The sequence below is a fragment of the Caulobacter vibrioides genome, assembly GCF_002858865.1.
GTDB classification, from domain to species: domain Bacteria; phylum Pseudomonadota; class Alphaproteobacteria; order Caulobacterales; family Caulobacteraceae; genus Caulobacter; species Caulobacter vibrioides.
The window spans coordinates 169,777-227,447 of sequence record NZ_PJRR01000014.1 but is presented as its reverse complement, the minus strand read 5'-3'; the positions used below and the strand labels follow the sequence as shown (position 1 = coordinate 227,447).

The following is a 57,671-nucleotide window of genomic DNA, read 5'->3' as shown; positions in this document are numbered from 1 at the left end:
TCGCGGCCCTGGAGACGGTCCGCGCCCGGATCGGCAAGGCCGCCGAGACCGGCGACAAGGCCCGCAAGGCGATCCTGGCGGCCCACCAGGCGTTCCTCGACGATCCCGAACTCTATGCCGGCGCCCATCGCCTGATCGTGGACGGCAAGAGCGCAGGCTTTGCCTGGCGCCGGGCCGTGGGCGGCTATGTCCAGGCGCTGCAGGCGCTGGGCGATCGCCGCATGGCCGAACGGGTCGATGACCTGATCGACCTGGAACGCCAGGTCCTGCGCGCCCTCAGCGGCGAGGAAGAGACGGGCGCGGCGCTGGCGCCGGGCTCGATCCTGCTGGCCGACGAGCTGTTGCCCTCGCAGCTGATGGGCGCAGACCCCGCCGCCCTCGCCGGCTTCGCCACCGCGCGGGGCGGGCCCACCTCGCACGTGGCCATCCTGGCCGCGGCCATGGGCGTCCCGGCCCTGGTGGCCGTCGGCGGGGCGCTGTCGAAGGTCAAGGACGGGGCGACCCTGATCCTGGACGCCGATGCGGGAACCCTGCGCGTGGCCCCCGACGCCAAGGCCCTGGAGGCCGCGCAGACGGCGCTCGCCCAACGCCAGCAGCGCAAGGCCGCCGCCAAGGCCGCCGCCCATGAGCCGGCGGTGACGCGCGACGGGGTGCGTATCGAGGTCTTCGCCAACACCGGCTCGGTCGCCGACGCCCAGGCCGCCGTGGCCAACGGCGCCGAGGGCTCGGGCCTGTTGCGCACCGAGTTCCTGTTCCTGGACCGCGACACGCCGCCCGACGAGGACGAGCAGGCCCGCCAGTACCAGGCCATCGCCGAGGCCCTGGACGGCCGGCCCCTGATCATCCGAACGCTGGATGTCGGCGGCGACAAGGCCGCGCCCTACCTGCCGATCCCGGCCGAGGAGAACCCGGCCCTTGGCCTGCGCGGGGTGCGGGTCAGCCTGTGGCGGCCGCATCTGTTGAAGGCCCAGCTGCGCGCCATCCTGCGGGTCGAGCCGCGGGGCCAGTGCAAGATCATGGTCCCGATGGTGGCCAGCCTTGATGAGCTGCGCGCGGTGCGCGCGGTGCTGGAGGAGGCCAAGCGCGAGCTTGGGATCACCGATCGCGTCCAGCTGGGGGTGATGATCGAGACCCCGGCCGCCGCCGTCACCGCCGACCTGCTGGCGGCCGAGGCCGACTTCCTGTCGATCGGCACCAATGACCTGACCCAGTACGTGCTGGCCATGGACCGGGGTAACCCCGAACTGGCCGCCGGCATCGACGCCCTGCACCCGGCGGTGCTGCGGATGATCGACCAGACCTGCCAGGGCGCAGCCAGGCATCATCGCTGGGTGGGGGTGTGCGGCGGCCTGGCCTCGGACCTGGACGCCACCCCGATCCTGCTGGGCCTTGGGGTCGCCGAGCTGTCGACCACGGCCTCGATCGCGCCGGACGTGAAGGCCCGGGTGCGGGCGCTGTCGCTGGAGGCCTGCCGCGCCCTGGCGGCCCAGGCCCTGGAGCAGACCTCGCCGCAGGCGGTCCGCGCGCTCGTGCAAGGCCAGACCAACACCCCCCTCGGAGGCTTGAACCCATGAGGTCTCCGCTCGAGATCCTGCAGCCGCTGGGCCGGGCCCTGATGCTGCCGATCGCGGTGCTGCCGGTGGCGGCGCTGCTCCTGCGCATCGGCCAGCCGGACCTGCTGGGCGCGCCGGCCCTGGCGGCGGCCACCCACGGGATGTCGCTGTCGGTGGCCAACACCTTCGGCGCGGCCGGCGGGGCGATCTTCGCCAGCCTTGGCTTGATCTTCGCCATCGGCGTGGCGGTGGGCCTGGCCCGCGAGAACCACGGCGCCGCCGGCCTGGCGGGCGTGGTCTGCTATGTCATCGCCACCAAGGGGGTGGAGGCGCTGCTGGTCGCCCCGCCCGAGGTGGCGGCCAAGGCGGTCGAGGGAGCCAAGGATCTCGCCATAGCCGCCTGGAAGGCCAAGGAGATCGGCAAGCTGTCGATCCCGGTGGGCATCCTGTCGGGCGTGATCAGCGGCGCGCTGTACAACCGCTACAGCACCATCCAGCTGCCCGAGTACCTAGCCTTCTTCGGCGGCCGGCGGTTCGTGCCGATCGTGGCGGGCCTGGCCGGCGTCGTCCTGGCCCTGCTGTTCGGCGCGTTCTGGAGCACGCTGGAGGCCGGCGTCGACGGGCTCAGCGGCCTGGTCACCGCGTCGGGCGATCTGGGCCTGGTCGTCTATGGCCTGCTCAATCGCCTGCTGATCGTCACGGGCCTGCACCACATCCTCAACAATGTGGTCTGGTTCATCCTGGGCGACTTCAACGGGGTCACCGGCGACCTCAACCGGTTCGCGGCCGGGGACAAGACCGCCGGGGCGTTCATGAGCGGGTTCTTCCCGGTGATGATGTTCGGCCTGCCGGCCGCGTGCCTGGCCATGCTGCACACCGCGCGGCCCGAGCGTCGCAAGGCGGTGGCGGGGATGCTGGGCTCGCTGGCCCTGACCTCGTTCCTGACGGGCGTGACCGAGCCGATCGAGTTTACGTTCATGTTCCTGGCGCCGGTGCTGTTCGCCATCCACGCGCTGCTGACGGGCCTGTCGATGGCCCTGATGAACATGCTGGACGTCAAGCTGGGCTTTGGGTTCTCGGCGGGTCTGTTCGACTATGTGCTGAACTTCAACAAGGCCACGCGCCCGCTGCTGCTGATCCCGGTGGGGCTGGTCTATGGCGCGCTCTATTACGGGGTCTTCCGGTTCGCGATCCTGCGCTTTGACCTGAAGACCCCCGGCCGCGAGGACGAGGCGCCGCCCTCCGCCCAGGCGGTGACCACCGGCGGCGGGCGCGGGGCCGACATGCTGGCGGCGCTGGGCGGCGCGGCCAATCTGGTCAGCGTCGATGCGTGCACCACCCGTCTGCGGCTGATCGTGGTCGACCAGGGCCTGGTCAACGAGCCGGCCCTCAAGGCGCTGGGCGCCCGGGGCGTCGTCCGGCCCTCCGACAAGGCCCTGCAGGTGGTGCTGGGGCCCATCGCCGACACCGTCGCCGGCGAGATCCGGCACGCCATCAGCGCTCCGCCCGCGCCGATCACCGCGCCGGCTCCCGATGTCTCCCAGGCGGCCAAGGCCCTCCTGGCCGCCCTCGGCGGCGCCGACAACCTCCGCGACCTCTCCGTCCACGCCAGCCGACTGCGCGTCGTCCTCAACGACCCCCAACGCGTCGATCAAGCCGCCCTTCACACCGCAGGCGTGCGCGGCTTCGCCGCCGTCGCGCCCGGCGCCGTCCACATCATCATCGGCCCCCACGCCGAGCGGATCGCGGAGGTGCTTCGACCCTAGGATAAGCGCGCCGCAGCCCATCACGCGAGCCTCTGCGCCGCACGCGCGCGCAGGTCGCAAGCGCTGGACTTCAGGCTCCGGATGACTCTTAAAGTGGCATCATAATGGTATTATCCGGACAGGCGCTGATCGGCGCTTATGATGCGGATAAGTATCTGAATAAAATATATAATATGGAGGAAAAGATCGGCTCTCCGCTTCGAGCCGAAGTCAGGTGGCGCCCAATGTCTGGTCGCCTATCAAAAAGTGAAAAAAATAAGTGGCTTAAGGCTTTGCGGCGACAACGTCGCAGCCCTTATCGTTCGGCCAAGGGTTCTGAAAAAGGTACTCGAATGGTCTGCATCATGCTTGCAATGCGCGACGTCGCCGCAGTCCGTCTTCGCGCCGCTTAGTCAAGGGGGAATACAAAAGATGACCAATACCAAGACCACCGCGACCGCTGGTCGCCGCAAGGCTTTCGTGATCGCGCTGTTGAGCGGCGCCTGCTTCGCCGAGGCCGCGCTCGCCCAGTCGACGCCGGCGCCGGCCGCGGACCAAGCCGCCGTTGACGAAGTGGTCGTCACGGCCTTCCGCAAGAGCCTGGCGACCGCGCTGGAAGTGAAGCGCAAGGACGTCCGCGTCTCCGACGGCATCTCGTCCGAGGACATCGGCAAGTTCCCGTCGGAAAACATCGCCGAAGCCATTCAGCGCATTCCGGGCGTACAGATCTCGGCCATCAACGGCCGCGGGTCGACGATCAGCATCCGGGGCCTGGGCCCGCAGTACGCCCTGACCACCGTCAACGGCCAGGCCTTCAAGAGCTCCAACTTCACCGACGGCTTCCGCTACGACGTCATTCAGACCGAGCTGGCGTCCGGCATCCAGGTCTACAAGTCGCCGACGGCCGACATGGACGCGGGCGGCCTGGCCGGCACGGTGAACATCGACACCGTCCATCCGTTCGACGTGAAGGGCCGCCAGATCATCGTGGCGGGCAAGCTGCAGCAGCAGGAACTCATCGGCGGCAACCCGACCGGCAAGTACGGCCTGACCTATGTCGATCACTTCCTGGACGGCAAGCTGGGCGTGTTCCTGGGCGGCGGTTATCAGGAGCTGAAGGACCGCGGCGACTATCTGTGGATGGACCGCTGGACCGTCAGCAACAACGTCTACACCCCGGCACGCCTGCGCTATCGCCGTATCGACCGCGAAACCAAGCGCAGCATGATCAACGGCGCGGTCCAGTGGAAGCCGACCGAACACCTGCAGATGGACCTCATCGGCACCTACGCCGAGGACAAGACCACCCAGAACATTCACCAGCAGGTCTTCCTGTTCACCACGCCTTCGGCCTCGAACGTCGTGCCGATCACGGTGGCGAACGGCACCTCCACCAAGGTGCAGGTGAACAACTTCCGGCTGGAGAACAACCAACAGTACGAGAACCGTCCGCAGTCGACCAGCGCCCTGACGACGAAGCTCCACTACACCGGCCTCGAAAACTGGGACTTCAAGGCCGTCGCGCACTATTCGCGCGGCAACGCCAAGCATAACGAAGAAGCTGCGGTTCTGGGGATCAACATCCCGAGCGCCACGGTGGATATCGCCGATCCGAAGAACGTCATCTTCACGACGTCCACCGCGCTGACGAACACCGCGCAGTACGCCCCCACCACCCTGATCCGGAACACCTATCCGACCGGCGCCTTCCGCACGGTCGGCTCGCACGAGAGCGCCGCGCAGTTCGACGCCAAGCGTTATCTCGACTGGGGCATCCTGGAGTCGGTGCAGGTCGGCGCCAAGACGCGCAGCGAGGTGCTCAAGCGCTACGTGATCCGCAAGGACAACCAGGTCGTCCCGGCGTCGTTCTCGCCGACCATGGCCAACAGCGGCATCGCGGTGACCAACTTCCTGGACGGTCAGATGACCCTGCCGAACGCCTGGGTGTCGCCGAACCTCGACGCCTATCGTGAAGCGCTCAAGGCTCAGGGCATTTCGGTGTACGAGGGCTTCGACCCGCTGGGCAGCTATCGTGTCGAGCGCGACCTGACCTCGGTCTATGCGATGGCCAACCTGCGCGGCGAGGTGCTGTCCAAGTCGTACCGCGCCAATATCGGCGTGCGTAACGAAAGCACCGATCAGACGATCAAGGGCTACATCGGTAGCACGGCCAATCCTCAGAACACCGAGGTCCGGCTGGTGGCGGGCAACTACACCGCCAAGAAGTCCTACGACAACCTGCTGCCGTCGGCCAATCTGAGCGTCGACCTGACCGACAACCTGCTGCTGCGCGTCGCCGCCGCCAAGGTGCTGGTGCGTCCGATCATCGACTCCAGCAACCAGCTGGCCCGCACGATGACCAGCGCCACCGACACGACGGGTCGCCGCATCTTCACGATCTCGTCGGGCCAGGGGAACCTCAACCCGATGACCGCCAACCAGCTCGACCTGACGCTGGAGTGGTACTACGGCCAGGGCAATGGTCTGAGCGCCGGCTACTTCTCCAAGAAGGTCAAGAACGGCGTCTTCAGCCAGCTCACCTGCCCGACGAGCTATGAGTCCGTCGCTCTGTCGCGGGACTCCAGCGGCGTCTGCGTCGCGGCCAACGGTGACAACTACATGATCACCGAAAGCTTCAACGACTCGCGCGTCGTCGACATCCATGGCTACGAAGTGAACTGGCAGCAGTCGCTCGACGCTTGGCTGCCGATCGAAGGCTTTGGCCTGATCGCCAACTACACCCACGTCACCCCGGCCAAGTCGACCACCGGCTTCCGTCTGGCCAACCTGTCGGAACACACCGCCAACGGCACCGTCTACTGGGAAAACCAGAAGTTCAGCGCCCGTCTGTCGGCCAACTACCGCAGCGCCTATGACCAGACCTCGGTGGAGAGCTTCTTCGCCGGTCCGCTGGGCCACACGATCAAGGCGCGCACCCAGCTGGACCTGAACCTGGGCTACAACTTCAATGAGCGTCTGAGCTTCGCCTTCGCGGCGATGAACATCAACAACGCTCAGGAAGAAGCCTACCTGATCAACGCCAGCCGTTGGCAGGAGACCGCGGTCACCGGTCCCAGCTACTTCCTGTCGTTCCAATACAAGATGTAACGCGTTTGGCGCGGCGCTCGTCCTTCCTCCCCTGAGCGCTGCGTCTTTCCCTGCCTCGCCCGTCGAACGGGCGAGGCTCCTCCTGGCGCCCGCCGCACGCGATCTCCTAGGCGGCGGGCGCGCCTTTTCGTAGATCCTGATGCCGATGAACGCTCTTCTGAACCGACGTCAGGCGCTAAGCCTCGCTGCTGCGGCGCTCGTGGCGCCCCCCGCCCTGGCCGCAGGCTCCACTGACGGCGCCGCCGCTGCGCGCGCCAGCCTCAAGCGGCTCTTCGGACGCCGATTGGCCGGAGCCCATCTGACGGTCACGCCGGGCGCGGAGCGCTCTTGGTACGCCATCGCCGGCAAGGGCGGCTCTCTTTCCATTTCCGGCGACAGCCCCGTGGCTCTGGTCCGCGGCGCCTACGCCCATCTTCGCCAGGCGGGTCTGGCGCATGTCAGCTGGGAGGGCGACCGGGTCGTCCAGGCCGGCGCTGTTCCGGCGGGCGCGGGCGCGCGCGTCGAGACGCCGTTCCGCCACCGCGCCTATCTGAACACCTGCACCTATGGCTACACGACCCCCTGGTGGGGCTGGGGCCGCTGGACCCGCGAGATCGACTGGATGGCCGCGCATGGGATCGACATGCCGCTGGCCATGGAAGGTCAGGAGTATGTCTGGCGGGCGCTGTGGCGCGAGTTCGGCCTGAGCGAGGCCGAGCTGGCCGACTACTTCTCCGGACCCGCCTTCACGCCCTGGCACCGCATGGGCAATATCGAGGGCTACAAGGCGCCTCTGCCGACCGCCTGGATCGACAAGAAGAAGGACCTGCAGGTCAAGATTCTGGGCCGCATGCGGTCGCTGGGCATGACCCCGATCCTGCCGGCCTTCGGCGGCTATGTGCCCAAGGCCTTCGCCGAGAAGAACCCCAAGGCCCGCATCTACCGCATGCGGCCGTGGGAAGGCTTCCACGAGACCTACTGGCTGGATCCGGCCGACCCGCTGTTCGCCAAGATCGCCGCTCGCTTCCTGGCGCTCTATACCGAGACCTTCGGGGCCGGGACCTACTATCTGGCCGACTCGTTCAACGAGATGCTGCCGCCGATCAACGCCGATGGCGCGGACGCCCGTGACGCGGCCTATGGCGACGGAACCGCCAACACCGCAGTGACCAAAACCAAGGTCGAGGTCGACCCGGCGCTGAAGGCCCAGCGTCTGGCCGCCTATGGCAAGGCGATCTACGACTCGATCCGCCAGACCCGGCCCGACGCGGTCTGGGTGATGCAAGGCTGGCTGTTCGGCGCCGACAGTCACTTCTGGGACCCGGCGGCGATCTCGGCCTATCTGAGCCTGGTCCCCGACGACAAGCTGATGATCCTGGACATCGGCAACGACCGCTATCCCAACGTCTGGAAGAACGCCAAGGCGTTCGGCGGCAAGCCCTGGATCTACGGCTACGTTCACAACTACGGGGGCAGCAATCCCGTCTACGGGGATCTTGGCTTCTATCGCCAGGACATCCCGGCCATCGCGGCCAATCCCGAGGCCGGCAAGCTGGCCGGGTTCGGCATGTTCCCTGAGGGTCTGCACAACAACTCGATCGTCTATGAGGCGGTCTACGACCTTGCCTGGAGCGAGGGTCAGGCGTCGCCGGCCACCTGGCTGACGCGCTACGCGCGTGCGCGCTATGGCAAGACCTCGCCGGCGCTGGATGCGGCGCTGGGCCAACTGGTCGAGGCGGCGTTCTCGACCCGCTACTGGTCGCCGCGCTGGTGGAAGAGCAAGGCCGGCGCCTATCTCTTCTTCAAGCGCCCCACGGCGACGGTCGGCGATTTCCCGCAACATCCGGGCGACCGCGCCAAGCTGGAGGCGGCCGTCAAGGCGCTGACGGCCCTGGCGCCTACCTATGGCCAGGAGCCGCTGTTCGTCCTGGACCTGACCGACGCGACGCGCCACCTGGCGACGATGAAGATCGATGATCTGCTTCAGGTCGCCGTCGCCGCCTACCGCCGAGGTGATACCGCCGCCGGCGACGCTGCGCGGGTCGAGATCGAGGCGCTGGCGCTGTCGATCGACAAGCTGCTGGGCGTCCAGCCCGACACGCTGGCGACCTGGATCGACGAGGCCCGCGCCTATGGCGACACGCCCGCCGACGCCGCCGCCTATGTGGCCAACGCCAAGGCCCAAGTCACCATCTGGGGCGGGGAGGGTAACCTCAACGACTATGCGTCCAAGGCCTGGCAGGGGCTTTACAAGAGCTTCTATCTGCCGCGCTGGTCGCGCTTCCTCGACGCGCTGAAAGCCGCGGGGACCGGAGCGTTCGACGAGGTGACGGTGACCCGCGGCGGCGTGGCCTGGGAACGCGCCTGGGTCGCGGCCGAGGTCGCCTATCGCCGCGAAAAGCCCGCCGATCCCATCGGCGAGATCAAGACCCTGATCGCACGCATCGACCGGGGCGGGGAGAAGACGCCATGAGCCAGCCGGCCGCGCGCTTTCTGTCCCTGGACGTGTTCCGGGGGCTGACGGTCTTTCTGATGATCGTCGTCAATACGGCGGGGCCCGGGGCCAAGGCCTACACCCAGCTGGTCCACGCGCCGTGGTTCGGCTTCACGGCCGCCGACGCGGTGTTTCCGTCGTTCCTGTTCGCCGTCGGCTGCTCGATGGCCTTCGCCTTCTCCAAGCCGATCCCGCTGAACGACTTCACGGTGAAAGTGCTGCGCCGGGCCGCGCTGATCTTCCTGCTCGGCTTTTTGATGTACTGGTTCCCGTTCGTCCGGAAGGTCGACGGCGACTGGGCGCTGATCCCGTTCTCGGACACCCGGGTGATGGGTGTGCTGCAGCGGATCGCGCTGTGCTACCTGCTGGCCGCCTTCGCCGTGCGCTGGCTGTCGCCGCGCCTGATCGTGGCGCTCTGCGCGGTCCTGCTGCTGGGCTACTGGGCGATCCTGATGGCGTTCGGCGATCCGGCCGCGCCGCTGTCCAAGCTGGGCAACGCCGGCACCCGTCTGGACCTGCTCCTGATCGGTCAGAACCATCTCTATCGCAAGGACGGTGGCTTCGATCCGGAGGGGCTGCTGGGCACGCTGCCGTCGACGGTGAACGTGCTGGCCGGTTATCTCGCCGCGCGGTTCTTGAAGGAGAACCCCGGCTCGAGCCGAGCGATGGGCCAGATGGCGATCGCGGGCCTCGTGCTGATCCTTGCGGGTCTGATCTGGAGCCCGCTCTTCCCCATCGCCAAGAAGCTGTGGACCAGCAGCTTCGTGCTGCTGACGGTCGGTATCGACCTCATCCTGCTGGCGGGCCTGGCCAAGTTGCTGGAGGGCAAGGCGTCCAATCCGGGGACCTATTTCTTCCAGGTGTTTGGTCTCAATCCCTTGGTGCTCTACCTGTTCTCGGAGCTGTTCGTGGTCGTGCTGGGCATGATCGAGGTCGCGCCGGGCGTGGGGATCTACGAGTGGGTCGGCGTCAACCTGTTCCAGGCCGTGATGCCGGGAGCGTTCGGATCGCTGCTGTGCGCGCTCGCCTACACGCTGGTCTGCTGGCTGCTGGGCTATGTCATGGCGCGGCGCGGCGTCGTGGTGAAGCTCTAGGAGCCGGCATGCGCCTGTCCCTCCGCATCGCCGTTGTGGCCCTCGCCCTGGCGTCGGCCGGCGCCGCGTCGGCCGAGACGCTGGAAAAGGTCGTCATCCTCAGCCGTCACGGCGTCAGGTCGGCCATGTCCAGTCCCGAGCGGTTGGAGGAGGCCTCGGCCCGGCCCTGGCCCCGCTTCGAGGTTCCGGCCGGACACCTGACGGCGAGAGGCGAGACGCTGGTCGCGCGGATGGGCGACTATTACCGCCGGTACTACGCCGCCCAGGGGCTGTTGAAGCCGGGGGACTGCGCATCCGTCTACGCCTGGGCCAATGTCACCCAGCGCACCATCGCCACGGCCAAGGCCTATCGTGAGACCCTGGCGCCGGGGTGCGCGGCGGTCGTCAACACCGTGGGCGAGGGGAACATCGACCCGATGTTCGAGCCGGTAAAGGCCGGGATCGCCAAGGCCGATCACGCCCTGGCCCGCGCCGCCGTGGCGGGCCGCGTCGGCGGCGACCTCACCGCCTGGAGCGCCAGTCACAACCAGGAGGCCGAGCAACTCGATGCGCTCCTGATGCAGTGTGACAAGGGTCCGTGTCCGCCAGCGCCCGGCAAGCGCCGCGTGTTCGACGCCAAGCCCGGCTTTATCGACGGCGAGGAGCTGGCCGGCCTTTCGGGGCCGGAAGCCTTCGCCTCGGGCGTGACCGAGAGCCTGCTGATGGCCTGGGCCGATGGGCGGGACTTCGCGGGTCTGGGCTGGAAAGGGCTGGACGAAGAGGCGCTGACCCGGTCGTTCTTCCTGCATCAGGCCGAGTTCGATCTGCGTCTGCGCACGCCCTATGTCGCCCGGACCCTGGCCGGCCATCTGGCCGAGCGGCTGGCGGCCACCCTCCAGGACGGCGCGGCCGCGATCGGTCCCGCCGACGCCAGGTTGGTGATCATCGCCGGCCACGACGGCACCCTGGCGTCGCTGGGGGGGCTGCTGCGAATGGAGTGGACCCTGCCGGGCTATCGACCCAACCAGATCCAGCCGGGCGGGGCTCTCGTGTTCGAGCGCTGGCGGCGCGATGACGGTGTGCGCGTGGTCCGTGTTCGCTTCACCGGGCAAAGCCTTTCCCAGCTGCGGAACATGACTGCGCTGGACGCCAAGACCCCGCCGCTGTCCGCGCCCGTGTTCGTGCAGGGCTGCGGCACGGCGACCCCGGCCTTTGATTGCCGGCTGGAAGACTTCGAGACGGTCGTCCGGGGCGCGACGCGCGCGGACGGCTAAACAACGTCGCCCAGGACATGGGCGCGGCGGCGGCGCTGTTGGGTGTCGCCAATAGGGAGTGTGGTGATGAAGTGGATGCACGTCGCGGCGGTCTTCGCGCTCGCCTTGGCCTCCTCGGCCGTTCCAGCCCATGAGGTCTGGGCCGCCGGCGCCCCAAGCCGCGCCCCAAGCCGCGCCATCGCCGAAACCGCGCCGATCTTCGCGGACGCGCCTGCACGCGGCGGGTTCCAGCTGGTCGGCCCGGGCGTGGTCCCGACCCTCGTGGTCGATCCGGCCGATGCGGCCGTTGTGCGGCATGCCGCCCAGGACCTGTCCGACGACATCCAGACGGTCACCGGCCAGCGCTCGGCGGTCGCGGCCACGCCCGCCGGCAAGACGGCGATCTTCATCGGGACGCTGGGCCAGAGCCCGCTCATCGACCAGCTGGTCGCCGCCAAGCGCCTCGACGTCTCCAAGCTCAAGGGCGCCTGGGAAAGCTTCATCATCGCCTCTGTCGACCGTCCTGCGCCCGGTGTCGACAAGGCCCTGGTGGTGATCGGCAGCGACCGGCGCGGGGCGGCGTTCGGCGTTTATGAGGTGGCGCAAGCCATGGGCGTCTCGCCCTGGGCCTGGTGGGCGGACGTCACGCCCCAGCGCCGCGAGGCGCTGTTCGTGCGCGCGGGCGTCCATCGCTTCGGTCCGCCGTCGGTCCGCTATCGCGGGATCTTCGTCAATGACGAGGACTGGGGCCTCTATCCGTGGGCGGTGAAAACCTTCGATCCCGAGCGCGGCGACATCGGTCCCAAGACCTATCGCAAGATCTTCACCCTGCTGCTGCGCCTGAAGGCCAACACCCTGTGGCCGGCCATGCACCACACGACCGCGCCGTTCAATTCCGATCCGGCCAACGCCAAGCTGGCCGAGGAGTACGGCATCGTCATGGGCTCGTCCCACGCCGAGGCCATGCTGCGCAACAATGTCGGCGAGTGGAAGGACGACCCGGCCAAGTTCAACTACGCGACCAATCCCGAAGGCGTGAAGGCCTATTGGGAAGAGCGCGCCAAGACCAACGCCGGCTATGAGAGCCTGTGGACGGTCGGCATGCGCGGCATCCACGACACCGGCATGGTCGGCCCCAAGACCATCGAGGAGAAGGTCGCCCTGCTGGACAAGATCATCGCCGACCAGCGCGAGATCCTGGCTAAGAACGTGAACGCCGACGTGGCGAAGATCCCGCAGATCTTCGTGCCCTACAAGGAAGTGCTCGGCATCTACCGCGCGGGGGTGAAGGTTCCCGACGACGTCACCATCGTCTGGCCCGACGACAATTTCGGCTACATCCGTCAGTTCGCCAGCGCCGAGGAGGCCGCGCGCAAGGGCGGGGCGGGGGTCTATTATCACCTCTCGTATCTGGGCTATCCGCTGTCCTACATGTGGCTCTCAACGACGCCGCCGGCCCTGGTGCAGGAGGAGATGATCCACGCCTGGGACAAGGGCGCGCGCAACGTCTGGATCGCCAATGTCGGCGACATCAAGCCGGCCGAGATCGGGACCAGCCACTTCCTGGAGATGGCCTGGGACATCGATCGCTGGCGCGGCAAGAGTCAGAAGCAGTTCCTGAGCGACTGGACGGCCCGCAACCTGGGACCAGCGCTTGCGACCAAGACCGCCGATCTTCTGGACCGCTACTATCGCCTGAACTTCGAACGCCGGCCCGAGCACCTGGAATGGCCGCCCGTGGCCGAGAACCGGCATCTGTCCAGCTACACCCCCAAGGAGGTCAGTGCGCGCCTGCGGGCCTTCCGGACCCTGGTCGCCGAGACCAAGGCGACCAGCCGGCAGGTTCCGCCGACGCTGCAGGACGCCTGGTTCGAGCTGGTGGAGTTTCCGATCCGCATCTCGGCGGCCGCCAACATGCGGTTCTTCGCGGCCGAGCGGTACAACGCGCTGATCGACGGCCGGCAGGCCATGGCGCGTTCGGCCGGCGGCGCGGCGGTCGAGGCCCAGGCCGAGATCACCGCCCTGACCGATCGGTTCCACAACCAGGTCGCCGGCGGCAAGTGGCGCTGGTTCATGCCCGAGGAGCCGGCCGACAGCCAGTGGCGCATCTATCGCGCCCGACCCATCCCGCTGCCGGGCGCGGCGCTGACCGCCGATCCCGCCGCCTTCCTGGCCGAGGTCGACGGCACGCTCTTCGCCGGATCGCCCGTCTTCGAGGCCGAGGCCTTCAAGGCCAATCGCGGCTGGCGGTTTGTCGAGGGCGTCGGACGCGGCGACGGTGTGATGATTGCTGACGCCGCCGGCGCCGACCTGACCCTGGAGGTCGAGGCGAAGACGGAAGGCCGCAGTCTGCGGATCGGCGTGCTGCCGATCTTCCCCGACGGTCAGGGCGGCGAGATCGCCCTGGACGTCAGCATCAATGGCGAGGCTCCGCAGCGCGTGAGCTGGCCGCGCGCCGTGGGCTCGCCCGCCTGGGCCCAGGGTGTGCTGGACAACCAGCTGACCGCGACCGTCGGGGCCCCTCTGCCGCCCGGCAAGCATGTGGTCCGGGTGACCTCGCGCGCGGGCCGGGTCGCCGTCGACCAGCTGCGCCTGGTGACGCCCGAGGTCATCGCCGTCCACGAGAACCACTGACGCGACCTAGAGCGTTCTCCGATCAGTGTGAAGCGGTGATCGGATCGAAGAACGCTCTAAACTTTTGAAATAGAGCCCTTTTTATCCGATCTGATTGGTTCAATCAGATCGGAAAGGGCTCTAGCGAAGGGGGCCCACGCTGAGCGCCTGGGTCCCCTTCGCGATGCGCCGATCCGTCAGAGCACCAGATCGGCGGCGGTCTCCAGCGGCACGAACACCGGCTCGTCCTGGGCGATCGCTTCCGATCCCGCCTTGGTGGCGGCCAGGGGATCGTAGTTGCGCAGGTCGTGGAAGTTCATGCCGGTGGCGGCTTCCAGATCCCGGATCGCCACCTGGAAGGTGCGATAGGCGCCCAGGCGGAAGCCCTCCAACGCCTCGCTGCGCTGACGGTCCTCCAGCAACTTTCGGATCAGGTGCCCCTGGCTCAGCACATAGGCCGTGGCGTGCAGGGTGTCTTGGCCATCCTCGGTCTTGGCGGCCATCACCGCTACCTTCCAGAACTCGAGCGGAACGCGGACATCGCCCTCTTCGGGCAGATACTCGTAGTCGCCGTTCAGGATCGGCCCCGTGAAGACGCAGGCCTTGAAACCCTCGGTCCGGCTGTTGTCCAGGATGTAGTTCTCAAGGCCCTGCCAGAGGCTCTTGCCCTGGTTCAGCAGCGCGTGCTGCGGCGCGGCGTTGGTGTAGTGGAAGGTGTCGAAGTTGGCCTGGATCGCATTGTCGCCCCAGTTGGGATCCTCGCGACGGACCATGTGGCCGCGATCGATGGCCTGATCGCCGTAGTGCTTGGCGGTATACTGGCAGGCCGGGTCGATGCGCGCGTCCACGAACCACTTGTCGTCGCCGCGCTTGATGCGGACAGGCCGCTTGCCGTCGATATTGACCGCTGTGGCGGCCGGCAGCTTCAGGTCCTGCGAGAACAGCACGCCAAAATGGGTGTAGCGCAGCTCGTGAGGCCGGCCGGGCAGCGCATCGACCGGCTTGGCCAGCCCTGCGGCGATCTCGGGCGCCAGGGTCGGCCAGGGGACGGGCGGCGTCGTCTCGCCCAGGAAGCCGGGGACATAACCTTTGCGATCCTTCAGGTCGTCGGCCGTGTGCAGGCCGTCCTTGGCTTCGACAAAGGTCTCCTGCAACACCGCTCCGGCCACCGTCGTGCGTGAACCGAACACCAGGCGGCGCAGGGTGGCGGCCGAAACGGCGCTGTTGGCGATCCCGTACTGGCCCGCGAAGTGCAGGCCCACCGCCACGCGGCGCTCGAGGCTGAGCAGCACCGAGCCGGAATTGCCGCCCAGCGAGGTGCAATCGTGGCTGATGACGCCGCCCGAGTCCGCAGCGCGGGTCACACGCCCGGGCGCGAACCGCTTCACGTCGTAGAGGCCCCGGAAGTACCGCTCCATCGCCGTCACGTCGTTGCGCGTGTCGTAGGCGGGATAGCCGATCAGCGCCACCAGCTCGTCCAGGCCGGCCTCCTGGTCGGCCAGGGGGACGCTGTCGGGCCAAGCCCAGGCGGCGTTGAGCGGACGCTTGATGCGCAGCAGCGCGACATCGGCCCCGGTGTCGTCAGCCAGATACTCCACGGCCGTGGCCGAGGCGTTGCGCGCATCGGTGACCCGGGCGTCGACCTCCTCGTTGAAGTCGATGCTCGCGCCATAGCGAGCGCCGCTGTAGGGCGAGCGCAGGAACACGCCCCGGCCGTCGGCGCTGCGCTTGGCGACCAGCTTGGCGACGTGGCGGTTGGTGACGACCAGGGCGTCATCGGCGCCGCTGTCCACGACCCAGCCCGTTCCGCCCCAGGCCATCTCGTGGTTCACGAACTCGATCCGCCCCACCGAGGCGAGGGCGGGTTCCACCGCCTTGATCTGGCCGGTGATGGTGATGGGAAACTCTTCCAGCAGCGGCGGCTCGATGACGACCGCGTCGTTGCGCACGATCAGCGGCGGGCGGCCCGTCAGCCGGATGATCGCCTCCAGCGCCATGGGGTTCACGCCGACGCTTTCGAGCTTGCCGGGGCCGGCGTCCAAAGCGCGGGCCAGGGTCTCGGCGTCGAGAACAGGCGAGCGCAGGCCGAGCGCTCGCACGCTTTCCCCGCCATCCCTGGCCAGGCGTTCGGCGGCCTTGCCCAGACGCGGCAGCAGGCTTTCCAGCCGGCTGCGGCTCTCTTCCATCTTGTCGCTCATGATCGAAGCATCCCTTCGGGTTCGATAGCCAGGATCGCCAGGGGGGGGATGAAGGCGGCGGGGATCCAGCGCCGCATGAATTGCCAAGCCGCGCCCGAGGCCGCTTCGCGCGGCGCCGCCTCGGGCTGTTTCGCCAACTCGGCTCGCACCGCGTCGAGCTTGGCCGACCGGAGCACCCGCGCGACGCCGGCCTCGTCACCGGCCCAGCCGGCCAGCTGCGCGCGCGCGGCGTCGATGGGCGAAGGGGCTTCAAACAGGGCCGTCAGGCGGTCTTCGATCACGACATCCAGGCGCGTCGGCGCGCCGCGCCAGCCGGGGGAACGCCGCGCGTAGCGCCAGCGGCCGGCGGCGGCCGCGCGCCAGCGCTCGGCGCTGCGACCGATCAAGCGCAGGTCCGGATCGCGCAGCAACAGGCCGGCCGCCGAAAGCCATTCGGCGGTGAAGCCCAGCGCCGACAGGGCGCTTGCCGGATTGGCGCCGTCGAGACGCCCGGACGCAGCCTCGGGCAGCGCCGCCAGCTGATGTCGCAGCAGCCGCAAGAGCCCGCCCTCCCGGTCGCGCGGCAGCAGGCCTTCGGCAAGATCCCCGTAGGGCGAGAGGATGGCCAGGGTCCTGGCGTCGTCTGAGCGGGATGGGGCGGCGAGGGAGGATCCGCCGCCGCCGGCGATGCGCTGGCGTCGCTCGTGCGCGGTGGCCAGCGCACGGTTCAGGCCCTCCTGGGGCGCATCCGGCGTCCACATCGCCAGCACCGCCGCAGGCGGATTGGCGCGGTCGCCGAAGAGGCGGTCGGGGTCCAGCGCGAACGCCAGCGCGCCGAAGCCCAGATGGTTTCTGGAGGTGCGGATCAGCCGGGCCGCGCGCGCGGGCCGATCCTCGCCGTCTTGCCGGAACCAGCCCTGCAGATCGGCGAAGTTGAACTCGGCCTGCATTTCGAGGCGGACCAGGGTCGCTTCGGGCCAGGTGTCGAAAAGCGCGTGGTCCCAGGGCAAGGTCCAGGCGCGCTCGGCCGCCAGGCGCCGCGCCTCGGTCCAGCGACCGGTGCGCCAAAGCAGGGTCAGGGCCACGTCGGCGGTCGGGCTGGTCGGATCCAGCGCGGCGGGGCGGAAGACGCGCCCATAGAAATGGCTCGCCTCGGCCAAGTCGCCCTTGCTGATCAGCATGCGCAGTTCGTCGGCCGCAGCGGGCGAGACTTCGCCGCTGGGCGTGAGCGCGTCGCCGCGCCCCTCATAGCTGCGCTCGCCCCGCGCCCGTAGCAGAGCGTCGCGGGCCGCCTCGGGGAGCTCTTCGAGATCGGCGGATTGGAAGGCGACCCCCGCCGCCAGGTTCATCCCTTTCAGCGCGTCCGGTCCCGCCCAACGCGTAGCCTGCAGGCGGTGGTAGAGGCTCTCGGCGCCCGCCCACAGCTCGGGCCGTTCGGCGAACCAGCGCGCCGCGCGGCGATGCAACGCCCCAGTGCGGCGCGCGTGTTCATCATAGAGTTTGCCGGCCAGCCGCCGCCGAAGGTCGGGCTGGGGCGTGAGCCAGCCCTCCGTCTCTCCGGCGATCAGCCAGGTCTGGTCCTTGAGCTCGGCCCACAGCGCCGCAGCGGCGCCGGGGCTCAGGCGTTCGCCAAGGACGACCGGCGCCATCACCGCGCCAAGCAACTCGCTGTTGAAGCGGCGAAACAGGGGGATGAAGCGCGCCAGCTTGGCGTGGCGCCCACCCAGGCGCGCTTCCAGGCTGCGATAGAGGGTGATGGTCGCGCCGCCCTTGCCGGTGAGGCCGGCCTGGCCCTCGTCGCGGGCGAGCGTGGCCAACAGGCGGAGCTGCAGCGGATCGCCCTCGGCCAGCGCGATGACCTGGGTCCACAAGGCGGGCGGGACGTCGGCGGCGCTCAGCAGCCTTTCCGCCTCGGCGTCGGTCAGGCGATCCAGGTCCAGGGTTTCGGCCACCCGGTCAGCCACCGGCTCCAGCGCCCGCCCTCGGCCGGCGGCGACCACGACCAGCGGAACAAGAACCGCCCGCGCCAGCTGGTCCAGCCAGTCGAACAGTTGGCGAGGATGGGTTTCGCCTCGCCCGCGCAGCACCTCCAGGGTGTCCAGGACCATGACCAGCCGGCGCCCGGCGCTTTGCAGCTGGACCCCCAGCGCCTGGATCAGCGCATAGGGTATCCCGCTGCGGCCGCCGCCCTTCAACCGGATCTCCTGGGTGGTGGTGATCGCCTCCAGTCGCGCCTGGCGCAGATCGGCCGCAGCGCTGGGCAACTGGCTGGCGACCTGCCGCGCGACCTCCACGCTCAGGCCCAGCTGGTCCAGGACATCGAGACTGGCGCGATCAAAGTCCAGCCGCACCACGACGGTCTCGACGCCTTGCTGCGCCACCTGTCGCAAGACGTGCTCCAGCAGCGTCGATTTGCCGATCGCAGGCAGGCCGCTGACATACAGAGCCCGGACGCGGATAGGGTCCTGGTCCGGATTGCGGATCCAGTCGGTTAGGGTTTCCACCGCCTGCTCGCGGCCCTGGAAGCCGTCCGCCAGCAGCAGCTCGCCCCGGCGCGCCTGGTCAGTACGGTTCAGGGCGGCCTGGAGACGCGCCAGCAGGGCGGCCGCAGGCGCCAAGGCCCCGCTCCATTCCAGGGCGGTCGCCAGCCGTCGAAGTTCGGGTCCGGCGGCCGCCTCTTGGGCCTCGATCCTTTCAAGCATCCGCGCCATGGCCTTGGGCGAGAACGCGCCCTTGCCCAGCAGGGCATCCAGCAGGTCGGCGGTGGCCGGGTCCGCGCCCAGATCGCGCCGCCAGTCGATGGCCTTCCGCAGGCTCCCCTCATCGTTCAGGCGCTTGAGATCCCAGGCGCGTTCGCTGGCGCGCAGCAGCCATTGGCCGGTCGCGGAGACGTCGCAGACCGCGTCCAGGGCCGAGGAAACCGTGATCGCCAGGTCGATCGGCTCGACCGCGCCGGCGGCGCGCAACGCCTCGACCGGCGCGAACGGTCCCGATAGCGCGGCGTAGCGCCGGGCCAGCGTGATGAGGCCCTCAGCTTCGGCCTTCATCCCCGTCAATGACGGGGAGCCGACGTCCAGATCGGGCAGGGGCGTTTCGCTCATCGACCCGCCTCCTGCGTGTTACGCCAGTCGACCAGGCGCTCCGTCAGCCGGGCCGCGACCTCGACGCTGTGGGCGAGGTCGACATGGTCGTTCTGCGAGGGGATGCCGGCCAGCGCCGCATTGAGGATGAAGTCGACCCCAGTATCGCCCAGCGCCAGTCCCAGCGCCTCGTCCGCGCGCTGGATCAGCGTCTTGACCTCCTGTCGCGAGAAGTGGCCGACATATTCGATGACCAGACCCGGCGCGCCTGCGCCCGTGGCGGCCTCCGCATCGGAGAACTCGTCGCCGCCGGGCGTGCTGATGGTCTCGAAGCCCGCGATCACCAACCGCAGCGCGGGCTGTTTCAGGGCCGCGCTGACGAAGGCCTCGAACGCCATCCGTTCGCTGTCGATCAATCCCGCCGCCGGGTTCTCGAAGAAGACCCACAAAAGCCGGTCGGGGCCGCTGGCCTGGATCGCCTGGTCCAGGGCCAGCGCCAGTCTCCGGGCCTGATCGCCCACCGCCGCCTCGGGCGTGGTGTCGCCGGCGCGCATGCCGAAGGGGACGTCCTCGGCGGGGAGTTGAAGGCCCGCGTCGAGGGCCTTCTGGCGGATCGCGCCCAGCAGGTCCTGTTGCGCCTGATCGAAGCCGATGCGGATCAAGACGTGTCGCGACCGATCGCGGTCCAGCATCGTCTTCAGCAGCGTCGCCGAGAACGACAGGCCCGTCGTGCCGGCCGACGGGTTCATGCGCAGCACCCGCAGGCCCCGGACCCGCGCGCCCGGGCGCGAAGCCTCGGCCAAGCCCTCGAAGAAGAGGTCACGACCAATGACCAGCGGGCCCCGCAGATCATCGGTGAGCGACCAAAGGAAACTCGGCGCGATATCGGCGCGCACCTGGGTCACGAGCGGTTCGTGAAAGCGGGCCAGCGGCACCAGCCGGCGAGCGGGCGGCCAACGTCCCTGGTGAATGCCGATCAGCTCGTAATGGGTGTTGAGGCAGGCCGCGCCCGAGGACCCGCCGTCGCTGTCGCTGTCATGCTGGACGCGGGCCTGAATGCCGTTGATGGGCGTCACATGGCCCATCCCCCAGCCTCTGGCGTGACCGTCCGGGAAGTCCAGCACGAACAGGCCGGCCCATCTGCGCAGAGGAGGCGGCGCGTCCGGCACGCGCAGGAACTTGAAGCGCATGCCTTCGGGGCGGCGGAGCTTCAGCAGGGCGACGTCATGCCGGTCGGCGAACGCCGCGTCATTGGCCGGAAAGTGGCTGGCGAACTCCTCGGACGTGCAGGGCGACAAATAGCGTTGCACGTCGCTGACGCTGTATCGGAAGCCGTCCGCCAGGATCACGCTGATCTTCTCGCGGACGGGATCCACCGTGTCGGGGGCCCCGCTGGCGATCACATGCCAGGCGGTGAGAACGAGGCTGGGCCCGATCAGGCAGCCCGACCCGCTGATGTGGTCGCCCCGCACGATGCGGCAGGCCGCCTTGCCGATGCGCTCCAGGGCGCCGGGGTTCTGGATCCGCTGATCCTCGGGCGCGGCTTCGGGTTCCAGAACCGGACCGCACGCGATTCCGCGCGCGGCGAGCGCCAGCGCATAGGCCTCCAGCAGTTGGCGGTTCTCGAGCTGCAAGGCCAGAACCCCTTCGACCGACATGCCATGGAGTTGCGCCACGGGCTTGGCGGCCTCCAGGGTCACGGGCGCCTGATCGCCGAACTGGAGGGCCAGCAGCGCCTCTTCCGCGCGCACGGGGTCGGCCCGAATGGCGGCCTCGATGTCCTGTTTGCTGACCATCGCGCCCCCCAAGTTCGAGATTGAGCTTTAAGTTTAGATGATGCAACTATGAATTGTTTGTGGCGGTCGGCGCGCGCGGGCCTGGCCAGATCAGCCCTCGGTGAGAACCGAAGCCCAGATCGAGGAGACAGGTGATGCCGTTCGTACCCCTCAGTCCGTCGTCCGCAGGAGGCGAAGAAGCCCTTTCGCCCATGATGCCGCTGCCGCTGGTGGTCGCTGTGCTGGACAGCGAGGACGAGAAGGAGGGGCGGACGTGCGCGATCGTGGCCTTTGGCTTTCGCTACATCCATCCCGCCTCGGGCGCTCAGGTCGATGTGCCGGAGGGCTATGTGACGGATTTCGCCTCGATCCCCGCCCCCGTGCGCGGCCTCTTCCCGCCGTTTGGCCGGCACGCCAAGGCCGCGGTCCTGCACGACTGGCTGTACCTGATCGGCGAGCCCGGACAGCGCGCCTTCGCCGACCGCATCTTCCTCGACGCGATGGATGATCTGCGCGTCAGCCTGGTTCGTCGCTCGATCATGCACCGGGCCGTTCGCCTGGCGGGCGGTGGGGCCTACGCCAAGGAGGCGTCGACCTGGGCGCGCGCGTTCGGAAACTGGCGCACGGGGGACCGGCATACGCCGCCGTTCACGGCGGAAAGCCGCTATCAGGCCCATTGGCCGGTTCCGCCGCGCCCGGATTTCCGGCCCTAGAACGGCGGCGGTGATCGCGCGGGTCTGGGGAGGGTGATCAACGCTGACGGGGCGGAGCATGGGCGCGCGCCGGGTCAGGGTCACAGCGTCACGGTGATATCGCCGCTGTCGGCCAGGGCCTTGATCATCAGCGCCGCGCCGCACTGCTTGGAGATCGCCTCGGGATCGTAGACGTGATCGCGGACGAACTTGCCCTTCAGGTAGTGCGTCGAGAAGCTCCACAGATAGGGCGTGTTGATGCCCTGACGGCGCGATCCGAAACCGTTGTAGCGCTCCAGGCGATACAGCGTGGCGGGAAGGCTCCAGTCCGCAAGACCGGTCAGCTGTTGGCGGGTCAGGGCGTCGAGCGCGCTCTGCTCCCACGTGAACGGCGGCGACCCTGTCGCGGGCCGTCCGGCGGGAACCCTCACCGTGCGCGCCGACAGCGGGTCGCCGTTGTGCAGATGGGTGGTGAAGTCGAAGCTGCCTTCCAGGGCGTGGATGGCGCCGATCACGAACCAGGGAATCCGAGTCTGCTGGGCCAGGGGCTCGTAGCGCGACTTGAACGCCAGCAACTTCTTGCGATGCCACGCCACCTGGCCCGCCCATTCGGGGCGCGTCTGGCAGGTCTGGAAGAGACGACGATACGCGTCGGCCAGCGCCTCGAGCGTGAAGGTCTCGGCCGCCGCCGGAGGCGTCTGGGGCTCCGGCGCGGGGCGGGTCAGGGTCAGATAGCGGCTCAACAGGATCGAGGCCTGGTCGGCCACCGCCTGATCGGGGCTGTCCTTCAGGTCGGTCAGCCTTTGCAGCAACGGGGTCAGCTGGGTCAGCTGGTCTGCGGCGGCCGCGATCGCGGCGATCTCCACCTCGGGCCCGGCGCTGGTCAGCGCCACGGGCGGCGGCAGCGCGGTGACGCTGGAGAGCGCCCAGGGCCTTGGATCATCGTAGAGGGCCTTGATCGGCTGGACCGAGATATGGACGTGATGATCGTGCGGATTCTTGCCGCCATAGGGACGCCACGCCCAGGCCGCCTGGCCATCGCGCGGTTCGCTCGCACAGATCCGCCGGTTCCAGATGATGTACTTGATCCGGCTGTCGCGGCTGGCCCTGAGGGCCTCGGCGATCACGCCGGCGTCGCAGCCGGTTTGGGGGCTATGCGTGAAGTCGCGCGCGGTGACGATTCCCTTGCCGCCGTCCGTGACCCAGGGATTGTGGTCGCTGGCGCGCGTGCGATGCGCCGCGTCGCCGATGCCGCCGTCGCTGGCGATGCTGCGGTTGGGCGCCAGGGCGTTGATCCGCCGCCGCAGAACCTCGAGCGCCTCGGCCACCCGCCACGGCGGCGCGACGCCCTCCAGCCCCGCTGACGCCAGAGACTCCTCCCTCGCATCGGCCGGTGTGGCGTCTGGATCGGCATGGACGTCTTCGCAGAGGTCGACCGCCTGGTGGATGTTGGCTTCGATGTCCGTCATGCGTCCCGCCCGTGAATGGCCGCAACCATGACAAGAATGTGTCTGGAATAATCGGCTTGATTTCATAGCCGCTGGCGCGCCAAAGTGAAATAGCAACGTTCTTTGAATTGGGGCCGCAATGACCAGTTTTCGCGTGTTGGGCGACAAGGTCGTCACGAAGTCGGAATATCTGGACGATCTGCGGGCCAACCCGGATCGGCCGTCCGTCTTCGAGGGCCAGTTCCTGGAGGAGACCGTCGCGCCTCCGCAGGTCACGCAGTTCAGGCCGATCGGCATGGGCCTGCCCCTGACCATCCTGATCCGCGAGGTCTATACCGGCAAACACCCCAAGAAGGGCGTGCTGGGCGGGGGCGGCAAGGCGATGCTGGTCACCTCGGCGCTGAAGGGCTACGCCAGCTACGCGCCGGCCAGCCGGGCGGTGAACTTCGCCGAGCCGTCGATCTCGCCGCGCAAGACGATGATGGCGCCGTCGGCCGCCAATGCGGGCACCAACGTGGTGGCCTATTCGCCGGCGGTTCTGACCGAGCAGATGTTCTTCACCGTGGAGATGGCGTTCGATCGCTATCCCGAGGGGCTGTTGAACACGGTCTCGTCCGCCTTCACGGGCGCGGCCAACATTCCGCTGCTGTTGCCGGCGCGCGAGTTCCTGCTGGCGGCGGGAGGACTGATCAAGATCACCAACGAGTGGGCCGAAGCCCTCATCGACGGCCGCGCCGCGTTCAGCATGACCGACACCATCGACTTCGACGTCCCGGGCGTCGCGCCGACCAAGGCCGATTTCCGCGTGTTCGGATCCGACGCCCACCGCGACCTGACCTACAAGCCGGGCGTCGGCCTGGTGAGCAGCACAGGCACGCGTTACGACGGCGATGAGCCCTATGTCGTGGTCAGCCTCGACGGCGCCGAGCGCAAGTCGCTGGAGTCCTTTGCGCCGACCCTGGCCACCGCCGAACAGCTCAAGAAATTCCTCAACGCCCGCGATGGAACCGAGGCGTCGATCGAGTTCTTGCTGGAAGGGATCAAGCTGGCCAACGACATCACCTACCGCAAGGAGGCCCAGGAGCTTGCCGAGCAGCTCAAGACCGAGCCCGACGGCCCGGCCAAGGAGGCCAAGACCAAGCGCTTGGAGGCGGTGAAGAAGAACATCCTGAGTAAGGAGCTGCAGCTGACCTGACAGCGGCTGCGCCGTGACCGACGGGAAGGTCGGGATCACCCGCCGCCGGTCGCCGTCTCCCCAGGAACAGGATCGGCCAGGGCTTCGCGTACGGCGGGCTGGCGCGAGCGGCTGACCGGCAGGGGCGGGCCCTCGTTCAGGTGCAGTCGCCAGCGATCGCCGTCCCGTTCCAGCCGCTGCGCGTGCGTCAGATTGGCGATGACCGACCGGTGCACCCGCAGGAAGCTGACCGGCAACTGGGTCGTCAGGGCGTCCAGACGGGCGGCGTGCAGCAGGCTGCGTCCTCCGACCAGCCGCAGCTCGACATAGTCGTCGGCCCCGACCACGGAGAGGATCTCCGCCAAGGGCACCAGTTCGACGCCGCGCGCCGAGGCCACGGTCAGACGGTCGGGGCGGCGGACGGCCTGGGTCAGGGCGGCTTCGCGGCCCCGGTCGTCACGGCCCAGCCGGACCACCTCGACCATCAGCAGCGGCAGAACCAGGCCGGCGGCGAGCAGGAAATAGGAGAGATCGGCGAGCCATTCGGGGAAGGCGAGCGCCAGGGTCAGGAACAGCGCCAGATAAGCCAAGGTCAGCCGCGCGCCCGGCCGCCTGTCGCGCACGCCGACCAGCGCCGGCAAGGCGGCCAGCGCCACGCCCACGATCAGAGCCGACACCGTCTTGATGTCGAAGCCGGGCGCGAAGGCGGTGGCTGTAACCGCGACCAAGGCCACGCCGACCATCCGCCGGCTCGCCCGCGGCATGAAGCGAGTGGCGACATAGCCGACCAGCAGCACCGCGAAGGCGGCGGCCAGTCCCCAGATGGCGCTCATCCGCCAGGCGTGCAGCGGATAGGGGTAGTTGAACAGCGGTCGCAGGCTCTCGACGATGGCCTGCAGGGCGGCGACGGCGGCCATGGCGGCGAGGGCCAGGCTGGAGCCGGTGCGGCGTAGGGCGTGGATGACGCCGAACCCGAACGCCGCCGCCAGCAGGGCGCCGGTCGCCACGAAGGTGACCGCCAGCAGCGTGGCGCGCTGCGGATAGGGGGAGGGCAGGACGACCATGGCGCTCATGGGGCCGGCGAACCTCAGCCCCCCGTGGAAGGATGACAGGCGCAGAACCACGACGTTGGCGCCGGGGCGCCAGGTCGTCTCGCGGATCGGAAACACCGCCTGATAGCGTCCGGGGATCTCGTCCCCCGCGGTCGCGCCAGGACGGCCATTGGCCCCGAGGCTCTGGCCGTTGAGCCAGACCTCGGAGGAGGCGACCCCGGCCACATAGTAGGCGTACGGCCGGTCGTCCTTGGGCGCGCTGATCGTCGAACGGATCCACAGCTCCCGACCCTGGGGATCGACCACGCCCTGGATCGCCCGGCAGTCGCTCAGCACGGGTCCATCCGGTCCGATGGCGCCCCGGCAGGCCTGCCACGGCGAATCTTGCGCACGGGCCAGGGTTGCGAAGGCCATCATCAGGCCGGTGAGAAGCAGGAGTCGCCACATGTCACCCCTTCTAGGGCGCCGTTCGCCGAGATGCGCCGTCATTCGCCGATGACAGGGCGCCATTGACCGAAGCGGCGTGGCGAAGGGCGCGGCCAGGGTCTTGGGTGTGGCCATGACCCACACATCGCTTCATCGCCGCGCCTTGCTCGCCGCCGCCGGTCTCGCCGTTCCGGCCCTGGCCCTTCCGACCCTGGCGTTCGCCCAGACCCCCGCGCCGACGCAGGCCGGTCCCTTCCGCTTCAAGGGCTTCCAGGGCCGCGACACCGACGCCGAGCGCGGCTTCTTCGAGGTCCCCGAGGACCGCCGCGATCCCAGGTCGCGGAAGATCCGGCTCAGCTATGTGCGGTTCGCCTCGACGGCGGCCAAGCCGGGACCGCCGATCGTCTATCTGGCTGGAGGGCCGGGCGGCTTGGCGACACGCGCGCTGGCCGGACCGCGTTTTCCGATCATGATGGCCCTGCGCGAGGTGGCCGACGTCATCGCCTTCGACCAGCGGGGCACGGGCCTGTCCAACCACATTCCCGAGCGGCCCGTCTCGAAGGGCCCGCCGCCGGCGTTCACCCAGGCGGGACTGACCGCCTATTTCCGCGAGGACTTCCAGAACGCCTGGGCCGACTGGACCAAGGCCGGCATCGCCATGACCGGCTACAACACCGAACAGAACGCCGACGACATCGACGATCTTCGACGCCATCTGGGCGCGGACAAGGTCGATCTCTGGGGCATCAGCTATGGCACGCACCTGGCGCTGAGCATGCTCAAGCGACACGGCGACCGGGTGAGCCGCGTGGCGCTGGCCAGCCTTGAGGGACAGGACCAGACGGTCAAGCGCCCGGCGGCGGTCGACACCCTCCTGCGCCAGGTGGATGGCCTTCTGGCGGCCGATCCCGCCGTCCGCGCGGCGATCCCCGACCTGCCCGCCCTCATGCGCCGGGTGCACGCCAAGCTGGAAGCTGCGCCCGTGGCGATCACCGCCACCCTGAACGGCGCGCCCGTGACGTTGCGGATCGGGGGCTTCGCCATCCAGCTGATGACGGGCGGCCTGATCGCCAATCCCCAGACGCTGGTCATGCTGCCAGGGCTCTATCTGGCGCTCGACGCCGGCAGGACCGAGGTGCTGACGCGGTTCGCGAACGAGTTCGCCAACCTGCTGGGGATCGCCGGCATGCCCGAAGCCATGGATCTGGCGTCGGGGATCTCGCCGCGCCGGTTGGCCCAGGTGCGGCGGGAGGCCAAAACCGCTGTGCTGGGCGAGGCGCTCAACTTCCCGATGCCGCAGTTGCTGGGCGCGGTGCCGGGCGTCGACCTGGGCGAGGATTTCCGCGCGCCGCTGCGCATCGACCATCCGGCCCTGCTGCTGGCCGGCACGCTGGACGGCCGCACGCCGATGTCGGAGCAGGACGAGGTGGCGGCGCAGTTCCGTCGCAAGTCCCGGGTGATCGTCGAGAACGCCGGCCACAACGTCTTTGAGGCCCACCCCGAGGTCCAGGACCTGCTGGTTCGCTTCTTCCGTGGCGAGGCCGTTTCCGACACCCGCCTCAGCCTGCCGCCGCCGCGGTTCAGTCTGGCGTAACGGACCTGGCGCGTGACGCCAGCCACGTCTTGCCCCGCCTGACGGGCGACCTCCTGCGGCGACCTTGGGACTGTAGCACCGCTTTTGGCGCCCTTGGGCTGACTGGGTGAGCGCGATGCGGGCTCAGATTGTGATGTTGGTCTCGGGCTCCGACTATATCGAGAACGGTCCCGTTGTTGTTTGTGGCGGCGATGGCCTACCAGGTCTTCATCGGCAAGATTCCGACCGCGTCCGGCTTGGACGACCTGGTCGCGCCGACCGGGCCCAACCCCAATAAACTCAACAGCGCCTACGATCAGTTCTTCAACCTGGAAAACCGCTACATCAATTTCGCGGTCAACCTAGGCAAGATGGGCGAGGGCCACGCGGCTGTCACAGCCGCTGACACCCGGCGAAGCAGACCGGATCGATAACGCTCTGTCAGGCGACCGCGACAGGCTCTCCCATGGCCATGGCGCCTTGGGAGGCGCACGGATCATTCATGTTGAGCATGTTGCCGGTGCTGTACCAGAAGGTGTCGCCCACCTGCAGCGGGACCGTTGCTGTGGCGATCCCCTGGAACTGCACCTGGTAGGACCCGGGCGCCAGGGGCGACGAACAGCCGATCGGCGTGCTGGGCGGCGGGAAGGTCACCAGCACTCCGGCTTTCAGCTGGGTCACTGACAGCCAGTTCGGCGCCTCCGGCAGGGTAAGCAGGTGCTGGAAGTCGGGATCGGCGGCGATGTAGTGGTCGAGGTGGGCCTGCTGGCCGTCGCCGAACAGAATGTAGCTGAGGTTATCCGGCCGCGGGATGTTCTGGTCGAAGGCGCGATAATACAGCACCCGCTCGACTGTCACCGTCGCGGACTGGACGATCGGATTCGAGGGCGTGCCGCCGCCGTCATTCGAGTAGTCGCGATAGATGATCGCCGGATAGGTGGTCACCGCGCCGGTCGCTAGGTCCGGCAGGGTGAACTGGCAGGTGTCCAGGTTGATCAGGTTGTAGGCCGAACCGGGGTTCCCGGCCTTGTCGGCCAGGTAGGTCGCCATGGAGGCGGCGTCCAGCGAGACCTGCAAGGTCATCTGGTAGTGGTGGTCCTCCTTGCAGAACATCGGCATGTGGCAAAGGTACAGGGTCGTCGTGCCGAGCATGAACATGCCATGGGTGTTGGGCGTGTCGACGATCGGCCAGGGTGTCGGGGCGTTCATGCGGAAACCTCCCAAAGGGTTCGAACGGCTGGTTGCGGCCGGCGGCGGCGAGCCCAGAAGGGGGCGTCCGGCCAACGCCCCTCCTGGCCGTAGAAATAATCGCGAAGGCTGAGATAGTCGGCGAAGCGGGCGTCGAGGCCCTCTTCGGCGTCCGGCATGTGGCGCACGATGTCCCGCGCTGCAGCCAAACCCTCGATCATGGCCTTGGTCACGCCCTGCGCCATGATCGGATCATAGACCGAGGCCGCGTCGCCGATCGCCCGCCAGCGCTGGTCGGCGGCCCGGCTGAGACGACTGGAGCGGGCCTGGCGGACCATGAGCTGCGATGGCGGCGCGGCCGTTCCCAACGCGGCGGCCACATGGCGCGTCGCCGCCAAATGTCCATACCAGGCGTCAGGGCGGTGCAGGCGGCGCGCGCGCAGCAAGTCAGCGTCGGTCGAGACGACGACGATGGCCTCATCAGGGCTTAGCCGCGCGGCATACCACCAGCCATAGTCCACGGCCTCCAGCAGCGAGCGCTGACCCAACAGACCGTCCGGATCAATGCGGATCAGAGCCGCAGCGCAGACTAGGCGATCGCTCTCGATGCGCTCGGCGCCCAGGGCCCGGGCCACGCGCGCCGCCCGTCCCGTCGCGTCGAGCACGAAGCCCGCCGTGATCGTCTCGTCGCCGCGCTCCCCACGCACGCGCAACCGCGCCGCGTCCCCCGTCATCACGACGCTGTCGAAGACGGTGTCGAAGCGCAACGCCGCCCCGGCCGCCAAGGCCGCGTCGCGCAGGAAGGCGTCGAAGCGAGCACGGTCGATGTGCCAGCCAAGGCCGTGCGGGTTGAAGAGGAAGTCATTGTAGCCCAGGCCGTCTTCGCCCCATGACGAAGCCGCCCCAACGCAGGGATCGAAACCGAGCGCCGCGAAAGCTTCGGCAAGGCCCAGCTGGGCCAGGATCAGACGAATGTCTGGCGGCAGGCTCTCGCCAAAGCGCGGGCGGGCCCCATCACCGGCCTCCAGAAGCAGGACCGAGGCGACGCCGAGGCGCTTGAGCGCAATGGCCGCCGCGCATCCCGCAGGGCCGGCGCCCACTACCGCGACATCGCACCGGGCGCCCACGATTCAGGAGCTCGGTGTCAGGGAGTTCATCGGCCAGGGCGTTATCTCCGGCGCGTCGAGCTGCCCCTGCACCTCAAGGAACATCTCGCGGTCGTAGTGCTCATCGCCGTCGATCGCCGTGCCCTGGACGATAAAACCGATACGGTGCCAATAACGGACGATGTCCACCAAATCCTGGAAACGGCCGGTCTCGCCCAGGTCGTCGGACGTGGTGCCGGGGCCGCGGACCGAGTAGCGCTGCGGGCCCAGCTTGCCGTTGTGGACGTCCGAGGCGACATGCACCTGCACCGGCCTCTGGGCCGGCCAAGACCAGTAGAGGGCGGTGCTGTTGGTCGGGTTGGGCGCGCTGTTGTGGGTCGCGCAGGCGTTGTAGTCGGTGTGCCAGGGCACAGCCATGAACTTGGTCACGTCACCCGGCTCCATGGGCGCAGGACGGATGCCGTCCGGCCCCGGATGCATGGGGATGTAGCCCACGGTCAGGAAGGGCTGGCTGGCCTGGACCTGGCTGTAGTCCAGCCGTCGGGCGCGCAGGCGGAAGGGGCCGCCGCCAGAGGTTTCCCAGTCGGCCTGGTAGATCGAGGGATCGCGCATGACGAAGGTCGCCTCGATCCCCGGGGCGAAGCGGCCGCCCAGGCAGTTCACCAGCACGATCCGGTCCAGCGCCTCGCCCGGTCCGAAGGTCAGGGTGGCGTCCGGCGTGAAGCGCCCCTGGTCCCACTGTTCCAGGAAGAAGTACTGGGTGCGGGTCACCGTCAGAAACGCCTTGCCGGCGTCGCCCATCGACAGCGGCATGAACGGGGCGCCGATATTGGTCTGCTCGGGGTTATTGGGATCCCGGACATAGGCCAGTCCCGTCATGATCGTGTCGCCCGGCTTGTCGCCGGCGGCGATGGCCGCGACCGCATCGTGCGCGGCGATGGCCCGCGACGGGAGGTTGGTGTTCCATCGCTGCAGCGCCGGGGCGCGGAAAATCGGCTTCAGATGGTCGTCGAACAGCGGCGCGAATTCGGTGTTGAACCGGTGGTCGAACAGGTCCGGCACGAGGTCTAGCTTACGCACCCAGGTGTCGTACATGTCGTCCCAGAGGCTGATCACGTTCAGGGTCTGGGGGGCGTAGGAGGGGTCGGTGGTGATCGCCCAGGCCTGGGCGGCTTCAACCACTGCGCCGTCGTCGAAGCAGATCCTGGCCGAGACCGGACCGTCGCCCGTGTCGTCGAACCAGCCGTCAGCGTTGACGTCGCCATATTCGCCCGGGGCGATAAGACCACCCACCAGCGGAAACGGCGTGCCGTCGGCCTGCAGCCAGCCGGCCGCGCGACCCCAGGCCGGCAGAACCAGCAGGCGGCCGTGCTGGTCGGTACGGAGTTCGCCCAACGTCTCGATGCCGCCGGTGGGCGTGTACATCCGTGCGAAGGAGTCGTCAGGGAAGGTCTTTGGATAGTGCGGCAAAGTCTCGATCGCCGCGTCCAAGGTGGCGTGGCTGGCGATCGTCGCCTTGTCGAAGCGGACGGCCTTGGCCTCGGCCCCGCGGATGGCGCGTGGGCCGGCGTCGATCACCAGTCGCCGCAGCCGGGCGGCGTTGTTGAGATCGTCGCCCTCGGCGGCGTTGCGCAGGTGCAGATCGCTGGCGTGGGCCTTGTCGTAGACCTGCATGCCCAGCATGTCGTTGAGCATGTAGGAATTGGCCTTCTTGTTGGCCAAGTGCACGGTCCAGACGATGTCGGTGACGGTCCGCCCGCCGACCACGCTGCCGATCACGATCTCTTCGCCCTGGCCGCAGGGATAGCGCTCCTTGCCGCCGGTCTGGTCGGGATAGTGGTAGATACGGAAGCGGGCGGCCTGGCGTTTCATGCGGCCGGCGCTGTCGCGCAGTTCGTCGCTGGAGATGATCGTCGATTCTGTGCCCGCCCGGATCGGCAAGCCGCCGTCGAGATCACGACCGCCTGTGTCGACGGAAGGCCCGACCGGCAGACCGGCCATGGTCTCTGGCCCGAGATAGAATTCCTCGCTGTTGCCGACGCGCGCGATGCCGATCGCGGGGTGTACTCGGAATACAGGGTTCGCCATCGCGATGCGCTCCTACGAGTAACGGGGAACGGCCCCGAGCTTCCAGCAGCTCAGGATGTCGCCGCCTAGCTTGGCCATCTGCACGCCAAACGCGGGCGGCGCCCCGCCGCCGCTGAACATGCCGTTGAGGATGTCGAGAAAGCCGGCGAAGTCGGCGATCAGCCGCGCTTGGGCCTCGGCGCCGGGGGAGCCGGCCGGCGGATCGGTCACGCCGGTGTAGACCTCGGGCCAGTTCGGCATCCGACGGATGAAATCGAACCGCTGGAAGTGCGGCCAAGCGTCCTGGAAGCCGTCGGCGGTGTTCTGGAACTCTGTCGGGATGGTCTCGACCGGCTGGGTCTGGCCCTCGCCCTGATCGACGATGATATCCACCAGGGTCAGGGCCTGGAGGAAGCCGGCGTCGCCGGACTCGGTGACCGTCAGCGGCGGGCCGTTCTGGTAGAACGGTCCGAACTCGTCCATCTGCTTCTGGTTGCCACGCACGTGGCCGCGCAGCTGCTCCATGCCCACGCGCAGAGCGTCATAGAACTCGCCGATCGAGCCATACTCCGTGACGTCATCGGCCAGATCCGGTTCGCGCTGGGTGCGCCACTCTGGGTACTCGATCAGGCACATGGTGTTGACGCGCGTGAGGTCCAGCGGCCCCAGCTCGGCGCTGTAGGGCGTGAAGATGCTGGTTGGGTTGGGCGTATCGAGGTCGAAGTCGATGTGCGGCACCGCCGTCCCAACATATTCCGGCGCTGAGAGGGTCGGCGAATAGCCGTAGGCATTGGCGATGTTGCTGACCAGTTGGGCGTGCAGCATCTCCTGGTACACGGCGGCCTGGATCAGGCGGTACGGGACCGTGGTCGGGTCTTTGATCGAGTAGAGAACCGTCAGGTAGTACGGAATGGTCCAGAGCTCGAGGTCGATCGCGCCCTGGAAATGCTGGTACAGCCTGGGCAGCGTCCAGACCGGCGGCATGGCTTCGAGTTTGGCCCGCATGATCGTTTCCCCAACCGCCGGGCCAGTGGCCCAGTTCTTAGCTAGCGCCATCTCGGTGCCGCTTCGCCCGATCGGCGCACCTTGCGACATCCGCACGGAAATACAAGTATAAAGATACTGATAACGGAAAACCCCTATAGATAGTGATTGCCCTGGCCCTAGCGCCTCGTCTCACTGACGAACACGAACGAGTAGTCCGAGGCGAGGCTGGCGCTGCCCTTGACCAGGTTTTTCGGCTGAACCTTCGTCGTGCCGCGTCCGGCGACTAGGGCCGTTCTGAGGGTCTTCGGCGTCGCGATCGGCGCGCTCTGGTGACAGTCCATGCAGGCGTTCTTGCTCTGCTGGTAGGTCTCCAAGGTGGTGTTGGCGACGATGCCGGACTTGCTGGAGGGGGTGATGTCACCATTGGGCAGCGGCACGGTGCTGCCCGCCTTCACGACGGTCGGGCTGTTGGGCCACTGGACGTTGATCAGCCGGTAGTAGTTGTAGACAGAGTTGGCCGGCAGCAGGCTCCAGACATAGCCCGTCACCGCGTTCGCAGTCGCGTCTACCGGGACGAGTCGGGTGATCTGCATCGGCGCCGAATAAGGATAGCAGCCGGCCGGCTGGCCCTTGGCGTCGCACGGGGGCCCCGGCAGGGCGTTGTGCTGGCACTTGTAGGTCGGATCGGTCGCCGTCGTGCAGTTCGGGTTGAAGTAGGTGTAACGACCCAGCGCCTTCTGGTGCGGATTGGCTGGAAGGGCGGGCGCGCTGAAACCCCCGCCGGCCTCATCGGGACTGTTGTCGATCTGCTCGAACGTGGCCCAAACGAACTGCGGCGCGCCCTGCACCTTGCGGATGATGTGCAGCCCCACCAGACCCACCGTGACCTGGGTGGTCTGGCCGGTATCGGGATTGGTGACCCGGGCGACAGCGGTCTTGTAACGGTAGTCGAGGGAATGGTCCGAGGGCAGCGGGACCCAGGCGGCCTTGATCTCAATCGCCCCGACATTGGCCCCGTACTTGGCCGGATTGCCCAGGCAGTCGGCGTCCAGGGTCGCCCCCGTGGCGCCGCCGCCGGCGGGCAGGATCAGGCCGCCCTTGCCGTTCTGGCCGGCGGCGCACGCGGCCTGGCCTGCATAGGTGGTCAGGTCCGAGCCCGAGAAGACATTGGTCGTGATGAACTGGTACTCATCCTGGTTCATCCGAACTTCGTAATAGGTGAGCTGTCCTGCCTGGCTGGTCAGCCACTTGCCGTCGCCGGCCTGCCTGATGCCGCTGAGCGACAGGTCGGTGGCGCCCTGCTTGGAGACCCGGACCAGCGACTTGATCGCCGGCCGCTCGGCCGCCCAAAGGGTCTTCGCCGAGCCTTGGGGGGCGCTGAACACCGCGGACGCTTCCAGATAGGTCTCCCAGACCTTGGGCGAGGTGTCGCCCGGGGCGCCGAAGCTGGAGGCCGGGACATTGGGGTCGGGTTGCCCCGGATTGTTCGGATCGGCCGCCCAGTTGAGGCTGATGAAGCTCTGCCAGGCCATGCAGTCGGCCCCGAGCTGGGCGGTGGCGGAGGCGAACGAGGTCGGCAGGGTCGGCGTCAGGGTCACCGGCTGCACGCCGAACACGTTGCAGGGGCTGGCCTGGGCCTGGGCGGCCGCCACCCGCGCCGGCGGTCTCTCCCCGATCACCATCAAGGCCACGGCCAGGACCAGAGCCAGGGCCCCGGCGCAGACGGTCACGGCGGAGCGGGGGAGGCCAAGCCGGCGCATGGATCTACTCCGCGTCCAGGATGTAGAGCGCCGCCGGCAGGCTGCTGCTGACGCCGGAGGGATCGGTCACCATGACCCCGCGCAGACCCGCCGCAGCCTTGGGGGAAATCGTGACCTGCAGCGCCAGCGCCGTGTAACTGCCGGGATAGGAGTTACCGGGCACGGCGTAGTCGGCTTGGCTGGTCCCCTCGACGCTCACGGTAATGTCCGGGTCCGGTCCTGAACCGTCCGCCAGGAGCACCGCCACCTTGGGCAGGGGCGAGGGCTGCGAGGGGTTGACCACCGTCAGGGTCAGGGCCTTGGCCTGCCCATCCGCCACCAGGCATGGCGCGATGAAGGTGGTGTTGCTGGCCAGCGACATGGTCTGGCCGGTCGGGGCGATCTCGACCTGGTTGTAGTAGGCGTCCCAGAGGCTGGTGAAGATCAGGCTCTGCAGCGGCTGCGACGGACTCTGCAGGCCGCTGGCGCATTGTTCGGTCGGCGGCGTTGAGCCGGCGGACAGCGGCCGGGCGTAGAGGCCGATATTGAACTGGGTGGCGACCTGGCCAGCCCAGGTGATCGGCGCGCCGCCGATCTGAATGTCGGCCAGGGTCATATCGGGATAGGCGGCCAGCCAGGCCGAAGGGATCTGACAGACGACGTGCAGGATCATGGCGCCGGGGAACGGCTGGCCGGTCACGGGATCGGTGACCGAAGCCGCGCCGCGCACGATCTGGAAGACGTCACTGGCCTGGGCTCCTCCGGGCAGATTGCCGGGGTTGATCGCCGGTCCGAAGGTGAACAGCAGGGGATTGTTCAGCGGCTGGATGTAGAGGCCCACGGGATCGGCCAGGCACAGCAACTGCGGCGCGCCGCCGGTCAGCGCCCCGGCCACTACGGCGTTGACCGACTGTCCGATATGAGGATCGCTGTGGCGATACTCCTGGCCAAACTGGCCGCAGCAGATCAGGGCCTGCTGGTCGCTGTTGCCGCTGGAGAACTGCACGGTCGAGGCGCCGGCCAGGCCAAGCTCGGTCTGCAGGGTGTTGGGCGTGCTGGTCAGATGGAGAGCGCCACCCGAGAAGCCGCTCGGCTCGCCGATGCGGACAGCAACCGGGCCGCTGTTCCACTTGTTGAGCGGATTGTAGGCGGGGCGCCCCGTTTCCGGATCTATGACGGCTTTGCCGCCCACACTCAGTTGCAGATCCTCCAGCGCGACGCTGACCTGGCGCTCGGCCGGCGCGTCCCAGTTGAGGATCGATTGATAGAGGCCGGCCACGGTCTCCGGGCTGACCTTCCACAGAGTGGTCCAGTATTCGGGGTTCTCGCAGGCAAAGTCGATCCGCACGAGGTTGCCATTGGCGTCACGCGCGGCGCTCCACTCGCAATACTCGTCCAGCCAGCCCCGCGGGCCATAGGGACCGAACGTCTTCAGGTCGCCGGTCCAGTCGGCCTCGGGGCACAGCGCCGCCGGGATGTTCTGGAAGGTCGCCTTGCCGCCGTCGCCGGTCAGGTAATAGCCGGTGTCGGCGAGGCTGTAGATCTGATCCTGGGGCAGTTTGTAGGGGTTGGCCGGCGTGTTCGGCGGACTGGCGCTGTAGAACTGTTGGAGGCGCCCTGGGAAGGCGTTCCAGGTCACAGGCGCGGAGCCCGTGCCGGTCGGAATGTCCGTAGTCGTGGGATCATAGAAATAGCACGGCGCGCCCGGCATGGCCTGGGCGATCCAGCCCGTAACATTGACGTTCCAGCGCCACTTCAGTTCAGCGTTCAGCGCCTTGTTCTCAGGGGTGTCGGTCGGGATGTCCTCGATAAAGGCGGGAAGCGAGAAGCTGGACAGGACAGGCATGGGACGACGTCCTTCTGGGTTGAAGTTCTAGGAACAGCAGGCGCGGATAGGGCGACGGGCGCCGCCTTGGCCAAGACGAGCGGGCCCCTGAAGCCTCGGAGACAATCTCAGCTGTCCCTGCCCCCATCGCTGCGCTCTGCGCGGGGGCAAGCCAGAAGGGCGCGGCGACGCCGTCGAGGTCCGTGCGCACGTCGGAAACGTCGCGTCTGATTGCGGTTCTTCAACCATCGCTCGCCCCCTCACCAAGAGGGAGCCACATTGCGAAATACACGTCAAGGTAGGATTCAACGTCTATACGCGATATAATGGCATGGTCAGGCGTCGCTAAACACCGAGCGCCCTTGCGATCAAGTCGCAAAGGCCGGCAGCCTTAATCAGTGGGCGGACAGTGTTTGCGGATCGCCACCGAACACCGCAGGGACCAGCTGACGCTGTCTTCGTGGGGCCTTCGATGGCGCCCCGACCGGTGTGGGATGGCAGATCCCGTAGCGCTAGGGCGCCGAGCGCCAAAGCCTCTTCCGATCCCCGCGAAACGGCGGTCGGATCGGAAAGAGCTCTATGGCCTTGAAAGCACGATGCGGTCGGGCTGCTCCCTCAATTCGAGATTATGCAGACTCGCCACCGCTCGCGCGAAGGTTCCCGTGTCCCGCGCCTCGAATACGCCGTCGACAGTCAGGTCGCCCAAAGCCGGCTCCGCCAGAGTCAGGGGTTTACGGGCGTAGCGGTTGATATGGGCGACCGCCGCGTCCAGCCGGGCCCTGGTCAAGGTCACGCGGCCCGCGCGCCAGTCGTTCACCGCCGCCCGATCGGCCGGCTGGCGAACCAGCGTGGCGCCGGACGCGCTGACCGTCACGGCCTGACCTGCTCCGAGGCGCAAGGCCTGCTCGGCGCCTCGACTCCGCACCTCGACATGGCCTTCCAGCAGGTCCACCCGGGTTTGGTCGCTGGTCTTGCGCACGTTGAACTGAGTGCCGGTCACCTTGATCCGCGCGGCGCCGGCGTCGATCGTGAAGGGCTGGTGGTCCGGGCGCGCCGCAACCATGAACAGCGCCTCGCCGTCCAGCATCCGCACGTGTCGCTCGCGGGATGAAATCCGAACCTCCAGATGCGAGCGCGTGTTCAACTCGAGCCGCGAGCCGTCCTTGAGCGCCACGATCCGCCGCTCGCCCGCGCCGGTGGCGAAGGTCTCGACGTCGCCTTGGCCATGGAGCCACACCGCTGCGGCCAGACATGCCGCCAGGGCGGTGAACCCGCCGATCTGAACCTCACGCCGCCGCCACAGAGGAGCCGGCGCCGGCGTGGATAGGCCGAAGTCTTCGGCATCGAGTGCGCCGAGAGCGTCCCAGACCGCTTCGGTTTCCCGTTCCGCAGAATCCGGCCGCTGAGCCACAGACGTGACTCGTCCCGCCTCCTCGGCCGCCCAGGACTCGACCAGCGACGAGGCGGCGGCCAGATCCGAAGGCGCGATCCGGGGCCGCTCCGGTCGTGAAGTGCGGAAGGATGTCACAGCTCGAACCATCCATCCTCCTTGAGCTTTCCGCGACACCGCGCCAAAGCCTGCGCCAGAAGCTGTTGCACCGTTCGCAGCGGAATCCGCTGGCTTTCGGCGATTTCGGTGAGTTTGCGCCCTTCGATCCGGTGCATCATCAACACGAGACGCTCCTGTCGGGGCAGGGTGAGGATCGCCGCACGCAGCCGGTCCAGATTCTGCCGCCAGCGCGCGGAGTCGAACGGCGTCGGCGTGTCCGATGGAATGTCGTCGGTCAGTTCCACGTGTCGATCCGCGTCCCGGACCCGCCGCCGGCGATGCAGGTCGCGCAGGACGCCATCAGCGGTCTTGAAGACATAGGTGCTGTTGAAACTGGGGGGCGGTATCCGCATCGTCTGGCGGGCCAGGCGCGCATAGATGTCATGCAGGGCGTCGTCGATGTCGGCCGGTTCCAGATACTTCGAGACATAGCGACGCAAGCGGCCGTCAAAGCGGCCGACCAGGTCCTGAAGCAAATCCGTTCCATCAATCACGTCGCGTCCGCGCCGCTGCGCGCCTGTCCTGGGCCCGGGATACCGCAACGGCGGGCCGCGCGATCAGGAGAACGCCGATGCGGCCAGCATAGAGCGGCGAGTGTCAGAAAGCCATTACACAGCGCCGCTAGAGGAGCGGCCTGGATGAACGGGACCGTATGACCTTGGCGGGCGGCGGCGGCGCATCGATGGGCGATTACCTTGGGCGCCTTTGCCTCGGGACGGTGCTGGCGCTGACGGTGGTCGAGGCGTCTGCGGCGCCGCAGCCCCGCGCTTCGCGCCCCGCGCCCCCAGACGTTGTTCTGCCCCTGGAGCAGGCCCTCAGGCGACTGGCCGACCAGGGGCGCCTGCAGATCCTGTTCTCGGCGGCGGACTTGCCGCAAGCCCGCGTGACGCTGCCGGCGGACGTCGGCGCGACCGCGCCGGCCGCCCTGGCGCGCCTTCTGGAAGGTCAGCCCCTGGCGGCGCGGCGCCTCGACGCCCGAACCTTCGTGATCTTTCGTCGCCCCAAGGCCGCCGCCGCCCCGGCCACGCCGGTGACCCGTCAAGCTCCGCCGCGCGACGATCCGCCGACCGCCGTGACCCCCGTTACGGTGCTGGGCGCGCGCTCGCCCCAGCGAGGGTCGCGCGCGGTGCGCGATGACTTCATCGACGCCATGGCCGCCCCCCTGGCTCTCAGTCTGCTGTCGCGGGATCGCTATGAGGGCCGGGCGATCAGCAACATGACCGATGCGATCGCCAGCCTGCCGGACACCACGGTGCTGACCACCGGACGGTCCTTTGTGTCCGGCGTCGATTCGGCCACCCGCGGGGAGGGCCTGTTCGTGGGGTTGCGCGGGCTCAATCCCGAATTCAGCGTCACCCTGATGCAAGGCGCGCCGGTGGCCCAGGGGCTGCCGCATTCGCGCGGCGTGCAGCTGAGCATGATCCCGCCGGAAGGCTTTTCCGAAGTGGTCATCCACCGAACCGGACGCCCGGATCTGGAGGGCGACCTGATCGCCGGAGCGATCGATTTCCGACCGTTTCGCGCGGGCGACTTCGCCAAGCGCCGCTGGCTGGAGATGACAGCCTGGACGCGCTCGGCTGACCTGGCTCGCCGCTACAACGCCTCGGGGCGGGGCGGCGGCCAGGGCGTGGTGATGGCCGGACGCTTTGGGGCTCAGGACCAGCTGGGGATCGCCGCCAGCTTGCGGCGCGCCACGCGGCGGCTGGTCAGCGCGGAGATGGCCGGCGTGATGTCGGCGCAGAACGACCAGGGCTGGGCCTGGGCCTGGTCGGCGACGCCCGGTCCGAACTTCTACGGCGCGCCCCGCGACCCGACCCGCCCCGAGGCGGACCTGGCGCTGACAGCGCTCAACACGGGCGTCTCCGAGGTGTTCGAACGCAGCCGTGCGGTGATGATCGCGGCGGACTGGCGGCCCGCCGATGACCGTTCCTTGAGCCTGACCCTCGTCGATCTGCGGTCCCGCACCGAGCAGAACTCGACCCTGACCCAACTGGTCGGCGGCGCGCGCCGTTGGACGCCGGATCCGGCCGGCGGCTACCGCCTGTCGCTGGGCGAGGTCTCCAGCCGCGTCTGGTACGAAACCAATCCCGACGATGTCGGGCTCACCGTCCTGACCCTGGCGGGGCGCGGCGTTGTTCCGGGCCATTGGGCGGGGCGAACGGGCGCGTGGCTGCTGACGCCGCGCCTGACCTTGAGCCGCGCCACCAGCGATCGTCCCGATCGCCTCGAGGCCTCGATCCGCGTCAACCAGAACGACGCCTTCAACCAGGGACAAACCGCTCGCCCCTATGCCGGATTGCTGATCGACAGCACGGGCGGCTTTCCCCGCCCCCGTCTGACGCCGGAGCTTCGGGCGGATCTGGACCAGGCCGACACCCGCCTGCTGGCCCGTCGCGCGGGTCAGCGGACCGAGCAGCACAGCGCCCAGGACAGGGTCCAGGCGGCGTTTGACGTCGAGTGGCTGGACGGCGGCCCGCTGACGGTCAAGGCGGGCGCCTCGGCCTCCGCCAGCCGGCGCGAGGTCACCAACCGCAACTGGACCAATCCGCCCTTCGCGGTGGTTCTGGGACAGGCCGGCCTGACCTGGCGCGATCTGGGGATCACGACCGGTGAAACCTGGCCGGCGGTATGGCCCGGCGTCTACGACTGGCGGGCGCCGCGCGTGGATCATCAGGCGCTGGCGGCCTGGTTCGACCGGGCTGTCGGTCCCGGCAGTCTGGACGGCTGCGGGAAGATCGAGATCAACAACCTCAACTGTCGGAGCCAGTTCGGCCGCGAGGTTGTCTTCGCCGCCTATGGCTTGGTGACCGCCCGCCTGGGCGCTGTCGAATTGATGGCCGGCGTGCGGCGCGAGGACACCGCCGTTCGCAGCCGCTACTGGCTGGTCAAGGCCCTGGCGTCCGGCGAACAGCCGGGCGAATGGCGCAGCGACCGCAGCCGGTTCGGCGAAACCCTGCCCTCGCTGTTCATGACCTGGCGTCCGGATCAAGGGCGCGTCCTGCGCGCCGGACTGTGGCGCTCCTACAGTCGACCAGCCCTTTACCAACTGGGCGGCGGCGCGGCCCTCACCACCGACGAGCAAGGCGCTCAGGTGCTGACCCAGGGCAATCCCGACCTTGAGGCCATCACCGCCGTCAATCTGGATCTGCAGTGGCTTCAGACCACGCGCGACGGCGGCTGGGGGCTCTCGGCCTGGGCCAAGCGCCTCGACAACATCCTGTTTGAGAGCGGCGGCATCTATACCGGCGCCGCGCCCCGGCCGAGGCCCGGCCTGGCGCGGCTGATCACGCCGCAGAACGGCGGTGTGGCCACGGTTCGGGGACTGCAGGCCGAATGGGTCCGCCGACTGCGACCCGCCTTCGATCCGGCGGCGAGCTTTGAGGTGTCGGGCAGCGTCAGCCGGCAATGGACGCAGGCGGACCTGGGAAGTGACGAGTTCGGCCGCGCGACGCCCATGCAGTCCGCGCCCGCCTGGCTGGCCAACCTTGCGGGAGTGTACGAACGCGGCCCCTGGCGCGTGCGTCTCAACGCCCGTTACACCGGGGCGCTGCTGTCGGAATACAATACGCTGGAAGCGCCGGGGGATTGGGACAATCTCTGGATCCGACCGGTGTTCGCCACCGATCTCAGTGTCCGCTACCGGATCAGCGAGCAGGCTCAGATCGAGACGGGCGTGGTCAATCTGGGCGACGCCCTGGCCTATGACGCCCATGTCGGCCGCCACAGTCGCGTGATCGCCAGCCGCGTCCATACGGGACGACAGCTCAACCTCGCCCTGCGCGCCCGGTTCTAGACCTTGACGCTGAAAGTGGGAGCCGGTTTCGGCGTCAGTCACGCTCTAACTCTATGATTTAGCGCCTTTTATCGCATCGAAACGATCCCGTTTCGATGCCAAAGGCCCTGGGGCGAACAAGCTGTTGTCCGCGAAAAAGCGAGGCCGGAGACCCGGAGGCTCCGGCCTCAAAGGTGGAGGCGCCGCGAGGGGGGAGGCGGCGCCTTAGGGGAGAGGAAGGATCAGAACGTCCAGGACGTGTTGATCATGTAGGTGCGGCCCGTCTCGACATAGCCGCCCTTGCGGTCGTGCGAGAGCAGGGTTTCGGCCTTGCCTTGGGTCGCCCAGTAGGACTGGTCGTTGAGGATGTTCTCGACCGCCATGCCGATCTGCCAGCCGTGCGGCAGCTGGTAGTTGGCGTTGAAGTTCAGGCGACGCATCGGCTGGACCCAGGTGTCGTCGTTGTCCGTGCGCACGTCCTTGTAGATCATCCCCACGCGGCTATAGGCCAGCTCGGCCCGCACGCCGTGCTTGTTGTAGAACAGCGAGGCGTTGACGATGCTGTCCGGGGCGTTGATCAGGCGCCGGCTGAGGTTCTTGCCCAGATTGCCGACGCGGATGTCAGCCTCGGTCTTCTGGAAGGTCACGTTGCCGCTGACGCCAAAGCCGTTCCAGAAGCCCGGCAGGGTCGTGAAGCGCTGGCGCAGGCCCAGTTCAATACCCAGCACCGAACCGTTCTTGGCGTTGTCGAGACGGCTGATCTCGGCGCCGCCGGCGTCCTTGATCACGTCGCCCGTCCAGACGTTGAAGTCCGAGCCGGTGTTGGTCGAACCCGAGACGAACATCACGTTCTTCAGGTCCTTGTAGTAGATCGAGGCCATCAGGTACTGGCCGTCTTCGCCGTACTTTTCGACGCTGAAGTCGTAGTTGATGCCGGTGACCGGCTGCAGGTCCGGGTTGGCGATGCTGATAGCGATGATCTTGCCGTCGGCGTCCTTGGAGATGCTGGTGGCGCCGATCATCTGGTCGAAGGCCGGGCGGGTATAGGCGCGGCGCACCGCACCACGCACCACGATCTCGTCGGTCGGCCGCCAGGTGGCGATCACGCTGGGCAGGACGATGCCCATGCCGCGATCCGACGAGGCTTGAACCCGCGCCGAGGTGGTCTTGCCGTCCGCGCCCTTGACGCTCTCCGGACGCCAGTAGGAGCCCTTGAAGTTGTTGTCCTCGTAACGCACGCCCGGCACCACGGTCAGGGTGTCACCGAAGGTCAGGGTGGACTGGACATAGGCCGAGGCGCGGGTCTCCTCGCCCGAAAGCAGGTTCCGCTTCAGAACTTCATCCGTCCACGGAATGGTGGCGGCGTATTTGTAGGCCTGGTTCTTCAGGTAGTCCGGATCGACAAGGCGCATCGGCACCTGCAACCCGCCCATCATGAAGCTGGTCAGGGTCTTGCCCGGCAGGTCGAACAGGAACTCGCCCTGGTTGGCCCAGCGATGGCTGCCGTTGCCCAGCAGGGCGCTGTTGGCCGTCCAGTTGCCGCTGGCGTCCTTCTTGTAGAAGTAGAAGCGGTTCTCATCGCCGGTGCCGACGTCGTTCGACTCACGATCCGCCGTCTCGTACTTCACGCCGCCCTTGATCGACTTGACGATCGGATGCTCGATGTCCCAGGCCAGATTGGCCTTGAGGTCGGTCTTGGACTCTTCGGCGTACTCATAGCCGTAGGTCACGTACCACTGGCGCGTGATGTCGGTGCGGCTGATATAGCGCAGGCCCTCCGGCGTGAGCACCGCGCGCGGATCCTTGGGGTTGGAGATGTCGGTGATCAGCGGAACCACGGCCTTGCCGCCCTGGTCGGGCGTACCGATGAACGGGAAGGCGTAGAAGCCGGCCTGCATCCGGAACGGATACTCGGTGCGCCCCTTCGAGTACGACACGGCGTAGTCCAGAGTGAACGCGTTGCGCTTGGTCTCGCCGCCGATGAGGGCGGTGGTCAGGGTCTGGGTCGAGTGCTCGGTGCGGCTGTACTGGCCGGGGATCGCGCCATACAGGCTGATGTTCTTGGGGTCGCTGTCGCCGGCCGTCTGCCAGGCCGAGGACGGCCGCACGGAGGTGAGGAAGTCGACCAGTTCCTTGGAGCCGCTGGGGGCGGTGGCCAGACCCAGGCGCGCCGACGACTGATCCATGCTGGTCAGCAGCTTGAACTCGCCGTGGGTGAAGCGGCCATACAGGCTCTGGGCGTCGGTCTTGTAGTCCAGCGACAGGGTGGCGCCCTGACGCTTCACGCTGTTGCGGTAGAAGTTCCACTGCGGGCCGCGGGCGTAGAGATTGGCGCCCTGGTCGCGGATCAGGCCCGGCGCCGTGGAGTCCTTCTTCACATAGTCCTGCTGGACCGCGCGCGACTCGCCGGCGTTGTCCTTGTCCTGATAGTAGAGGTTGCCATAGACGGCGAACTGCTCGGCGTCGCCGAACGTGCGGGCCATTTCCAGCTGGGTCGTGTAGCCCAGACCGTCAACGTCGCGCTGGATGGCGCGGTCGGCCAGCTGGCCCTGCAGGCGGAAACGGTTGTAGTTGGACGCGAAGTCGAAGCCCGTGGCGGTGCGGAAATCGACCGTGCCGGCCAGGGCGTCGCCGTCCATCTCGGCGGTCGGCGCCTTGTCGACCCGCACGAACGACAGGGCGAACGGCGACAGCAGGTTCATCGAGATGGTGCGGGCCTTGGAGTCGGTCTGAGCCAGGCGCACGCCGTTCATCGAATAGGCGTTCCAGGCGCTGTCCAGACCACGGATGGTCACGTACTGCGCCTCGCCGGTGCCGGCCTGGTTGCGCGACTGGTCCACTGCGGACGACAGGCCCGGCAAACGCGACAGCAGGTCGGCGAGGTTGGCGGTCGGTTGGGCTTGCAGTTCCTCGGCCGAGACGATGTTGGCGACGGTCAGGCTGTCGCGCTGCTCCTGAAGTGCGCGCGCCTGGCTGCGGCGCTGACCGGCGACGACGACTTCGCTGACGGTCGACGAGTCCGCCGTGGCGATGGGCGTGTCGGCGTCCGACGCCGCAAACGCTGGTGTAGCAAGCAGGCTCAGGCCTGCGGCCGTGAAGAGCAGCGCCTGCTTCAAGGAAGACGGTTGCATGTTCAAGCTATCCCCGATGATGGGCCGGAAAAATGGCCTCATCGGTAAGGGACGCAGCGCGACGGCAGACCCGCTGAAACTTTATAAATCTTTCATCTTTCGCCCGCCTGTCCGCGCCAAGGGGCGCCACCACCCAGCGCTGGGCGATCGGGTGCTTCCTGGCCGCCGGCGCGGACGTAAAGGGGCTTGTCACGCCCAAGGGTTGAGCGGATGATGTCTCTGTTGCGGGGGGCGTGGGGCCTTGATCGCGAGTCGAGGCGGTAAACGGGGGCGTGAGGGTTTCGGGGCAGACGGCCGATGACTCGGTCGCGTCGGCGCATGAGCGTCTGGCGCGCGAGGGCGGTTTTCAGTTCGAGCATGCTGTGTTCTCGCCGCCCAAGGTCCCCGGTTGGCTGGCTTGGGTGGGCGAGGTCCTGAAGGCCGCCGCGCCGATGCTCAAGGTCGTTTTCTGGATCGGCCTTGCGGCGCTGACCCTGCTGATCATCTTCGCGATCGTTCGGGAGATCATCCGGGCGAAGGCGCCGCCCGCTCGGGCGGAGGGGCCTAGGCTCGCGGCCGACCCCGCCTGGAGACCGGACGCCGCAGCGGCCCGCGACCTGCTCCTGGCCGCCGATCAACTGGCCGCAGACGGACGCTTCCTGGAGGCGGCCCACCTGCTTCTGCTGCGCAGCGTCGAGGACATCCAGAAGCATCGCCCCAAGGCTCTGCGGGTGTCCTACACCGCGCGGGAAATCGCCTTGCTGCCCGCCCTGCCGGAGGTCGCGCGGCCGGCCTTCGCCGGAATCGCCGGCGTCGTCGAGCGGGGTCTGTTCGGCGGCCGGCCCGTGGACGCCGAAGACTTCGCCGCCTGCCGCGCGGCCTACGAAGCCTTCGCCCTGCCCGAAGGGTGGGCGCGATGAGCCGGCGGGGCGCATCGGGCGCGTTCTCGCCGATGGCGATGATCGTCATCGTGCTGGTGGGGGTGGTCAGCTTCGCAGGTCTTGGCGTGCTGTCGGCCTATGCGCCCGAGCTGAAGAAGGGCGACGACGGGGGCGCGCACGCCCTGTCGCGTTCCTCGGTGGGCTATGCGGCGACGGTGCGTCTGCTGCAGGCGTCAGGACGCGGCGCGCTGGTCGGGCGGGGGCCGCTGCCGGCTTCGGCGGAGGACGGCCTGCTGGTGCTGACCCCGGCCCTGGGCGCCGGCGCGGTGAATCTCGACGACTTCGATCACCCCGGGCCGCGGCTGATCGTGTTGCCCAAATGGGCGACGATGCCGGATCCGAACCGCAAGGGTTGGGCGTTGGCCACACGGATCGTCAACGACAAGGCCAGTCTGGCGGTGCTCCCCGCCGACCTGCGCAAGGGCCTGACGCTTCGCGCGCCCCCGCCGGAGGTCGGACCCCTGCGCCTTTACCGTCCCAATGGACAGCTCTTCGGCCTCCAGCCCTCGGTCCGCGCGCCGCGCAGCCTGGAGGGAAAGGGCTGGACGCCGGTGCTGAAAGACCAGGACGGTCGCATGGTCCTGGCCATGCACACCGAAAGCCAGACCTATGTCCTGGCGGAGCCGGACCTTTTGAACACGACCGCGCTGAAGACGCTCGAAGGCGCGCGGACCGCCGTGGCGCTGCTGGACCTGATCCACGCCGAGGACACCCCGATGGTGTTCGATGCGACGCTGCACGGCTTCGCCCGCGCGCGCAGCCTGCTGCGCCTGCTGCTGGAGCCGCCGCTGGTCGGCGCGACCCTGGTGCTTGTCGCGCTGGCGGTGTTGGCGGGGCTGCAGGCCGGCGTGCGCTTTGGCCCCGCGCTCAAGCCGCGCCGCGCCGTGGCGCTGGGCAAGCTGGCGCTGGCCGACAACACCGCCGGTCTTATCCGCCTGGCGGGGCGCGAGGCGCGCATGACGCCGCTGTACGCCCAATTGATCCGGACCTCGGCCGCCCGCGCCATCGGCGCGCCGCGCGGCATGGATGATCCCGCCCTGGACGCGTTCCTCGACCGCGTCAGCGTCACTGTGGGCGCGTCCAGCACCTTCACCGCGCTCGCCGAGCGCGCCCGCGCCGCCACCGCCTCGGACATGATGCAGGTGGCGCGCGACCTACACCTTTGGAAGCAGGAGCTGATCCGTGGACGGCAATAGGATGAACGTCGGTGACGTGGGCGTGCTGGCCGGGCGGATCCGAGCCGAGATCGCCAAGGCCGTTGTCGGTCAGGACGAGGCGGTGAATCTGCTGCTGGTGGCCCTGTTCGCCGGCGGCCACGTTCTGCTGGAAGGCCCGCCCGGGACGGCCAAGACACTGCTGGCCCAGAGCTTCGCCCGCAGCGTCGCCCTCGACTATGGCCGCATCCAGTTCACCCCCGACCTGACGCCCGGCGACGTGATCGGGGCCAATCTGTTCAACTTCCAGACCTCGACCTTCACCCTGACGCGCGGTCCGGTGTTCTGCGAGCTGCTGCTGGCCGACGAGATCAACCGCACGCCGCCCAAGACCCAGGCGGCCCTGCTGGAGGCCATGCAGGAGCGGCAGGTGACGATCGACGGCGTCTCCCACCCGCTCAGCCGCCGCTTCACGGTGGTGGCGACCCAGAACCCCATCGAGCAGCAGGGCACCTATCCGCTGCCGGAGGCTCAGCTGGACCGCTTTCTGTTCAAGCACGTGCTGAACTATCCCAGCATCGAACAGGAGCGGGCGATCGTGGTGGGCCATGGTCAGCGCACCGGCCAGATGGACCCGGCCGCCTTCGGGGTGGAGCCGGTTCTGGATCGCGCGGCCATCGATGCGGCCGTCGCCACCGTCGCCGAGGCGCGGCTGACCGATGAGGTGGTCGGCTACATCGTCGATCTGGTGCGGGCGACCCGCGATTCCACCGACATCGAGAGCGGCGCCTCGCCGCGCGCCGGGGCCATGCTGGCCGTAGCCGCCCGCGCCGCCGCCGTGCTGGACGGCCGCGACTATGTGGTGCCCGACGATGTGAAGGCCCTGGCGGTTCCGGCCCTGCGCCATCGCCTGATCCTGTCGGCGGCCGCCGAGATCGAGGGCCGCAAGATCGATCAGGTTCTCAAGGGCCTGATCGAGCGGGTGGCGGCGCCCCGGTGATCTATCCCACCCGCCGCGCCGTCATCGCCATGGCCGCCGGTCTGCCGCCGGCGCTGCTGGTCGGCGTGCTGGCCCCGGCCGGCTGGCTGACGGGCTTGGCGTGGATCGGCCTTGTCGCGCTCTTCTTGGTGGTGGACGCCCTGTCGGCCGCCTCGCGCGGGGGGCTGACGCTGGAGCCGACCGAGACGCGGATCTTTTCCGTGGCGCGCGGCGGTCAGGCGCAGTTCGTCGCGAACTTCGCGCCGGCGCGCACGCCCCCGCGCGCGTTCGCGGCGCTGGAGGCCGACGAACGGCTCGGGCTGGAGACGGCCTTCGTCGATGTCGAGGTCGAGGCGGGCGTGGCGAGTTTCGCCTTTCCCCTGACGCCGGAGCGGCGTGGGAGCGGCAAGCTCGCCCGGCTCTGGGTGCGCTGGACCGGCCCCCTTGGTCTGGCCTGGAAGCAGAAGGCCTTCGACCTCGACGTCGAGGCGGTGGTCGGAACCGATCTGGCGGGCGTCCGCGAGGAGGCCGTGAAGATGCTGGCCCGCGACGCGGCGATCGGCGCCAAGACCCAGATCGAGCGCGGCGAGGGTTCGGAGTTCGAGGCGTTGCGCGAGTTCAGGCTCGGCATGGACCGGCGCGCGATCGACTGGAAACAGTCGGCCCGGCATATGCAGTTGCTGGCCAAGGAGTTCCGTACCGAGCGCAACCACCAGGTCGTGATGGCGATCGATTGCGGGCGGGCCATGTGCGAGCCCGTCGGCGGGGCGCCGCGCATCGATCGGGCGATCCACGCAGCCCTGCTGCTGGCGCTGGCCTGTCTGCGCTCGGGGGACCGGGCGGGTTTCTTCGCCTTCGACTCCGCGCCGCGCCTGCTGACGGGCGTGGTCGGCGGGGCCGACGCCTTTGGTCAGTTGCAGCAGGCCGCCGCGCGGATCGACTATTCGACCGAGGAGACCAACTACACCCTGGCGCTCAGCCATCTGGCCGCCAAACTGAGGCGGCGGTCGCTGGTGGTGGTGTTCACCGACTTCACTGATCCGACGGCCGCCGAGCTGATGATCGAAGCCTCGGCCAGGCTCCTGTCGCGGCATCTGGTGCTGTTCGTGGTCATGCAGGACGCGGAGCTCGAGGCCATGGTCGCCGCCGACCCGGTCGAACCGGCCGATGTCACCCGCGCGGTCGTCGCCGCCGGCCTGATGCGCGAGCGTGAGGTCGTGATCGCCCGCCTTCGTCGGCTGGGCGCCCATATCGTCGAGGCGCCGGCCGCCCGGATCGGTCCGGCGCTGATCAACGCCTATGTCGACCTGATGCGGAGGGAGCTGCTGTGATCGACATCAAGGTTGATCCGCGCCTCAAGAGCCAGCGCTTCCGCCAGGAGCGCGAGGCCGACTGGCGGCGCCTGGAACGGCTGATCGGCAAGGTCGAGAAGGGCTCGATCGCCGATCTGTCCGACGAAGACCTGCTGGCCGCGCCCGTCCTGTACCGCTCTGCGCTGTCGGCGCTGTCGGTCGCCCGCGCCACCTCGCTGGACCGGGCGCTGATCGCCTATCTGGAGACCCTGTGCGCGCGCGCCTATTTCTTCGTCTACGGCTCGCGCGAGACCCTGTGGGGTCAACTCAAAGGCTTTTTCGCGGGCGGCTGGCCGGCGGCCGTGCGGGGACTGTGGCGCGAAACCCTGGTCAGCGCGGCCCTCATGGCGCTGGGCGTGATGATCGCCGCCTGGCTCGTCGGGCACGATCCGGACTGGTTCTACGCCTTCGTGCCCCGCGAACTGGCGGGGGGACGCGATCCGGCCGCCACGACCGAGGCGCTGGCGGCCACCCTGGGCGGCAAGGACGCGAGCGGGCTGACCGTCTTCGCCACCTTCCTGTTCACCCACAACGCCCAGGTCGCGCTTCTGGCCTTCGCTCTGGGCTTTGCGCTCTGCGTTCCGACCGCAGGGTTGGTGCTCTACAACGGCGCGATGCTGGGGGCGTTCCTGGCTCTGTTCGCCAGCCGAGGCCTGGGAATCGAGCTCGGCGGCTGGCTGCTGATCCATGGCGTCACCGAGCTGTTCGCGGTGATCCTGGCCGGCGCGGCGGGGCTCAGGATCGGCTGGGCCGCGGCCTTTCCCGGCGAGCGGCGTCGCCTCGACGCCCTCGCCGAGGCGGGTCGCCACGCCGCCACGGTGATGGGCGGGGTGGTGGTGATGCTGTTCCTGGCCGGCCTGCTCGAAGGCTTCGGCCGGCAGCTGATCACCGACACGGCGGCGCGCTACGGCGTGGCGGCGGCGACCGCCCTGATGTGGGGTCTCTATTTCTATGGACCGCGCCGCCATGGCTGAGGGAAAACTGACCCGCGCCTTCGTCACGCCCGAGGGCGTCGATCTGCGGCTGGAGCTGGGCGAGGCCGGCCAGCGGGCCGGCGCCTTCCTGCTGGACGCGGCGATCATCATCGGCGTGCTGGTCGCCGCGACGCTGCTGCTGGGCCTGCTCGGGATCGGCGCGATCGGCGCGATGGGCCGCGGCGGCGCCGAGATGATGGCGGTGATCTGGCTGCTCGGCTTCTTCCTGCTGCGCAACTTCTACTTTGTCGGGTTTGAGCTGTCGGCGGCGGCGGCGACGCCGGGCAAGCGCGCCATGGGCCTGCGTGTGGCCGCCCGCGACGGCGGCCGCCTGCGTCCCGCCGCCATCTTCGCCCGCAACGCCATGCGCGAACTGGAGGTGTTCCTGCCGCTCAGCATCCTGCCCGCGCCCCAGGGCGACGGCGGCGTCGAGAGCTGGGCGATTCTGCTGGGCTTCATCTGGGCGGGGATCTTCGTGTTCTTCCCGCTGTTTAACGCCGATCGCCTGCGGGTGGGGGATCTGGTCGGTGGCACCTGGGTGGTGCGCACGCCCAAGCAGAGCCTTGTGCGCGACATGGCCGATGACGGCGCCGAGCGCTTGGCGCGCTACGACTTCACCCAGGCCCAGATCGACGCCTACGGCGCCAAGGAGCTGCACGTTCTGGAAGACGTGCTGCGTCAGCGCGACCGCAAGACCATGCGGGCCGTCGCCGCCCGCATCGCGCGCAAGATCGACTGGACCCACGGCGCGATCGACGACGATCACGACTTCCTCAGCGCCTACTACGCGGCCCTGCGCAAGCGGCTGGAGGCGCGGCTCTTGATGGGCGTGCGACGCCGCGACAAGCACGACGTCTGAGCTGGAGCGTCAGAGCATTTTTCGAGCGAAGTGGTTCCGGTTCGCGTGAAGAAAAATGCGCCAAAACAGAAGATTAGAGCTTGCGGCCTGACGCGGTCAGGTCGTGAGCTCTAATCGAACACCGCCGCCAGCTGGTCTGGCGCGGCGCCTTCCTTGCCGGTGCGCAGTTCATAATAGATCGCCGCCGCGCCGGCGGCCGAGATCACGCCCTGGACGGCGGTGCTCAAGGCGCTGACCAGGACGGCGGCCAGCGCCACGAGCGAGGGCGCCTGGGTGGTGGTCATGAAACCGCTCTGGGCCGTGGTCACGCCCGCCGCAGCCGCCAGGCCCTGCACGGCGGCGCTGATGATCATGGCCAGCACGAAATAGATCACCAGAAGCCCGAAAATACTCCAGCGGTGCCCGCGCGTCAGGTCGCCGCTGCGGCCGAAGCTGGCCTCGATGCTGCGCTTTTCCATCACCAGGACGGGCGCGGCGACGGACCAGGCCGTCATCAGCATCAGGCCCGGCACGATCAGAAGAAGGAACCCCAGCGCGAAGCCGAGACTCTGCAGAATGCCAAGGCCGAGCAAGGGCAGGGCCTTGCGCGCGCCCACCCCGAGGGCTTCGCCCAACCGGATCTTTCGGCCGTTGAGACCCGAGATGGCGCTGTGAACGACGACGCCCTGCATCATCAGGCTGCCGACAAAGGCCACGATCCCGCCCGCCACGCCGGCCAGGCCGATGACCCAGGGCTCCGGATAGAGGAAGCCGACTACGCTCGCCGCGAAGACGGGCAGGGCGATCAACGCCAGGCCGCTGATCGCGAACAGGCCAAGGTTGTCGCCGATGACCTTGAAGGTCCGCTGCATCACCCGGCCCAGCTCGAAGGCGCCGCCGGTGGCTTCCAGGGTCGTCATGTGGATCTCGCTCCTCGATTGAGCGACACTAGAATACGACCTTGACCTTTAGCAACGCTCAGCGCGACCGGCGGGACGCTTTAACGTCGTCGGGCGTCAATTGAGCGCGACGGCGCCGGGATAGCGTTCATCTCGCCCGGCGCGATCCACAAACCGTAGGGACCATCCAGCGCTGGCCCAGGGTCGACAGCGCCTGAACCTCTGAAGAAGTTGGCGAGTACAGGAAACGCCTCCTGTTTCGTTCAGGTGGTCGGCCGTCCAAGTCTGGCCAGCGCTTCGGCGACGCCTTCGCCGTAGGCTGGCCAGAGATGCGCGGGTCATGCGTCCTCCCAGGCCCTATTCAGGATCTTCGCGGCCGAGGCGGCCTTATCTTTCGGCAGGAAGCGGCCGTAGGGCTTGGCGACGGTGTCGGCGTCCCAGAGCGCTCCATACGGCTTGAAGGCGTCTAGCGGGTGTCATTGTGAACCGCCCCCCACACACAACCTTTTGGCCTGACCAATCGTGGGGGGCATCTGAGCAGGGTCGGAAACACCGATTCAGCGCCACTCCACGCACGGAGGGAACGGTCTCGACCTAGAGTGTATTGACAGGCCCGCAGGAGTTAACGTTAAAGAGGTCAGGCCAATAAGTCGCGCATGAATGCGACGGGCCATCGGGGGAGGAACAGATGAATTCCAAGATCGCTTCGTCGCGCGTCCTGAAGATCGCGCTGCTATCAGCCACCGTCATCGCGGGACTTCCGGCCGTGAGCCAGGCCCAAGAGGCCAAGTCGCCGGCCGCCGGCGACACCCTTGAGGCCGTGGTCGTCACGGGCTTCAAGCAGAGCTACGCCAACGCGGTTCGCGCCAAGAAGAACGCCATCGAGATCACCGACGGCATCTCTTCAGACGGCTTGGGGCGCTTCCCCGACCTGAACGTCGGCGAGGCCCTTCAGCGCGTGCCCGGCGTTCAAATCAATCGTGAAGCCGAGGGGCGCGACGCGACGATTAACCTGCGGGGCATGCCTGGCGAGTACGCTCGCATGACGCTCAATGGTCAGGCCTTCGCCGAGCCGCCGCTACTCCGCGACAATCAGGGCTCGCCGCTCGGCGCTTTCAACTCCGACATCTTTTCGGCGTTCGTGATCCAGAAGTCGCCCATGGCCAACGCCCAGACGGGCGGCCTCAGCGGCAATGTCGATTTGCAGATCGCACCGGCGCTTTCGCGTCGAGAGGGCGGCTCGATGAAGGCGGCCTATGAGTACAACACGCTCGGTGATCTAGGGGCGCCCGCCGTCACGGTCAGCTACAACAAGGTCTTCTCCTCAAGTTTGGCCGCCTTCGGGACGCTGGCCTACAGAAAGGAGAATTTCCGCCGCGATAGCATTCTGATCAACAACTACGCCGTCCTAACGCCGGCCTATACCGGCCTGAGCGCTGCGAACTTCGTGGCTAAATATGGAGAGTACTACTCGTCGACGCCCTGCACGACGGGCAGCTCGGCCTTCTGCAGCTATGTGGCCGGCGCGACGGGAACCAAGGGCACGAGCGGTCTGTATTTCAACTCGCAGACCCGCCAATATGCGCGGATGAACAAGGGCGAGACTTGGTCGGCCTCAGGCGGACTGGAGTGGAAGCCTAACGATCAGACCAAGATGGGCCTGATTGGCTACTATACCGATCGGGACCTGCCGAAGACGCGCCAGGACCTGATGATCAACGGTCTCAACGCCGGCTCGATCATCACGCCCGTCGGCACGCCGTTCAAGGTTTCCGACGGTCGCTACGTCTACGACCAGATCTCGTTCACGAACCCCGACGCGCTGATGTCGTCGCGCCTCAACTCCCAGCACCAGGCGTCGCGGGGCGTGATGGCCAATATCGACTGGAGCAACGAAAACTGGCGCTTGGCCGGTGTTCTGACGGCCTCGGGCGGCAAGAACTCGTCGGTCGAAACCCAGGTGGACGCCAACACCCTGATCACCGCCGGCGGCAATGGGATCAGCGGCACGCTGAGCACTGGTCGGGACGATATTGGCGACTATTCCTACACGATCACGCCGAGTCCGGTGACCGGTATCCCGGCGGGAACCTCTTGGTCTTGGTTGGGCGCCTCGGACCCGACCTCGCTCTACAATTCGCCCACCCGGGCGGCCGCGACCCGTCGCTTGCAGCTGACGGGCACGCAGAGCTACGCCGAGAACAGCCTCTACACGGCGCAGTTCGACGCCGAGCGTTTTGTCGAACTTGGCCCCATCAAGAGCATCCAAGGCGGTGCGCGCTTGGAACGCGCCAGCTACACCAGCGCCGGCTACCGCGTTTACGCCTTCGGCCTGCAGACCCAGAACATCACCAGCGCCATGGTCAAGCAGGCGCCTTATGTCGACGACTTCTTCGGCGGCAAGGGCGGCGCCTACACCAAGAACTGGCAGGTGATCGATCTCGACGCCTTCCTCGACGCCGTGCGCCCGGTCACCGAATACACCGCTTCGGGCGGCGGCCTGTCGCCGACGGGCTTCAACATCCGCTACCAGGACGACAACTACGCCCTGCGCAACTACACCAGCGACGACGACAACACCCAAGCCTACGTGATGGCCAAGTACGACACCGAACTGGCCGGTCACCGGGTGCGCGGCAATGTCGGGGTGCGCTACGAGAACACCGACAACACCCTCGAGGCGCTCGATCAGAAGACCCCGCCAGCCGATGGCATCGGTACGCGTAACAGCTTCAGCTGGGTCACCTACAAGAACAAGTACGACTTCTTCCTGCCGTCGGCGATCTTCGCGGCTGACGTTACGGACGACATCGTGCTGCGCGGGGCCTACTACAAGACCTACGTCAAGCCGCACCCGCGCCAGTTCTCGGCGATCACCAAGATCGGCTCCAGGACCCTGGACACCACGCTGACCTCGGCGGCCGTGGCGGTGAACTATGTGCCGATCACGATCGGCAACAACAAGCTCAAGCCCTACATGGCGACGTCGATGGACCTGTCGCTGGAGTGGTACAACCGTCCCAACGGCCTGATCTCGCTGGCCGTTTTCGAGAAGAGCATCACGGGCCGCATCGTCACCACCAGCGATCCGGCGATCCTTTGCCCGTCCGACGGCTCCACCTGGGGCCTGGGGACGCTGGCCTGGGATGGAACCTACTGCACGTCCAGCCAATCGACCTCCTCGAACGTGCTGCAGGTCCGGGCGACCGGCTCCTACAACCTGGACAAGGCGACCAAGGTTCGCGGCCTGGAGTTCAACATCCAGCAGAACCTCGACTTCCTGCCGGGCTTCTGGAAGGACTTCGGCGGCAGCTTCAACTACGCCTACACCACCTCCAAGAGCGCCGCGATCGCGCCGTTCCCCGGCATCTCCAAGCACAACGTCAACATGATCGGCTACTACGAGACGCCGAAGTATGGCGTGCGCCTCGTCTACAACTACCGCTCGGCCTACGATCTGAACTCGAACGGCACCTTCACGGGTGGTTCGCGCTCTGTGAGGCCCCGCGGTCAGTTGGACTTGGCCGCCTCCTACAATGTCTCGGACCGGTTCAGCCTGGGCCTCGATGTTTACAATCTGACCGACGCGATCCGCTTCGAGTACGAAAACGACGAGGATGTGGTGCGGACGGCCAATTACGACGGACGTACGATCACCCTCACCGCGCGCGCTGCGTTCTGATCTTCACCCCTCCTGTGAAGTTTGACGGCCGGTCTATCCGGATCGGCCGTCGCCTTTTTCATAGAGGAGGGCGATTTCTATAGAGGAGGGCGGTCGGCGCGCGCCGAGGCCCTCGGATCGTCGGAGGCTTCATGTTGCATTTGCCCCCCCATCGTCGCCAGTTGCTGGGCGGACTGCTGGCCCTCGGCGTGGGCGCCTCGGCGTCCCGCACGCACGCCGCGCCCACGGAGGCGGTCGCCAATGTTCGCGACTTCGGAGCCAAGGGCGACGGGGTCACCATCGACTCTCCGGCCATCGATCGCGCCATCGCCTACGCCGCCGAGCGGGGCGGGGGCACGGTGCTGGTCCCGGCGGGAACCTATGCCTGCTACACGATCCACCTGAAGAGCCGGATCAGGCTCTATCTCGATCAGGGCGCCACGATCCTCGCGGCCTCGACACCGATCGAAGGCATGGAAAGCGGTGGCTATGACCACGCCGAGCCGATGGATCCCGCCTACTCATCCTATCAGGATTTCGGTCACAGCCACTGGCGCAACAGCCTGATCCATGGCGAGGGCTTGAACGACATCGTCATCGAAGGGCCCGGCCTGATCTGGGGCAAGGGTCTGGGGCGCGGCCATGACTATGACAAGGACATGCCGATCTCGGGCAAGCCCGGCGTCGGGGACAAGTCGATCGCCCTCAAGAACTGCCGCAACGTCCTGTTGCGCGACTTCAAGGTGCTGCAGGGCGGGTGGTTCGCGCTGTTGGCCACCGGCGTCGATAACCTGACCATCGACAATCTGCTGATCGACACCAATCGCGACGGTCTGGACATCGACTGCTGCCGGAACGTGCGCATCACCCGCTGTACCATCAACTCGCCCTGGGACGATGCGATCTGCCCGAAGAGTTCCTACGCGCTGGGCTATCCGCGCGTTACTGAGAACCTCACGATTTCGGATTGCTACGTGGCTGGTCGCTATCGGATCGGATCCGTGCTCGACGGCACCTGGCAGGTCTTCATGCCCGCCCCGAAGGGGACGCATGGCCGCATCAAGCTCGGCACCGAGTCCAATGGGGGCTTCAAGAACTTCACTATCACCAACTGCGTGTTCGACAAATGTCGAGGCATCGCGCTTGAGACCGTCGACGGCGGCGCGCTTGAAGACATCACCATCACCAACATTACGATGCATGGCGGGACCACGGCCCCGATCTTCATGCGTCTGGGCAAGCGTATGCGCGGCCCCGAGGGGCGGCCCATCGGTACGCTGAAGCGCATCCTGATCAGCAACATCACCTCTTCAGCCGGTGACCGGATGCCTTCGATCATCGCGGGTCTCAATGGGCACCCGGTCGAGGACATCAAGATCAGCCAGTGTTTTCTTGAGCAAGTCGGCGGCGGCGATGCGGCCATGGCCGCCTTGCGCCCGCCCGAGAACGAGGCTGGTTATCCAGAGCCGAACATGTTCGGCGACCTCCCCGCGACGGGATTCTTCGTGCGCCACGCCCGCAACGTCGAGCTCGACGGGATCGAGGTGCGCACCCTGACGCCGGACGCGCGCCCGGCCGTGTGGATGCAGAATGTGGACGGCGCGCGCCTGTCGCGACTGCAACTGCCGCCCAGCAAGTCCAGCTTCCACTTGGAGGGAGTCCGCGATTTCGAACTCCGCACAAGCTCGCCGGTTCGGGACAAGCGCGTGCCTCATACCAAGTTGATGACGTTTTAGTGAGCCCCGATGGCGTTTCCGGACCTCCGCAGTGGCTCAATCGACGCTAGAACGGCCCGCTCCGCGCTGTTTCGGGAGCGACCGTGATCCAAAGCAAGAAAGCCCACGTCCGACTCATCGATATCGCCAAAAGGCTAGGCCTATCGAGCATGAGCGTCTCCAAAGCGCTCAGGGGCCATGCTGACATGGCGCCCGAGACGGTCGAGCGCGTCAAACGCGCCGCTGCGGAGATGGGTTACGTGCCCAATCACTTCGCCCGATCCCTTCAGGCCCAGGGGGGCAGCAAGCTCCTCGGTGTGGTTGTTCCCAAGATTCGCCACGCGTTCTTCGCGGAGTCGCTGGGTGCGATCCAAGAGGCGGCCGCCGAGCAGGGCTATGAGATTCTTTTCGGCGTCTCTCAGGAACAGCCCTCCGTGGAGCGTCGCCATGTGGAAACCTTTGTCTCCATGCGGGTGGAAGGTCTTCTGGTCTCTGTCAGCGAGCGACGCGACGAGCTTCTCAGCGACTATCGCTGGCTTGCCCCTCGAGGGGTGCCGCTGGTCTATTTCGACCGCGCGCCGTGTGACCTCCAATCGTTCG

The 57,671-nt window shown here is 67.9% G+C and carries 36 protein-coding genes and 1 pseudogene (2 of these 37 only partly in view); 21 read left to right on the top strand and 16 right to left on the bottom strand.

Annotation, left to right across the window (positions count from 1 at the left end; translation table 11 throughout):
- The 7 genes from ptsP to CVUC_RS10725 form a co-directional block, all read left to right on the top strand.
- A protein-coding gene (gene ptsP / locus CVUC_RS10755; RefSeq protein WP_233279811.1) for a phosphoenolpyruvate--protein phosphotransferase crosses the window boundary here: on the top strand, positions 1-1,574 show its 3' portion. It extends 970 nt beyond the left edge of the window; only the last 1,574 of its 2,544 coding nucleotides appear in the window; its start codon lies off the left edge, out of view; the stop codon is at positions 1,572-1,574.
- Positions 1,571-3,319, top strand: a complete 1,749-nt coding sequence (gene nagE, locus CVUC_RS10750) for an N-acetylglucosamine-specific PTS transporter subunit IIBC (protein ID WP_096032444.1) — start codon at positions 1,571-1,573, stop codon at positions 3,317-3,319. Before ptsP ends, nagE begins: the two co-directional genes overlap by 4 nt.
- A gap of 315 nt (positions 3,320-3,634) precedes the next feature.
- Positions 3,635-6,406 (top strand): TonB-dependent receptor, encoded by a 2,772-nt coding sequence (locus CVUC_RS10745; RefSeq protein WP_164468268.1) that lies wholly within the window; start codon positions 3,635-3,637, stop codon positions 6,404-6,406.
- Positions 6,407-6,545: 139 nt separating this feature from the next.
- On the top strand, positions 6,546-8,858 hold the full coding sequence (locus tag CVUC_RS10740; RefSeq protein ID WP_096032446.1) for an alpha-N-acetylglucosaminidase: 2,313 nt from the start codon (positions 6,546-6,548) through the stop codon (positions 8,856-8,858).
- A complete protein-coding gene (locus tag CVUC_RS10735) occupies positions 8,855-9,973 on the top strand; it encodes an acyltransferase family protein (protein WP_096032447.1) in 1,119 nt (372 codons plus the stop codon). The genes CVUC_RS10740 and CVUC_RS10735 overlap by 4 nt, the downstream gene beginning before the upstream one ends.
- 8 nt (positions 9,974-9,981) lie before the next feature.
- Positions 9,982-11,226, top strand: coding sequence for a histidine-type phosphatase (locus CVUC_RS10730; RefSeq protein ID WP_096032448.1), 1,245 nt, complete (start codon positions 9,982-9,984; stop codon positions 11,224-11,226).
- A gap of 75 nt (positions 11,227-11,301) precedes the next feature.
- Entirely contained in the window at positions 11,302-13,839 is a 2,538-nt protein-coding gene (locus tag CVUC_RS10725) for a glycosyl hydrolase 115 family protein (protein WP_096034723.1), read from the top strand.
- Between the two features lie 176 nt (positions 13,840-14,015).
- Here CVUC_RS10725 and CVUC_RS10720 read toward each other — a convergent pair whose 3' ends face one another.
- Genes CVUC_RS10720 through CVUC_RS10710 form a run of 3 tightly spaced genes read right to left on the bottom strand, consistent with a single transcriptional unit; the run spans position 14,016 to position 20,871 of the window.
- Positions 14,016-16,016 carry a DNA/RNA non-specific endonuclease gene (locus CVUC_RS10720; RefSeq protein WP_233279802.1) on the bottom strand — a complete coding sequence of 667 codons (2,001 nt, stop codon included), beginning with the start codon at positions 16,014-16,016 and terminating at the stop codon, positions 14,016-14,018.
- The gene (locus tag CVUC_RS10715) at positions 16,013-19,096 is read right to left on the bottom strand and encodes an ATP-binding protein (RefSeq protein WP_101685816.1); all 3,084 of its coding nucleotides are present in this window, start codon (positions 19,094-19,096) and stop codon (positions 16,013-16,015) included. Before CVUC_RS10715 ends, CVUC_RS10720 begins: the two co-directional genes overlap by 4 nt.
- Entirely contained in the window at positions 19,093-20,871 is a 1,779-nt protein-coding gene (locus CVUC_RS10710; protein WP_096032449.1) for a trypsin-like serine peptidase, read from the bottom strand. Before CVUC_RS10710 ends, CVUC_RS10715 begins: the two co-directional genes overlap by 4 nt.
- A 134-nt stretch (positions 20,872-21,005) precedes the next feature.
- Here CVUC_RS10710 and CVUC_RS10705 point away from each other — a divergent pair, with 134 nt between their 5' ends.
- Entirely contained in the window at positions 21,006-21,563 is a 558-nt protein-coding gene (locus tag CVUC_RS10705) for a DUF1353 domain-containing protein (protein ID WP_024265566.1), read from the top strand.
- Between the two features lie 80 nt (positions 21,564-21,643).
- On the opposite strand, the gene CVUC_RS19870 is transcribed toward CVUC_RS10705, so the two are convergent.
- Positions 21,644-23,011, bottom strand: a complete 1,368-nt coding sequence (locus CVUC_RS19870) for a hypothetical protein (RefSeq protein WP_164468057.1) — start codon at positions 23,009-23,011, stop codon at positions 21,644-21,646.
- Between the two features lie 118 nt (positions 23,012-23,129).
- Here CVUC_RS19870 and CVUC_RS10690 point away from each other — a divergent pair, with 118 nt between their 5' ends.
- Positions 23,130-24,185 carry a hypothetical protein gene (locus CVUC_RS10690; protein WP_096032450.1) on the top strand — a complete coding sequence of 352 codons (1,056 nt, stop codon included), beginning with the start codon at positions 23,130-23,132 and terminating at the stop codon, positions 24,183-24,185.
- Between the two features lie 35 nt (positions 24,186-24,220).
- On the opposite strand, the gene CVUC_RS10685 is transcribed toward CVUC_RS10690, so the two are convergent.
- The gene (locus CVUC_RS10685) at positions 24,221-25,663 is read right to left on the bottom strand and encodes a LytR/AlgR family response regulator transcription factor (RefSeq protein ID WP_164468058.1); all 1,443 of its coding nucleotides are present in this window, start codon (positions 25,661-25,663) and stop codon (positions 24,221-24,223) included.
- A gap of 76 nt (positions 25,664-25,739) precedes the next feature.
- Between CVUC_RS10685 and CVUC_RS10680 the strand changes: the two genes are divergently transcribed.
- A complete protein-coding gene (locus tag CVUC_RS10680; RefSeq protein WP_096032451.1) occupies positions 25,740-27,236 on the top strand; it encodes an alpha/beta hydrolase in 1,497 nt (498 codons plus the stop codon).
- A gap of 191 nt (positions 27,237-27,427) precedes the next feature.
- On the top strand, positions 27,428-27,649 hold the full coding sequence (locus CVUC_RS10675; protein WP_205685766.1) for a hypothetical protein: 222 nt from the start codon (positions 27,428-27,430) through the stop codon (positions 27,647-27,649).
- Between the two features lie 7 nt (positions 27,650-27,656).
- Here CVUC_RS10675 and CVUC_RS10670 read toward each other — a convergent pair whose 3' ends face one another.
- The 8 genes from CVUC_RS10670 to CVUC_RS10635 form a co-directional block, all read right to left on the bottom strand.
- Entirely contained in the window at positions 27,657-28,424 is a 768-nt protein-coding gene (locus CVUC_RS10670; RefSeq protein WP_233279803.1) for a hypothetical protein, read from the bottom strand.
- The gene (locus CVUC_RS10665) at positions 28,421-29,530 is read right to left on the bottom strand and encodes a tryptophan 7-halogenase (protein ID WP_096032454.1); all 1,110 of its coding nucleotides are present in this window, start codon (positions 29,528-29,530) and stop codon (positions 28,421-28,423) included. Before CVUC_RS10665 ends, CVUC_RS10670 begins: the two co-directional genes overlap by 4 nt.
- Before the next feature lie 3 nt (positions 29,531-29,533).
- Entirely contained in the window at positions 29,534-31,597 is a 2,064-nt protein-coding gene (locus CVUC_RS10660) for a LodA/GoxA family CTQ-dependent oxidase (protein WP_096032455.1), read from the bottom strand.
- A 12-nt stretch (positions 31,598-31,609) separates the two neighbouring features.
- Positions 31,610-32,677, bottom strand: coding sequence for a ferritin-like domain-containing protein (locus CVUC_RS10655; RefSeq protein WP_096032456.1), 1,068 nt, complete (start codon positions 32,675-32,677; stop codon positions 31,610-31,612).
- A gap of 62 nt (positions 32,678-32,739) precedes the next feature.
- Positions 32,740-34,323: a hypothetical protein gene (locus tag CVUC_RS10650; protein ID WP_101685815.1), complete on the bottom strand. Its 1,584-nt coding sequence runs from the start codon at positions 34,321-34,323 to the stop codon at positions 32,740-32,742.
- Positions 34,324-34,327: 4 nt separating this feature from the next.
- Positions 34,328-36,148 (bottom strand): hypothetical protein, encoded by a 1,821-nt coding sequence (locus tag CVUC_RS10645; protein WP_096032457.1) that lies wholly within the window; start codon positions 36,146-36,148, stop codon positions 34,328-34,330.
- A gap of 556 nt (positions 36,149-36,704) precedes the next feature.
- Positions 36,705-37,694, bottom strand: coding sequence for a FecR family protein (locus CVUC_RS10640; protein ID WP_096032458.1), 990 nt, complete (start codon positions 37,692-37,694; stop codon positions 36,705-36,707).
- Positions 37,652-38,170, bottom strand: a complete 519-nt coding sequence (locus CVUC_RS10635) for an RNA polymerase sigma factor (protein WP_096032459.1) — start codon at positions 38,168-38,170, stop codon at positions 37,652-37,654. Before CVUC_RS10635 ends, CVUC_RS10640 begins: the two co-directional genes overlap by 43 nt.
- A 158-nt stretch (positions 38,171-38,328) precedes the next feature.
- Between CVUC_RS10635 and CVUC_RS10630 the strand changes: the two genes are divergently transcribed.
- Positions 38,329-41,469 (top strand): TonB-dependent receptor, encoded by a 3,141-nt coding sequence (locus CVUC_RS10630; RefSeq protein ID WP_096032460.1) that lies wholly within the window; start codon positions 38,329-38,331, stop codon positions 41,467-41,469.
- 221 nt (positions 41,470-41,690) lie between these two features.
- On the opposite strand, the gene CVUC_RS10625 is transcribed toward CVUC_RS10630, so the two are convergent.
- A complete protein-coding gene (locus CVUC_RS10625) occupies positions 41,691-44,621 on the bottom strand; it encodes a TonB-dependent receptor (protein ID WP_096032461.1) in 2,931 nt (976 codons plus the stop codon).
- Positions 44,622-44,851: 230 nt separating this feature from the next.
- Between CVUC_RS10625 and CVUC_RS19865 the strand changes: the two genes are divergently transcribed.
- The 6 genes from CVUC_RS19865 to CVUC_RS10595 are packed head-to-tail and all read left to right on the top strand — an operon-like array spanning position 44,852 to position 50,817.
- Positions 44,852-45,478, top strand: coding sequence for a DUF4129 domain-containing protein (locus CVUC_RS19865; protein WP_164468059.1), 627 nt, complete (start codon positions 44,852-44,854; stop codon positions 45,476-45,478).
- On the top strand, positions 45,466-46,695 hold the full coding sequence (locus tag CVUC_RS10615; protein WP_096032462.1) for a hypothetical protein: 1,230 nt from the start codon (positions 45,466-45,468) through the stop codon (positions 46,693-46,695). The genes CVUC_RS19865 and CVUC_RS10615 overlap by 13 nt, the downstream gene beginning before the upstream one ends.
- The gene (locus CVUC_RS10610) at positions 46,682-47,653 is read left to right on the top strand and encodes an AAA family ATPase (protein WP_096032463.1); all 972 of its coding nucleotides are present in this window, start codon (positions 46,682-46,684) and stop codon (positions 47,651-47,653) included. The genes CVUC_RS10615 and CVUC_RS10610 overlap by 14 nt, the downstream gene beginning before the upstream one ends.
- On the top strand, positions 47,650-48,963 hold the full coding sequence (locus CVUC_RS10605) for a DUF58 domain-containing protein (protein ID WP_096032464.1): 1,314 nt from the start codon (positions 47,650-47,652) through the stop codon (positions 48,961-48,963). The genes CVUC_RS10610 and CVUC_RS10605 overlap by 4 nt, the downstream gene beginning before the upstream one ends.
- Positions 48,960-49,958 (top strand): stage II sporulation protein M, encoded by a 999-nt coding sequence (locus CVUC_RS10600; protein WP_096032465.1) that lies wholly within the window; start codon positions 48,960-48,962, stop codon positions 49,956-49,958. Before CVUC_RS10605 ends, CVUC_RS10600 begins: the two co-directional genes overlap by 4 nt.
- On the top strand, positions 49,936-50,817 hold the full coding sequence (locus CVUC_RS10595) for an RDD family protein (protein WP_012640008.1): 882 nt from the start codon (positions 49,936-49,938) through the stop codon (positions 50,815-50,817). Before CVUC_RS10600 ends, CVUC_RS10595 begins: the two co-directional genes overlap by 23 nt.
- Before the next feature lie 110 nt (positions 50,818-50,927).
- Here the strand turns inward: CVUC_RS10595 and CVUC_RS10590 are convergent, their stop codons facing one another.
- Both CVUC_RS10590 and CVUC_RS20830 read right to left on the bottom strand, forming a co-directional pair.
- Entirely contained in the window at positions 50,928-51,716 is a 789-nt protein-coding gene (locus tag CVUC_RS10590; RefSeq protein WP_096032466.1) for a hypothetical protein, read from the bottom strand.
- 317 nt (positions 51,717-52,033) lie between these two features.
- A pseudogene (locus CVUC_RS20830) lies at positions 52,034-52,129 on the bottom strand (hypothetical protein); the annotation flags it as partial.
- A 254-nt stretch (positions 52,130-52,383) separates the two neighbouring features.
- Between CVUC_RS20830 and CVUC_RS10585 the strand changes: the two are divergent.
- The 3 genes from CVUC_RS10585 to CVUC_RS10575 all read left to right on the top strand — a co-directional run.
- Positions 52,384-55,377 (top strand): TonB-dependent receptor, encoded by a 2,994-nt coding sequence (locus tag CVUC_RS10585; protein ID WP_096032467.1) that lies wholly within the window; start codon positions 52,384-52,386, stop codon positions 55,375-55,377.
- 131 nt (positions 55,378-55,508) lie between these two features.
- Positions 55,509-57,092: a rhamnogalacturonidase gene (locus CVUC_RS10580; RefSeq protein WP_010918459.1), complete on the top strand. Its 1,584-nt coding sequence runs from the start codon at positions 55,509-55,511 to the stop codon at positions 57,090-57,092.
- An 83-nt stretch (positions 57,093-57,175) separates the two neighbouring features.
- Positions 57,176-57,671 carry the beginning of a LacI family DNA-binding transcriptional regulator gene (locus CVUC_RS10575; RefSeq protein ID WP_096032468.1) on the top strand. The gene runs 551 nt beyond the window's last position, so only the first 496 of its 1,047 coding nucleotides appear in the window; the start codon lies at positions 57,176-57,178; its stop codon lies beyond the right edge, outside the window.

Excerpts from the sequence above, each read along its gene's own strand:
- CVUC_RS10710 (WP_096032449.1), bottom strand. The coding sequence starts at position 20,871 with ATGGTCAGCAAACAGGACATCGAGGCCGCCATTCGGGCCGACCCCGTG.
- CVUC_RS10720 (WP_233279802.1), bottom strand. The coding sequence starts at position 16,016 with ATGAGCGACAAGATGGAAGAGAGCCGCAGCCGGCTGGAAAGCCTGCTG.
- CVUC_RS10595 (WP_012640008.1), top strand. The coding sequence starts at position 49,936 with ATGGACCGCGCCGCCATGGCTGAGGGAAAACTGACCCGCGCCTTCGTC.
- nagE (WP_096032444.1), top strand. The coding sequence starts at position 1,571 with ATGAGGTCTCCGCTCGAGATCCTGCAGCCGCTGGGCCGGGCCCTGATG.
- CVUC_RS10715 (WP_101685816.1), bottom strand. The coding sequence starts at position 19,096 with ATGAGCGAAACGCCCCTGCCCGATCTGGACGTCGGCTCCCCGTCATTG.
- CVUC_RS10725 (WP_096034723.1), top strand. The coding sequence starts at position 11,302 with ATGCACGTCGCGGCGGTCTTCGCGCTCGCCTTGGCCTCCTCGGCCGTT.
- CVUC_RS10735 (WP_096032447.1), top strand. The coding sequence starts at position 8,855 with ATGAGCCAGCCGGCCGCGCGCTTTCTGTCCCTGGACGTGTTCCGGGGG.
- CVUC_RS10675 (WP_205685766.1), top strand. The coding sequence starts at position 27,428 with ATGGCCTACCAGGTCTTCATCGGCAAGATTCCGACCGCGTCCGGCTTG.
- CVUC_RS10585 (WP_096032467.1), top strand. The coding sequence starts at position 52,384 with ATGAATTCCAAGATCGCTTCGTCGCGCGTCCTGAAGATCGCGCTGCTA.
- CVUC_RS10685 (WP_164468058.1), bottom strand. The coding sequence starts at position 25,663 with ATGTGGCGACTCCTGCTTCTCACCGGCCTGATGATGGCCTTCGCAACC.
- CVUC_RS10580 (WP_010918459.1), top strand. The coding sequence starts at position 55,509 with ATGTTGCATTTGCCCCCCCATCGTCGCCAGTTGCTGGGCGGACTGCTG.
- CVUC_RS10625 (WP_096032461.1), bottom strand. The coding sequence starts at position 44,621 with ATGAGGCCATTTTTCCGGCCCATCATCGGGGATAGCTTGAACATGCAA.
- CVUC_RS10730 (WP_096032448.1), top strand. The coding sequence starts at position 9,982 with ATGCGCCTGTCCCTCCGCATCGCCGTTGTGGCCCTCGCCCTGGCGTCG.
- CVUC_RS10650 (WP_101685815.1), bottom strand. The coding sequence starts at position 34,323 with ATGCGCCGGCTTGGCCTCCCCCGCTCCGCCGTGACCGTCTGCGCCGGG.
- CVUC_RS10645 (WP_096032457.1), bottom strand. The coding sequence starts at position 36,148 with ATGCCTGTCCTGTCCAGCTTCTCGCTTCCCGCCTTTATCGAGGACATC.
- CVUC_RS19870 (WP_164468057.1), bottom strand. The coding sequence starts at position 23,011 with ATGACGGACATCGAAGCCAACATCCACCAGGCGGTCGACCTCTGCGAA.
- CVUC_RS10740 (WP_096032446.1), top strand. The coding sequence starts at position 6,546 with ATGCCGATGAACGCTCTTCTGAACCGACGTCAGGCGCTAAGCCTCGCT.
- CVUC_RS10660 (WP_096032455.1), bottom strand. The coding sequence starts at position 31,597 with ATGGCGAACCCTGTATTCCGAGTACACCCCGCGATCGGCATCGCGCGC.
- CVUC_RS10705 (WP_024265566.1), top strand. The coding sequence starts at position 21,006 with ATGCCGTTCGTACCCCTCAGTCCGTCGTCCGCAGGAGGCGAAGAAGCC.
- CVUC_RS10630 (WP_096032460.1), top strand. The coding sequence starts at position 38,329 with ATGACCTTGGCGGGCGGCGGCGGCGCATCGATGGGCGATTACCTTGGG.
- CVUC_RS10690 (WP_096032450.1), top strand. The coding sequence starts at position 23,130 with ATGACCAGTTTTCGCGTGTTGGGCGACAAGGTCGTCACGAAGTCGGAA.
- CVUC_RS10590 (WP_096032466.1), bottom strand. The coding sequence starts at position 51,716 with ATGACGACCCTGGAAGCCACCGGCGGCGCCTTCGAGCTGGGCCGGGTG.
- CVUC_RS10670 (WP_233279803.1), bottom strand. The coding sequence starts at position 28,424 with ATGAACGCCCCGACACCCTGGCCGATCGTCGACACGCCCAACACCCAT.